The sequence below is a fragment of the Pseudomonas parafulva genome, from assembly GCF_000800255.1.
Lineage (GTDB): Bacteria > Pseudomonadota > Gammaproteobacteria > Pseudomonadales > Pseudomonadaceae > Aquipseudomonas > Aquipseudomonas boreofloridensis.
In genome coordinates, this window is record NZ_CP009747.1 from 456,719 (window position 1) to 513,720 (window position 57,002).

Annotated in this window: 47 protein-coding genes and 1 pseudogene (2 of these 48 running past the window's edge); 24 read left to right on the top strand and 24 right to left on the bottom strand. The window is 64.3% G+C overall.

Translation table 11 applies throughout. The features are described 5' to 3' along the window. Positions 1 to 2,478, top strand: the 3' portion of a protein-coding gene (locus tag NJ69_RS02025) for an efflux RND transporter permease subunit (RefSeq protein WP_039575830.1). The gene continues 585 nt to the left of window position 1, outside the view; 2,478 of the gene's 3,063 nt are visible here — the last part of the coding sequence; its start codon lies off the left edge, out of view; the stop codon is at positions 2,476 to 2,478. A 36-nt stretch (positions 2,479 to 2,514) separates the two neighbouring features. On the opposite strand, the gene NJ69_RS02030 is transcribed toward NJ69_RS02025, so the two are convergent. From NJ69_RS02030 to NJ69_RS02040, 3 genes are all read right to left on the bottom strand, one after another. After that, the gene (locus NJ69_RS02030; protein ID WP_039575831.1) at positions 2,515 to 3,207 is read right to left on the bottom strand and encodes a pseudouridine synthase; all 693 of its coding nucleotides are present in this window, start codon (positions 3,205 to 3,207) and stop codon (positions 2,515 to 2,517) included. 8 nt (positions 3,208 to 3,215) lie between these two features. Then, on the bottom strand, positions 3,216 to 3,437 hold the full coding sequence (locus NJ69_RS02035) for a cysteine-rich CWC family protein (RefSeq protein ID WP_039575835.1): 222 nt from the start codon (positions 3,435 to 3,437) through the stop codon (positions 3,216 to 3,218). An 84-nt stretch (positions 3,438 to 3,521) separates the two neighbouring features. Continuing rightward, positions 3,522 to 4,655 carry an enoyl-CoA hydratase/isomerase family protein gene (locus NJ69_RS02040; protein WP_039575837.1) on the bottom strand — a complete coding sequence of 378 codons (1,134 nt, stop codon included), beginning with the start codon at positions 4,653 to 4,655 and terminating at the stop codon, positions 3,522 to 3,524. 128 nt (positions 4,656 to 4,783) lie between these two features. Between NJ69_RS02040 and ung the strand changes: the two genes are divergently transcribed. Then, positions 4,784 to 5,476 carry a uracil-DNA glycosylase gene (ung, locus tag NJ69_RS02045; RefSeq protein ID WP_029613490.1) on the top strand — a complete coding sequence of 231 codons (693 nt, stop codon included), beginning with the start codon at positions 4,784 to 4,786 and terminating at the stop codon, positions 5,474 to 5,476. Positions 5,477 to 5,488: 12 nt separating this feature from the next. Here ung and NJ69_RS02050 read toward each other — a convergent pair whose 3' ends face one another. From NJ69_RS02050 to NJ69_RS02065, 4 genes are all read right to left on the bottom strand, one after another. Then, a complete protein-coding gene (locus tag NJ69_RS02050) occupies positions 5,489 to 6,520 on the bottom strand; it encodes an AbrB family transcriptional regulator (RefSeq protein WP_039575840.1) in 1,032 nt (343 codons plus the stop codon). Continuing rightward, entirely contained in the window at positions 6,513 to 8,027 is a 1,515-nt protein-coding gene (locus NJ69_RS02055; protein WP_039575841.1) for a tripartite tricarboxylate transporter permease, read from the bottom strand. Before NJ69_RS02055 ends, NJ69_RS02050 begins: the two co-directional genes overlap by 8 nt. 3 nt (positions 8,028 to 8,030) lie before the next feature. Beyond that, on the bottom strand, positions 8,031 to 8,489 hold the full coding sequence (locus tag NJ69_RS02060) for a tripartite tricarboxylate transporter TctB family protein (RefSeq protein WP_029613905.1): 459 nt from the start codon (positions 8,487 to 8,489) through the stop codon (positions 8,031 to 8,033). A gap of 84 nt (positions 8,490 to 8,573) precedes the next feature. Continuing rightward, positions 8,574 to 9,554 (bottom strand): Bug family tripartite tricarboxylate transporter substrate binding protein, encoded by a 981-nt coding sequence (locus NJ69_RS02065; RefSeq protein ID WP_039575844.1) that lies wholly within the window; start codon positions 9,552 to 9,554, stop codon positions 8,574 to 8,576. Between the two features lie 396 nt (positions 9,555 to 9,950). Here NJ69_RS02065 and NJ69_RS02070 point away from each other — a divergent pair, with 396 nt between their 5' ends. Together NJ69_RS02070 and NJ69_RS02075 are read left to right on the top strand one after the other, a co-directional pair. Next, positions 9,951 to 10,622, top strand: coding sequence for a response regulator (locus NJ69_RS02070; protein WP_039575847.1), 672 nt, complete (start codon positions 9,951 to 9,953; stop codon positions 10,620 to 10,622). Then, positions 10,615 to 11,994, top strand: coding sequence for a sensor histidine kinase (locus NJ69_RS02075; protein WP_039575849.1), 1,380 nt, complete (start codon positions 10,615 to 10,617; stop codon positions 11,992 to 11,994). Before NJ69_RS02070 ends, NJ69_RS02075 begins: the two co-directional genes overlap by 8 nt. Positions 11,995 to 12,011: 17 nt before the next feature. Here the strand turns inward: NJ69_RS02075 and NJ69_RS02080 are convergent, their stop codons facing one another. After that, positions 12,012 to 12,818, bottom strand: a complete 807-nt coding sequence (locus NJ69_RS02080) for an HDOD domain-containing protein (protein WP_039575852.1) — start codon at positions 12,816 to 12,818, stop codon at positions 12,012 to 12,014. 54 nt (positions 12,819 to 12,872) lie between these two features. Then, on the bottom strand, positions 12,873 to 13,814 hold the full coding sequence (locus NJ69_RS02085; RefSeq protein ID WP_039575854.1) for a YgfZ/GcvT domain-containing protein: 942 nt from the start codon (positions 13,812 to 13,814) through the stop codon (positions 12,873 to 12,875). A 135-nt stretch (positions 13,815 to 13,949) separates the two neighbouring features. On the opposite strand from NJ69_RS02085, the gene NJ69_RS02090 reads away from it, so the two are divergent. Further along, entirely contained in the window at positions 13,950 to 14,204 is a 255-nt protein-coding gene (locus tag NJ69_RS02090; RefSeq protein ID WP_029613909.1) for a succinate dehydrogenase assembly factor 2, read from the top strand. After that, positions 14,188 to 14,646 carry a protein YgfX gene (locus tag NJ69_RS02095; protein WP_039575857.1) on the top strand — a complete coding sequence of 153 codons (459 nt, stop codon included), beginning with the start codon at positions 14,188 to 14,190 and terminating at the stop codon, positions 14,644 to 14,646. The genes NJ69_RS02090 and NJ69_RS02095 overlap by 17 nt, the downstream gene beginning before the upstream one ends. Here the strand turns inward: NJ69_RS02095 and nadB are convergent. After that, entirely contained in the window at positions 14,633 to 16,237 is a 1,605-nt protein-coding gene (gene nadB / locus NJ69_RS02100; RefSeq protein WP_039575859.1) for an L-aspartate oxidase, read from the bottom strand. The two genes, NJ69_RS02095 and nadB, sit on opposite strands and share 14 nt — an antisense overlap. 435 nt (positions 16,238 to 16,672) lie before the next feature. On the opposite strand from nadB, the gene rpoE reads away from it, so the two are divergent. The 10 genes from rpoE to pdxJ all read left to right on the top strand — a co-directional run bounded on the left by rpoE (position 16,673) and on the right by pdxJ (position 26,659). After that, a complete protein-coding gene (rpoE, locus tag NJ69_RS02105) occupies positions 16,673 to 17,254 on the top strand; it encodes an RNA polymerase sigma factor RpoE (RefSeq protein ID WP_003252049.1) in 582 nt (193 codons plus the stop codon). Positions 17,255 to 17,285: 31 nt separating this feature from the next. Next, positions 17,286 to 17,879 (top strand): sigma-E factor negative regulatory protein, encoded by a 594-nt coding sequence (locus tag NJ69_RS02110; protein WP_039575867.1) that lies wholly within the window; start codon positions 17,286 to 17,288, stop codon positions 17,877 to 17,879. 8 nt (positions 17,880 to 17,887) lie between these two features. Next, the gene (locus NJ69_RS02115) at positions 17,888 to 18,850 is read left to right on the top strand and encodes a MucB/RseB C-terminal domain-containing protein (protein WP_029613912.1); all 963 of its coding nucleotides are present in this window, start codon (positions 17,888 to 17,890) and stop codon (positions 18,848 to 18,850) included. A gap of 186 nt (positions 18,851 to 19,036) precedes the next feature. Continuing rightward, positions 19,037 to 20,455 carry a DegQ family serine endoprotease gene (locus NJ69_RS02120; protein WP_430736662.1) on the top strand — a complete coding sequence of 473 codons (1,419 nt, stop codon included), beginning with the start codon at positions 19,037 to 19,039 and terminating at the stop codon, positions 20,453 to 20,455. Between the two features lie 192 nt (positions 20,456 to 20,647). After that, positions 20,648 to 22,447 carry a translation elongation factor 4 gene (gene lepA / locus NJ69_RS02125; protein ID WP_029613914.1) on the top strand — a complete coding sequence of 600 codons (1,800 nt, stop codon included), beginning with the start codon at positions 20,648 to 20,650 and terminating at the stop codon, positions 22,445 to 22,447. Positions 22,448 to 22,452: 5 nt separating this feature from the next. Beyond that, positions 22,453 to 23,307: a signal peptidase I gene (gene lepB / locus NJ69_RS02130; RefSeq protein WP_029613915.1), complete on the top strand. Its 855-nt coding sequence runs from the start codon at positions 22,453 to 22,455 to the stop codon at positions 23,305 to 23,307. A 158-nt stretch (positions 23,308 to 23,465) separates the two neighbouring features. After that, entirely contained in the window at positions 23,466 to 24,155 is a 690-nt protein-coding gene (gene rnc, locus NJ69_RS02135; RefSeq protein ID WP_039575871.1) for a ribonuclease III, read from the top strand. Continuing rightward, positions 24,148 to 25,050, top strand: coding sequence for a GTPase Era (era, locus tag NJ69_RS02140; RefSeq protein ID WP_039575872.1), 903 nt, complete (start codon positions 24,148 to 24,150; stop codon positions 25,048 to 25,050). Before rnc ends, era begins: the two co-directional genes overlap by 8 nt. Before the next feature lie 132 nt (positions 25,051 to 25,182). Next, entirely contained in the window at positions 25,183 to 25,866 is a 684-nt protein-coding gene (gene recO, locus NJ69_RS02145; RefSeq protein ID WP_039575874.1) for a DNA repair protein RecO, read from the top strand. Between the two features lie 43 nt (positions 25,867 to 25,909). Then, entirely contained in the window at positions 25,910 to 26,659 is a 750-nt protein-coding gene (gene pdxJ, locus NJ69_RS02150; protein ID WP_029614108.1) for a pyridoxine 5'-phosphate synthase, read from the top strand. Positions 26,660 to 26,690: 31 nt separating this feature from the next. On the opposite strand, the gene cmoB is transcribed toward pdxJ, so the two are convergent. Then, on the bottom strand, positions 26,691 to 27,647 hold the full coding sequence (cmoB, locus tag NJ69_RS02155; protein WP_039575876.1) for a tRNA 5-methoxyuridine(34)/uridine 5-oxyacetic acid(34) synthase CmoB: 957 nt from the start codon (positions 27,645 to 27,647) through the stop codon (positions 26,691 to 26,693). Further along, complete coding sequence (gene cmoA / locus NJ69_RS02160) at positions 27,644 to 28,387, bottom strand: carboxy-S-adenosyl-L-methionine synthase CmoA (protein WP_039575878.1); 744 nt, start codon at positions 28,385 to 28,387, stop codon at positions 27,644 to 27,646. The genes cmoB and cmoA overlap by 4 nt, the downstream gene beginning before the upstream one ends. 247 nt (positions 28,388 to 28,634) lie before the next feature. Between cmoA and NJ69_RS02165 the strand changes: the two genes are divergently transcribed. The 3 genes and pseudogenes from NJ69_RS02165 to NJ69_RS02175 all read left to right on the top strand — a co-directional run bounded on the left by NJ69_RS02165 (position 28,635) and on the right by NJ69_RS02175 (position 30,775). After that, complete coding sequence (locus NJ69_RS02165) at positions 28,635 to 28,988, top strand: hypothetical protein (protein WP_039575880.1); 354 nt, start codon at positions 28,635 to 28,637, stop codon at positions 28,986 to 28,988. Positions 28,989 to 29,006: 18 nt separating this feature from the next. Beyond that, a pseudogene (locus NJ69_RS02170) lies at positions 29,007 to 29,822 on the top strand (alpha-xenorhabdolysin family binary toxin subunit A); the annotation flags it as partial. A gap of 11 nt (positions 29,823 to 29,833) precedes the next feature. Then, positions 29,834 to 30,775 carry an alpha-xenorhabdolysin family binary toxin subunit B gene (locus NJ69_RS02175; RefSeq protein ID WP_039575885.1) on the top strand — a complete coding sequence of 314 codons (942 nt, stop codon included), beginning with the start codon at positions 29,834 to 29,836 and terminating at the stop codon, positions 30,773 to 30,775. 6 nt (positions 30,776 to 30,781) lie between these two features. Here NJ69_RS02175 and NJ69_RS02180 read toward each other — a convergent pair whose 3' ends face one another. The 5 genes from NJ69_RS02180 to NJ69_RS02200 form a co-directional block, all read right to left on the bottom strand. Continuing rightward, positions 30,782 to 31,174 carry a protease inhibitor I42 family protein gene (locus tag NJ69_RS02180; RefSeq protein WP_029614103.1) on the bottom strand — a complete coding sequence of 131 codons (393 nt, stop codon included), beginning with the start codon at positions 31,172 to 31,174 and terminating at the stop codon, positions 30,782 to 30,784. Positions 31,175 to 31,253: 79 nt separating this feature from the next. Continuing rightward, positions 31,254 to 33,674 carry an endopeptidase La gene (gene lon, locus NJ69_RS02185; RefSeq protein WP_039575887.1) on the bottom strand — a complete coding sequence of 807 codons (2,421 nt, stop codon included), beginning with the start codon at positions 33,672 to 33,674 and terminating at the stop codon, positions 31,254 to 31,256. A gap of 199 nt (positions 33,675 to 33,873) precedes the next feature. After that, complete coding sequence (locus NJ69_RS02190) at positions 33,874 to 36,285, bottom strand: glucose/quinate/shikimate family membrane-bound PQQ-dependent dehydrogenase (protein WP_039575891.1); 2,412 nt, start codon at positions 36,283 to 36,285, stop codon at positions 33,874 to 33,876. A gap of 30 nt (positions 36,286 to 36,315) precedes the next feature. Beyond that, on the bottom strand, positions 36,316 to 37,662 hold the full coding sequence (locus NJ69_RS02195; protein ID WP_039575893.1) for a carbohydrate porin: 1,347 nt from the start codon (positions 37,660 to 37,662) through the stop codon (positions 36,316 to 36,318). A gap of 252 nt (positions 37,663 to 37,914) precedes the next feature. Continuing rightward, on the bottom strand, positions 37,915 to 39,921 hold the full coding sequence (locus NJ69_RS02200; RefSeq protein WP_039575896.1) for a TonB-dependent receptor: 2,007 nt from the start codon (positions 39,919 to 39,921) through the stop codon (positions 37,915 to 37,917). 210 nt (positions 39,922 to 40,131) lie between these two features. On the opposite strand from NJ69_RS02200, the gene NJ69_RS02205 reads away from it, so the two are divergent. After that, entirely contained in the window at positions 40,132 to 40,353 is a 222-nt protein-coding gene (locus NJ69_RS02205; protein ID WP_029614101.1) for a VF530 family DNA-binding protein, read from the top strand. Further along, positions 40,350 to 40,985 carry a Pr6Pr family membrane protein gene (locus tag NJ69_RS02210; RefSeq protein WP_039575899.1) on the top strand — a complete coding sequence of 212 codons (636 nt, stop codon included), beginning with the start codon at positions 40,350 to 40,352 and terminating at the stop codon, positions 40,983 to 40,985. The genes NJ69_RS02205 and NJ69_RS02210 overlap by 4 nt, the downstream gene beginning before the upstream one ends. Positions 40,986 to 40,994: 9 nt before the next feature. Here NJ69_RS02210 and NJ69_RS02215 read toward each other — a convergent pair whose 3' ends face one another. The 3 genes from NJ69_RS02215 to NJ69_RS02225 all read right to left on the bottom strand — a co-directional run bounded on the left by NJ69_RS02215 (position 40,995) and on the right by NJ69_RS02225 (position 46,784). Next, on the bottom strand, positions 40,995 to 41,756 hold the full coding sequence (locus NJ69_RS02215) for a siderophore-interacting protein (RefSeq protein WP_039575901.1): 762 nt from the start codon (positions 41,754 to 41,756) through the stop codon (positions 40,995 to 40,997). Positions 41,757 to 41,945: 189 nt separating this feature from the next. After that, the gene (locus NJ69_RS02220; protein WP_039575903.1) at positions 41,946 to 45,062 is read right to left on the bottom strand and encodes a transglycosylase domain-containing protein; all 3,117 of its coding nucleotides are present in this window, start codon (positions 45,060 to 45,062) and stop codon (positions 41,946 to 41,948) included. A gap of 102 nt (positions 45,063 to 45,164) precedes the next feature. Beyond that, positions 45,165 to 46,784 (bottom strand): FMN-binding glutamate synthase family protein, encoded by a 1,620-nt coding sequence (locus NJ69_RS02225; protein WP_039575906.1) that lies wholly within the window; start codon positions 46,782 to 46,784, stop codon positions 45,165 to 45,167. Between the two features lie 162 nt (positions 46,785 to 46,946). On the opposite strand from NJ69_RS02225, the gene NJ69_RS02230 reads away from it, so the two are divergent. Beyond that, positions 46,947 to 47,207, top strand: a complete 261-nt coding sequence (locus tag NJ69_RS02230) for a type B 50S ribosomal protein L31 (protein ID WP_039575910.1) — start codon at positions 46,947 to 46,949, stop codon at positions 47,205 to 47,207. Between the two features lie 28 nt (positions 47,208 to 47,235). On the opposite strand, the gene NJ69_RS02235 is transcribed toward NJ69_RS02230, so the two are convergent. Next, positions 47,236 to 51,534: a DEAD/DEAH box helicase gene (locus tag NJ69_RS02235; RefSeq protein ID WP_039575913.1), complete on the bottom strand. Its 4,299-nt coding sequence runs from the start codon at positions 51,532 to 51,534 to the stop codon at positions 47,236 to 47,238. Positions 51,535 to 51,647: 113 nt separating this feature from the next. Between NJ69_RS02235 and NJ69_RS02240 the strand changes: the two genes are divergently transcribed. Next, positions 51,648 to 52,061: an NUDIX hydrolase gene (locus NJ69_RS02240; protein WP_039575915.1), complete on the top strand. Its 414-nt coding sequence runs from the start codon at positions 51,648 to 51,650 to the stop codon at positions 52,059 to 52,061. Here NJ69_RS02240 and metR read toward each other — a convergent pair. Further along, positions 52,045 to 52,962 carry a transcriptional regulator MetR gene (gene metR / locus NJ69_RS02245; protein ID WP_039575916.1) on the bottom strand — a complete coding sequence of 306 codons (918 nt, stop codon included), beginning with the start codon at positions 52,960 to 52,962 and terminating at the stop codon, positions 52,045 to 52,047. The two genes, NJ69_RS02240 and metR, sit on opposite strands and share 17 nt — an antisense overlap. 195 nt (positions 52,963 to 53,157) lie before the next feature. On the opposite strand from metR, the gene NJ69_RS02250 reads away from it, so the two are divergent. After that, positions 53,158 to 54,153 carry an alpha/beta fold hydrolase gene (locus NJ69_RS02250; protein WP_039575918.1) on the top strand — a complete coding sequence of 332 codons (996 nt, stop codon included), beginning with the start codon at positions 53,158 to 53,160 and terminating at the stop codon, positions 54,151 to 54,153. Between the two features lie 46 nt (positions 54,154 to 54,199). Here NJ69_RS02250 and NJ69_RS02255 read toward each other — a convergent pair whose 3' ends face one another. Together NJ69_RS02255 and NJ69_RS02260 are read right to left on the bottom strand one after the other, a co-directional pair. Then, positions 54,200 to 55,525, bottom strand: coding sequence for a sigma-54-dependent transcriptional regulator (locus NJ69_RS02255; RefSeq protein WP_039575920.1), 1,326 nt, complete (start codon positions 55,523 to 55,525; stop codon positions 54,200 to 54,202). A gap of 13 nt (positions 55,526 to 55,538) precedes the next feature. Next, a protein-coding gene (locus NJ69_RS02260; RefSeq protein ID WP_039575921.1) for a sensor histidine kinase crosses the window boundary here: on the bottom strand, positions 55,539 to 57,002 show its 3' portion. 441 nt of this gene lie beyond the right edge of the window; only the last 1,464 of its 1,905 coding nucleotides appear in the window; the start codon falls outside the window, past its right edge; its stop codon occupies positions 55,539 to 55,541.

The window sequence follows — 57,002 nt, forward strand, 5'->3', positions numbered from 1 at the left end:
CTGGCCACTCTGGGCCTGTCGCTGGCTGCCGTGCAACAGGCACTTCAGGAGCAGAACGCGGTGAGCACCGCAGGCTTCTTCGAAACGCCCAGCGAGCGCCTGCAACTGCGGGTCAGCGGGCGCTTCGACAGTGTCGAGCAGATCCGCCAGTTCCCCCTGCGGGTGGGCGAGCGCACGCTGCGCATCGGCGACGTGGCCGACGTGCACCGGGGGTTCAATGACCCGCCCGCACCGCGCATGCGCTTCATGGGCGAGAATGCCATCGGCCTGGCGGTGTCGATGAAGGACGGCGGCGACATTTTGGTGCTGGGCAAGGCGTTGCAGGCCGAGTTCACCCGGCTGGCGCAGAACCTGCCGCTGGGCATGGAGTTGCGCAAGGTCTCGGACCAGCCCGCAGCGGTCAAGGCCGGGGTGGGCAAATTCGTCCAAGTGCTGGTCGAGGCATTGGTCATCGTCCTGCTGGTCAGCTTCTTCTCCCTGGGCCTGCGCACCGGCCTGGTGGTGGCACTGGCCATTCCGCTGGTGCTGGCGATGACCTTCGCCACCATGCACTACCTCGGCATCGGCTTGCACAAGATATCCCTGGGCGCGCTGGTGCTGGCCTTGGGACTGCTGGTGGATGACGCGATCATCGCGGTGGAGATGATGGCGATCAAGATGGAGCAGGGCTTCGACCGGCTCAAGGCGGCCAGCTACGCGTGGTCCAGCACAGCCTTCCCGATGCTCACCGGCACCCTGATCACCGCAGCGGGGTTCTTGCCCATCGCCACTGCAGCCTCGAGCACTGGCGAGTACACCCGCTCGATCTTTCAGGTCGTGACCATCGCACTGCTGACTTCATGGATCGTCGCCGTGCTGTTCGTGCCCTACCTGGGTGACCGGCTGCTGCCGGACCTGGCCAAGCGGCATGCCGCACGGGGCGCTCAGCACGGTCCCGACCCCTACGCCACACCGTTCTATCGGCGCGTACGGGCGGTGGTGCAGTGGTGCGTACGCCGGCGCAAGACGGTGATCCTGCTGACCCTGGCGGCGTTCGTCGGCAGCCTGCTGTTGTTCCGCTTCGTGCCGCAGCAGTTCTTCCCGGCCTCCGCGCGCCCGGAACTGATGATCGACCTGAAGCTGGCCGAAGGCGCTTCGCTGGCCAACACCACCGAACAGGTCGAGCGCCTGGAGGCACTGCTCAAGCAGCAGCCGGGCATCGACAACTACGTGGCCTACGTCGGTACCGGCTCGCCGCGCTACTACCTGCCGCTGGACCAGCAATTGCCGGCCACCAGCTTTGCCCAGTTCGTGGTGCTGGCCAAGTCGCTCGAGGACCGCGAGGTGCTGCGCCGCTGGGCCATCGCCACGCTCGACGACGAGTTCCCGCAGTTGCGCTGGCGCGTCACGCGGCTGGAGAACGGCCCGCCGGTGGGCTACCCGGTGCAGTTCCGGGTGACCGGCGAGCACATCGACCAGGTGCGCGCCCTGGCCCGCGAAGTGGCGGCCAAGGTGCGCGACAACCCGCACCTGGTCAACGTGCACCTGGACTGGGAGGAGCCGAGCAAAGCGGTGTTCCTGGCGATCGACCAGGACCGCGCCCGCGCCCTGGGCGTGAGCACCGCGCAGTTGTCCAGCTTCCTGCAGAGCGCCTTGAGCGGCAGCACGGTGAGCCAGTACCGCGAAGACAACGAACTGATCGAGATCTTGGTGCGCGGCACCGCCGAGACGCGTCGCGACCTGGGCAGCCTGTCCAGCCTCGCGGTGCCTACCGACAACGGCCGCAGCGTGGCGCTGTCACAGATCGCCACCTTGGAATATGGCTTCGAAGAGGGCGTGATCTGGCACCGCAATCGCCTGCCGACGGTCACCGTGCGCGGTGATATCTATGGTAAGGAGCAGCCCGACAGCCTGGTCCGGCAGATTCTGCCGACCTTGCAGTCAGTACGTGAGCACCTCCCGGACGGCTACCTGCTGGAGGTCGGCGGCACGGTCGAGGACGCCGAGCGCGGCCAGCGTTCGGTGAATGCCGGCATGCCGTTGTTCATCGTGGTGGTGCTGACCCTGCTGATGGTCCAGCTGCGCAGTTTCTCGCGTACGCTGATGGTGTTCCTCACCGCGCCCTTGGGGCTGATCGGCGTGACCCTGTTCCTGCTGGTGTTCCGCCAGCCGTTCGGTTTCGTGGCGATGCTCGGCACCATCGCGCTGGCCGGCATGATCATGCGCAACTCGGTGATCCTGGTGGACCAGATCGAGCAGGACATCGCCGCCGGCCTGGACCGCTGGCAGGCGATCATCGAGGCCACCGTACGTCGTTTCCGGCCCATCGTGCTGACGGCGCTGGCAGCGGTGCTGGCGATGATCCCGCTGTCGCGCAGCGTGTTCTACGGGCCGATGGCCGTGGCGATCATGGGCGGGCTGATCGTCGCCACGGCGCTGACGCTGCTGTTCCTGCCGGCGTTGTATGCCGCGTGGTTCAGGGTCAAGAAAGGCGACTGAGCGTGATGCCGCTTGAAGGGGATCGATGCAGTGCGCTCACACCGCCGCGATCTCATCGGCGGTCAGCAGTCTGAAAGCACCGGGCGCCAGGTCCGGGTCCAGCGTGATCGGGCCCATGCGCTCTCGGTGCAGGGCGATCACCTTGTTGTCGAAGTGCCCGAACATGCGCTTGACCTGGTGATAGCGCCCTTCGACGATCGCCAGTCGTGCGCTGCGCGGACCGAGGATCTCGAGCTGAGCGGGCAGGGTGGTGAGGTCTTCGAACGCGAAATACAGGCCGGCGCGGAAGGTCTCGATGTAGTGCGCACCGATCTCGTCTTCGGTCTGCACGTGGTAGACCTTGGGCAGCTTGGTCTGCGGTTGGGTCAGGCGTCGCGACCACTGGCCGTCGTTGGTCAACAGCATCAGGCCGGTGGTGTTGTAGTCCAGACGCCCGGCGATGTGCAGGTCGTCACGCAGTTGCGGGGGCAGTAACTCCAGCACGGTGGGGTGTTGCGGATCGCGTGTGGCGCTGACGCACCCGGCGGGCTTGTTGAGCATCAGGTAACGCGCTGCGCGTCCCGCCTGCAAGACCTGCTCGGCCACTTCGACCTGGCTGAATTCGCGCACTTCATGGCGCGGATCGGTGACCGTCAGACCGTCCACGCGCACGCTGCGTTGCGCCAGCAGGATACGCACCTGTTGGCGATTGTACTGGGGAAAGTTGGCCAGAAACCGGTCCACGCGCATGGCGGCGCTCAGTCGTGTTGCCGCGTGGCCGCGGCCTTGAGTTGCTCATCCACCGCAGCGCAGCGCGGGCACAGGCAGGATCGGTTGCGCAGCTCGGCGGGCAGGGCTTGGAGCAGCGCAGGATCGATGCTGACGCTGTAGCACCAGCAGGCCTGGGTAGCGCTGCGGGGGTCGGCCAGTGCGCACTGGTTGGCGGCGCCACAGGCGGGGCAGCGTTGAGGGTCGTGCATGAGCGGGTCCGCGAAATCGTGTCTGGGGGCAGGCAGGCGCGCAGTATAGCGGCTACAGGCCGTGCCTCGCAGTGGCGTCATGCTTCAGGGACTGGCTCGCAGGCCGGACGGTTGCTCCAGGTCGGCCAGCGGATGTGCGCCCTCCCACACGGGGCTGAAGTGCGCCTGGACGACCGCCCCCGGCACCTGGCCGACGTCCGGCCAATGCCAGCGCGGCTGCTGGTCCTTGTCGATCAAGCGTGCGCGCACGCCTTCGCTGAATTCCGGGTGCCGACAGCAGTTCAGGCTCATGGCGTACTCCATCTGGAACACCTGGGCCAGCGACAAGGTGCGGGCGCGCCGCAGTTGCTCCCAGAGCAGATGGCCAGTCAACGGGCAGCCCTGCTGCACGCGTTCGCCCGCGGCAGCCAGCAGCGGATCGGCGTGGCCTTGCAAGCCGCACACTGCACGCCAGGCCGCCACCGGATCGCAGACATCGAGCAAGGCGTCGATCTGCGCCCGACGCGGCAACCATTGCGGCTCGGGCAGCTCGGCGCGAGCCCGGTGCTGCTCGGCCCGCAGCAGGCTGCACAGCTGCAGTTCGGTCTGTTCCTGCCAGTTCAGTTGCAGCAACTCGTCGATCAGCGCGTCCTGCTGCCCTTCGCCGAGAAAGCGGTCGGCCAGGCCCAGGTCGAGGGCGTCGCGGGCGTTGATCGGCGAGCCGGTCAGGCCCAGAAACAGTCCCAGCTTGCCCGGCAGTCGACTGAGGAACCCACTGGCCCCGACATCCGGGTACAGGCCAATGCTCACCTCCGGCATCGCCAGGCGCGTACTGGGCGTGACGATGCGCAAGTTGGCACCCTGCAACAGGCCCATGCCGCCCCCTAGCACATGGCCGTGCCCCCAGCACAGCAGCGGCTTGGGGTAGGTGTGCAGCAGATGATCGAGACGGTACTCGCGTTCAAAGAAGGTCGCGGCCAGCGGCGGTACGCCGCCGGGCGACTCGCGGCAGGCCTGGGCCAGGGCGCGGACGTCGCCGCCGGCACAGAAGGCCTTGGCACCGTTGCCGCGCAGCAGCACGCAGACCACCCCCGGATCGTTCGCCCACTCGCGCAGGCGCGTGTCGAGCGCCTCGATCATGGGCAGGGTGAGGGCGTTGAGGGTCTTGGCGGCATCCAGTGTGGCGATGCCGAGACGGGCGCCATCGGCGCCGGTGAGTAGCTCGCAGTGAATCGACATGAACCACCTCGCGCGAATCGTCGCTCAAGTATGGCTGGCCTGGCCGATCCTGCTGGTCATCGGTCGGAGCGATTGACAAGCCGGCACGGCTTTCCTAGTGTCGCGCCTCACCGATTCAGGATGGCACCATGACCGACGACGATCGCATCAAGCTCGAACCCAGCTGGAAGGCCGCGCTGCGCGCCGAGTTCGACAAGCCCTACATGCATCAGTTGCGCGAATTTCTGCGCGGCGAATACGCTGCCGGCAAGCAGATCTATCCGCCCGGTCCGCTGATCTTCAATGCCCTCAACAGCACGCCGCTGGAGCAGGTCAAGGTGGTGATCCTCGGCCAGGACCCTTATCACGGCCCCGGCCAGGCCCATGGCCTGTGCTTCTCGGTGCAGCCCGGGGTGCCGACGCCGCCGTCGCTGGTGAACATCTACAAGGAACTGCAACGCGACCTGAATCTGCCGATCCCCACGCATGGCTACCTGCAGAGCTGGGCCGAACAGGGCGTGCTGCTGCTCAACACCACCATGACCGTCGAGCGCGCCAACGCTGCCTCGCACGCCAAGAAGGGCTGGGAGCACTTTACCGACCGCATCATCGAGGTGGTCAGCGAGCAGTGCGAAAGCGTGGTGTTCCTGCTCTGGGGCTCGCACGCGCAGAGCAAGCAGAAGCTGATCGACGGCACCCGTCACCTGGTGCTCAAGTCGGTGCACCCTTCGCCGCTGTCGGCGTACCGCGGCTTCTTCGGCTGCGGGCATTTCAGCCGCGCCAACAGCTTCCTCGAGCAGCGCGGGCTGACACCCATCGACTGGGCCTTGCCGCCGTTGTAAGGCGCGCGGGGCTCACCCGCGTGTGCGCACCCAGTAACGGAACATCGGCTCCGCCAGGAACAGGACGAACAGCAAACGCATCACCTGCAGTGCAGTCACCAACGGCACCGACAACTGCAAGGTCTCTGCGGTCAGGCTCATCTCGGCGATGCCGCCAGGCATCATGCCCAAGGTCAGCGAACGCAGGTCCAAGTGGCTGAACAGGCTCAGCACCCAGGCCGCGCCACCGGCGATCAGCATGCACAAGGCCGTGGCCATCAGGGTGCGGACAAGGAAGGCCGGGGCGCGACGGAAGAAGGCCCGGTTGAAATGGCAGGCCAGGCCGCTGCCGATCAGCCACTGGCCGATCTGACTGGCCCCATTGGGCAGACCGATGCGCAGATCGCCCGCCAGGCTGATGCTGGCGGCTACCAGCAACGGGCCGAACAACCAGGGGTTGGGCTGGCGCAGACGCTGCCAGAGCAACGCCACGCCGATGCTCAGCGGCGCGATCAGCGCCAACCAGCCCCAACTGACGCTGCCGGCGTGATCGAGCGCCACACCGTTACCCAGCAGCAGCTTGAACAGTGCCGGCACGCACAGCACCACGGCCAGCACCCGCAGGCTCTGGGCGGCGGCCACCTGGCTGAGCAGCGCGCCATTGCGCGCACCGAGGTTGACCATCTCGCCCGAGCCGCCGGGCATGCTGGCGAAGAATGCCGTGGCGCGGTCTTCGCCGGCGCGGCGCAGCAGCCAGACGCCGAACACGCTGGACAGGGTAGTCAGCAGGGCGCCGAAAAAGATCAGGCCGAAATGGCCAGCGACCTGCTCGATCACCTCAGGGGTGAAGTGCAGGCCGATGCCGATACCAATGACCCATTGTCCGCATTTGCGGCCGTTGGGAATTTCCGACAGTTGCCAGGGTGTCAGGCAGCGCACGGCGATGATCGCCAGTAGCGAGCCGACCATCCACGGCAAAGGCCAGCCGACCTGGCTGGCGATGAAACCGCCCGTCAGGCCGACCAGCCCGGTTGCCCAGAACAGCGGCAACGACCGATCAGGCATCGGCCATGGCTCGGCGTTGCAGGCTGCGGCGGCGCCAGATACGCAACAGCGGCAGGCTCATCATGCACAGGGTCAATGCCCACACGCCCAGGCTGATCGGGCTCGACCAGAGAATGCCCAGTTCACCGTTGGAGATCGACAGCGCCCGGCGCAGGTTCTGCTCCATCAAGCCGCCGAGGATGAAGCCCAACAGGATCGGCGACAGTGGGAAATCGAGCTTGCGCAGGATGTAGCCCATGATGCCGATGCCGACCATCAGGAACAGGTCGAAGGTGGTGGCATGCACGGCGTACACGCCAATCGCGGTGATGATCGCGATCACCGGCACCAGCGCCCAGTTCGGCACGGCGAGGATACGGGTGAAGATGCGGATCATCGGGATGTTCAGGATCACCAGCATGATGTTGGCGATGAACAGCGAGGCAATCAGGCCCCAGACGATGTCCGGCTGCTGCTCGAACAGCATCGGACCTGGCGTGATGTTGTACAGGGTCAGCGCTCCGATCATCACGGCAGTAGTGCCCGAGCCTGGCACGCCGAGGGTCAGCATGGGCACCAGCGCGCCGCAGCACGAGGCGCCGATGGCGGTTTCGGGTGCGGCCAGGCCACGGGCGTCGCCTTTGCCGAAGTTGCCGCTGGTGCCAGCGATGCGTTTCTCGGTCATGTAGGCCACGGCACTGGCCAGGGTCGCGCCCGCGCCGGGCAACACGCCCATGATGAAACCGAGCAGACCACAGCGAATGTTCACCACGAACACCGAGGCCGCTTCCTTCATGTTGAACAGCATGCGTCCGGTGGCCTTGACCGCTTCGTGGCCATGGTGGGTCTTTTCCAGCAGCAGAAGAATTTCGCTGATGGAGAACAGGCCCAGCACCAGCACCACGAACTGGATGCCATCGGCCAGGTGCACGCTGTCGCCGGTGAAGCGGTACACACCACTGTTGGCATCGATGCCGACCGCTGAGAGGAACAGGCCGATCAACGCGGCGATGAAGGTCTTCAACGGCTTGTCACCGGCCATCCCGCCCAGGCAGACGATGGCGAACACCATCAGCACGAAGTACTCCGCCGGTCCGAAGGCGATCGCCCATTTCGCCAGCAGCGGTGCGAACAGCACCATGCCGCAGGTGGCGATTAGGGCGCCGATGAACGAACTCCAGGCCGACAGCGACAAGGCCACGCCGGCCAGGCCTTGGCGTGCCATGGGATAGCCGTCGAGGGTGGTCATCACGGTAGAGGCTTCGCCGGGGATGTTCAGCAGGATCGAGCTGATCCGTCCACCGTATTCGCAGCCCAGGTATACCGCCGCCAGCAGGATCAGAGCCGATTCCGGCGGCAGACCGAGGGCGAAGGCGATGGGGATCAGCAGGGCCACGCCGTTGATCGGGCCCAGGCCCGGCAGCAGGCCGACCACGGTACCGATCAGCGTGCCGCACAAGGCCGTGACCAGATTGTACGGGCTCAGCGCGACGCCGAAGCCCTGGCCCAGGTAGCTCAAAGTATCCATGTGTCAGTTCTCCAGTACGCTCAGCAGACCCAGGGGCAGGGGCACGTCCATCATCCGGTCGAACAGCCAGTACAGCAGCAGGCTCATGGCGACCACCACCACGGCGCTGTGCAGCCAACTGCCACCGTACAGGCGCGCCATGGGCACGCCGACGAGCACGGCGCTGAGGATGAAGCCGAGCGATTCGAAGGTTGCGGCGAACAGGATCAGCAGGCCGATGCAGGCGACGATCTTGGTCAGGGTTTCGCGATCCAGGGCCGGTTCATCGTCCTTGCGCACGATGGGCGTGGGGCGGATGGCCAGGTACAACAGGCCAAGCCCCATCAGACCGAGCATCAGCAGCGGGTAGGCCCGTGGGCCGACAGGTTCGTAGGAGAAAGCGGCCTGGTAGGGCCAGGCCATCACGGCCAGGGCCGCGCAGACCGCGAGCATGGCCAGGGCGAAGAGGCGTTGCAGGATCATTGCTGAGTCCTCAGTGAACGCGGAGCCTGTGGCCGCAGCGAAGGATCGCCGCGGCCACAGGAAGCGCTGAAAGGTCGTGGTGGCTTACTGGATCAGGCCGAATTCCTTGGCCAGTGTCTTGTAGTCGGCCACTTGCTTCTTGACGTAGGCGTCCAGCTCTTCGCCGGTCATGGCGAAGGGGAACAGTTCGCGCTGGTCACGCAGCTTGGCGAAGTCTTCCGAGGCCAGCAGCTTGTCGAACGACGCTTTCCACCAGTCGTATTCTTCATCGGTCACCTTCGGCCCGAGGTAGAAGCCGCGCACCACCGGCCAGACGATGTCGTAGCCCTGTTCACGGGCGGTCGGAATGTCCTTCATCTCCGGCTCGTCCAGGCGGTTTTCCGAGAACACCGCGAGGATGCGCATGTTGCCGCTCTGGATGTGCGGCATGGAGTCGGAAATATCGGTGGAACCGACCTGGATATGGCCGCCGAGCAGGGCGGTGGCGATCTCGCCGCCGCCTTCCAGGGCCACGTAACGCAGGTCGCGCGGGTTGATGCCGGCAGCCTTGGCGATCAGCGCGGTCTGCATCCAGTCCTGGCTACCGACCGTGCCACCAGAGCCGATCACCACGCTGCCTGGGTCCTTCTTCAGTGCTTTGACCAGATCGTCCAGGGTCTTGTAGGGCGAATCGCTCTTGACCGCGATGGCGCCGTAGCTGGTGCCGACGGCAGCCAGCCATTTCACGGCGTTCTCGTCGAAGCGGCCGAACTTGCCCTGGGCCAGGTTCAACAACGAGCCACTGGACCAGGCCACCAGGGTGCCGGCATCCGCCGGGCGCTGGGCGACCACGGCGTTGTAAGCCACTGCGCCGACGCCGCCGGGCATGTAGGTCACGCGCATGGGCTTGCTGAGGATCTTCTCCTGCACCAGAGCGCTCTGCGCCAGTTTGCAGGTCAGGTCGAAGCCGCCACCGGGCGAGGCCGGGGCGATGCATTCCGGGCGTTTGGGTTCGGCGGCCAGGGCGTTGCCCGCCAGCAGCAGGCAACCGGTGGCCAGGACGAGTCGGCGCAGTGAAGGGGTCATGATAGGTCTCCGTGAACGTTGTTGTTATGGGGTGTCACAGGGTCAGGCGTGTGCTGATCGGCAGGCGCACTTCATCGCCAACGGTCAGGTCGCGGTGCTTGCAGAGGAATGCTGAGGGCTGTGTTCGAGCGGGCGCGCGGGGCGAGCCTCGGGGTGCGACCGGACAGGAACCGGTTGGGATGCAGGGACGGCATCGTTGTCTGACTCCGTTTATTGTTCTTATTCGTTGCACCTTGCTGGTGCTTTATTGGGCGCGTGGAGCGACCTTGGGGCGATGCTAGGTAACGAACCTTTCGCCAACCTTTCAGCGTGAAAGGTTTGTGACCCAGGGGCTTCACAGGCTCGGCGACAGCGGTACACTCCGGGCCACTGTCCAATCCGAGCAGGAATAAACCGATGCGTGTGCTGCTGGTCGAAGATCACCTGCCGCTGGCCGACAGCGTGGCCCAGGCGCTCAAGAGTCACGGCCTGACCGTGGACGTGCTGCATGACGGCGTGGCGGCTGACCTGGCCCTGGCCAGCGAGGATTACGCCGTGGCCGTACTCGATGTCGGCCTGCCGCGCCTGGACGGCTTCGAGGTGCTGGCGCGCCTGCGCGCCCGTGGCAAGACCCTGCCGGTGTTGATGCTGACCGCACGCAGCGATGTCAAGGATCGGGTCCATGGCTTGAACCTGGGGGCCGACGATTACCTGGCCAAGCCGTTCGAACTGACCGAGCTCGAAGCACGGGTCAAGGCCTTGCTGCGGCGCAGCGTGCTCGGCGGCGAGCGTCAGCAGCGTTGTGGGCCGCTGGTCTACGACCTCGACACTCGACGCTTTACCCTGGGTGACGACGCGCTGACCCTGACCTCTCGCGAGCAGAGCGTGCTCGAAGCGTTGATCGCTCGTCCCGGACGGGTGATGAGCAAGGAGCAACTGGCCGCCCAAGTGTTCGGTCTGGACGAGGAGGCCAGTCCCGACGCCATCGAGATCTATATCCACCGATTGCGCAAGAAACTCGACGGCCATTCGGTAGCCATCGTGACGTTCCGTGGGCTGGGCTACCTGCTCGAGCACCGCGATGCGTGACGCCGGCAGCTTGCGTGGGCGCTTGCTGGGCAACCTTGCGCTGCTGCTGGTGGTGTTGATGCTGGCCAGTGGTCTGAGCGCCTACTGGAATGGCCGCGAAGCGGCCGACACGGCCTATGACCGTACCTTGCTGGCGTCGGCGCGGACCATCGCTGCCGGGCTTTCGCAGCGCGACGGCACGCTCAGCGCCGACGTACCCTACGTGGCACTGGACACCTTCGCCTACGACAGTGCCGGACGCATTTACTATCAGGTCCTGGACATCGACCAGAAGCTGATCTCCGGCTATGAAAAGCTGCCGCCGCCGCCGCCGGGTACGCCGCGCACCGACGATTACCCGGCGCTGGCCCGCTTCTACAACGCCACTTATCTGGGCCAGGACGTGCGCGTGGTCAGCCTGCTCAAGGCCGTCAGCGAGCCGAACATGAACGGTATGGCCGAGATTCGCGTGGCCGAGACCGAGGAGGCGCGGGTCAGCATGGCGCGCAGCCTGATGGCCGATACCCTGCTGCGTCTGGGCATGCTGGCGCTGGGTGCGCTGGTGCTGGTGTGGTTCGCGGTCAGTGCCGCCTTGCGCCCGTTGGAGCGGTTGCGCACGGCGGTGGAGGAGCGTCAGCCCGACGATTTGCGTGCCCTGCCGGTGGTGCAGGTGCAGCATGAGCTGATGCCGCTGGTGGGCGCCTTGAATCATTTCACCGAGCGCTTGCGCGGTCAGTTCCAGCGCCAGGCGCAATTCATCGCCGACGCTGCCCACGAGTTACGCACGCCCTTGGCGGCGCTCAAGGCGCGTGTCGAATTGGGGTTGCGCTCGCGAGAGCCGCAGCAGTGGCACCAGACGCTGGAGGCGGCGGCGCAGGGCACCGATCGCCTGACCCACCTGGCCAATCAGTTGCTGTCGCTGGCGCGGGTGGAAAACGGTGCTCGGGCCATTGCCGAGGGGGGCGCTCAGCGCCTGGATCTCAGTCAGTTGGCGCGCGAACTGGGCATGGCCATGGCGCCGCTGGCCCATGCACACGGGGTCGCTCTGGCGTTGGAAGCCGAAGCGCCGGTGTGGCTCAAGGGTGAACCGACCTTGCTCAACGAACTGCTGAGCAATCTGGTGGACAATGCCCTGGCCCACACACCCTCCGGCGGCAATGTGATCTTGCGGGTACTGGCGCCTGCGGTGCTGGAGGTGGAGGACGATGGTCCGGGTATCCCTGAGGATGACCGCGAGCGGGTGTTCGAGCGCTTCTATCGGCGCAGCGCGCAGGGCAGTGGGTTGGGGCTGGCCATTGTCGGCGAGATTTGCCGGGCGCACCTGGCGCAGATCAGCCTGCATGATGGCGGCAACGGCGGTCTTAAAGTGCGGGTGAGCTTCATCGCCGACTGAAAAGGGCGGCTGGGCGCTTAGCGCAGCATGTCACGGGCGTCGAGCAGCTCGCTCAGGTCCAGGTCCTTGCCTTCAGGCAAGCGCAGGTGACGGTAGGCGGCCAGCGCTTGCGGTGCCTGGTCCTGCTCGCGCAGGCACAGGGCGCGGGCGATCTGCACGATACCGATGTAGTCGATCTTGTCGCTCTGACGCGCCAGGTCCTGGACCTGGCTGGGCAGGCGCACCAGTTGCTCGGGAAAGTCCCAGGCGCTGAGAATCTTGTCGCCCAGCACGGGCTGGATCTGCTCGATGACGAACCGCAGGCACACCGGGTCGGACAGCAGTTCGTTGTGCTCTTGGGCATAGATCAGCACGGGCAGGGCGCCGATCTGGTGCACCAGGCCGCCGAGTGCGGCCTGATCCGGCTTGAGATGGGTGTGACGGCGGCAGATCTCGTAACTCACCCCGGCCACTTCCAGGCTGGTCTCCCAGATAGTGCGCAGGGTTTGCTCCACGGCAGGCGCGCGCGCGTGGAAGATCTGCTCGATCACCAGGCCGATGGCCAGGTTGCAGCTGTAGTTGACGCCCAGGCGGGTGATTGCGGTATGCAGGTCGGTGACCTCGACCAGCGCCCGTAGCAGCGGGCTGTTGACTACCTTGATCAGGCGCGCCGATAGCGCAGCGTCGCGTCCGATCACGCGGCTCAGGGCGGCCACGCTGATCTCGCTGTCTTCAGCCGCTTCACGGATGCTCAGGGCCACTTCAGGCAGTGTGGGCAGCACCAGGTCGTCGTTCTCGATGGCCGCCAGTAATTGCGCTTGAACCATCTTGGCCAGCTTGTTCATGAACATCTCTACCGCAGTGGTGGGGCTGCCCCGCACGGCGGCGGGGCCGGCTGGTCAGCGCTGAATTTCCCGGTCGCGGTCCAGTTCGTAAGGCAGGCCCAGCACCCTCAGGCGCGGGCCTTCGAGACTGCCCAGGTGCAGGTTGTCGTCCGCCACTGCTTCGGCAGTAAGCACCGCCAGCAGTTCCACGCCATGTTCGGCAGGTGCGGCGATCACCACTTCGCCGACGGATGAACCATGGGTAGGGGAGAAGATTTCGCTGCCAGGAACAGGGGCCTGTTCCTCGTCCAGGGCTAGCCGATACTGGCGGCGTTTGAGCTTGCCCAGGTACTGCATGCGCGCGACGATTTCCTGGCCGGTGTAGCAGCCTTTTTTGAAGCTCACGCCATCGACGGCTTGCAAGTTGATCATCTGCGGGATGAACAGCTCACGGGTTTGCTCCATCACCTGGCCGATGCCCGCACGGATCTGGCCGAGCAGCCAGGCCGCCAGCGGCGCTTCGGGCACGACCTCGGCGAGCGTCGCGCTCACCTGGGCGGCGCGCTCGGCGGGCACCCAGAGTTCTGCGCGTCCTGGCGAGACGGCAATGACCATCAATCCCTCGTTGCGCAGGGTGGTGCCGGCGCCCTGAGGCTCCTCCAGCCCCAGAGCCTGCAGCGCAGCGCCCGCGTGCTGCAGCCCGAAGCGGGCCCAGGCGTCGCTTTCGTCGGTCAGCTTGGCCTTGGAGAACACCGCGTATTTCTTCAGGTCTGCCAATTGCGGCTCGAGCAGTTCGCGGGTCATGGCCAGCAGGAAACCGTCGCCTTCGGGCAGGATGCGGAAACTCGATTGCATGCGGCCTTTGACCATGCACCGAGCACCCAGGCTGGCATGCTCAAGGCTGAGATAGTCGAGATTGCAGGTCAGTTGGCCTTGCAGGAACTTACCGGCGTCGGAGCCGCGTACGGCGAGAATGCCCTCGTGGGACAGGGGGCAGAAAAAAGCGGAGTCGGCCATGGGTCATCGCGGTCGCTAGAAAGACTGGCGGCCATCATAGAACGGCAGTAACAAAATAGGTAGGTGAGCAGACCAATGCCCCGTGCTGCTGCGGTTGCGGCGCGCTATACTGCGCGACCATTCGAGGAGGGCCCCATGGTCGAACAAACTGAACTCAATCGGCTTTTCTGGCATAGCCGGCGTGGCATGCTGGAGCTGGATGTACTGCTCGTTCCCTTCACTCAAGAGGTCTACCCGAGCCTGAGCGAAGCGGATCGCGAACTGTATCGCCGCCTGTTGACCTGCGAAGACCAGGACATGTTCGGTTGGTTCATGGAGCGCACCGAGTCGGAAGATGCGGAGCTGCAGCGCATGGTTCGCATCATTCTGGACCGTGTCCAGCCCAAGTGAGCGGTTCGAGTGCCGTTGGCAAGGCTCGCGCCTGCTGCTGACGGCCTATCTTGCAGCCCAGGGGCTCGTGTTCCTCACCTTGTGGTGGAGTGCACTGCCCTGGTGGTTGTCCATCAGCCTGCACTCCCTCTGCATGGCTCACGCCTACTGGACGATCCCTCGGCGTATCCTGTTGACCCATCCCGATGCCATGAGCGGCCTGCGTCGCGACGCGAGCGGCTGGCAGTTGTTCAGCCGTGCCCATGGCTGGCAGCGGGTCGAGTTGCGCCGCGACAGCCTGGCGCTGCCTGCGGTGATCGTCCTGCGCTTCGTTCGTCAGGGCCGCCGCCTGAGCGAAAGCCAATGCATTCCTTTCGATGCGCTGCCCGGCGACGAGCATCGCCGGCTGCGGGTGCGCCTGAAATTCAGTCGGCGGCGCTGGGCTCGGCTTAGCGCGGGCTGAGCACGGTGTCCTTGGCGGTTTCCAGCAGTGCGGGGTAGTCGAGTGTGTAATGCAGGCCGCGACTTTCCTTGCGCTGCATGGCGCAGCGGATCATCAGTTCGGCCACCTGCGCCAGGTTGCGCAACTCGATCAGGTCACGGCTGACCTTGTAATTGCTGTAGAACTCATCGATCTCATCGAGCAGCAGCCGCACGCGGTGTTCAGCGCGTTGCAGGCGCTTGCTGGTACGCACGATCCCCACGTAGTCCCACATGAAGCGTCGCAGCTCGTCCCAGTTGTGCGCGATGATCACGTCCTCGTCCGAGTCGGTGACCTGGCTGGCATCCCAGCAGGGCAGGGCGGTGGGGGACGGCACCTGCTCCAGGTGAGCCTGGATGTGCGCAGCCGCTGCGCGGCCATAGACGAAACATTCGAGCAGCGAGTTGCTGGCCATGCGGTTGGCGCCGTGCAGCCCGGTGAAGCTGGTTTCGCCGATGGCATACAGGCCCGGGACGTCGGTGCGACCGCGCTCGTCGACCACCACGCCGCCACAGGTGTAGTGGGCTGCGGGTACCACGGGTATGGGCTGGCGGGTGATGTCGATGCCGAAGGTCAGGCAGCGCTCGTAGACGGTGGGGAAGTGACTCTTGATGAAGTCGGCAGGTTTGTGGGTGATGTCCAGATACACGCAATCCACGCCCAGGCGTTTCATTTCATGGTCGATGGCGCGCGCGACGATGTCCCGTGGCGCCAGTTCTTCGCGGCGATCGAAGCGCGGCATGAAGCGCTCCCCGTTGGGCAGGCGCAACAGCGCGCCCTCACCGCGCAGAGCCTCGGTAATGAGGAAACTCTTGGCTTGGGGGTGATAGAGGCAGGTGGGATGAAACTGGTTGAACTCCAGGTTGGCCACCCGGCAACCGGCGCGCCAGGCCATGGCGATGCCATCGCCGCAGGCGCCATCGGGGTTGCTGGTGTAGAGGTAGACCTTGGCGGCGCCGCCGGTGGCCAGCACGGTGAAGCGTGCGCCGAAGGTGTCCACTTCGCCACTGTGGCGGTTCAGCACATAGGCACCCAGGCAACGGTCGCCGCTCAGGCCCAGGCGCCGCTCGGTGATCAGGTCGACGGCCACGCGTTGCTCAAGCAATTCGATGTTCGGACGTTGCCGCGCCTGCGCCAGCAGCGTCGTGAAGATCGCCGCCCCGGTGGCGTCGGCGGCATGGATGATGCGGCGGTGGCTGTGTCCGCCTTCGCGGGTGAGATGGAACTCGAAACCGCCATCATCCACGCCGTGCTGCTCGTCACGGGTGAAGGGCACGCCCTGCTCGATGAGCCACTCGATGGCCTCGCGGCTGTGCTCCACAGTGAAGCGCACCGCGGCTTCGTGGCACAGGCCGCCGCCGGCGTCGAGGGTGTCTTCAACGTGAGACTGCACGGTATCGCTGTCATCGAGCACGGCGGCGACCCCGCCTTGTGCCCAGTAGGTCGAGCCGTTGGCCAGCTCGCCCTTGCTCAGCACGGCGATGCGCAGATGAGCCGGGAGGTTCAGTGCCAGGCTGAGACCGGCGGCGCCGCTGCCGATCACCAGGACATCATGTTGGAATTGTTGGCTCATGTCGGGACACTAGTAACTGGGGATGGGGGGCGGCACAATAGTCATGCGCGTATGGCATTGTGAAACTATCGTGAATCCGGTCGGGCTGTCTTTATAGCAGTCTCCAGCGCCAGATTTCCAATGGCGGGACTGCATGTGCAGCCTGGCTGTGGGAACTTTCCGGCACCACGGGAAATCTTAAGCAGGCTGCCCGTCTTTCACCAATGCCAAAGCGATGCAGGACGGCGGCGCTATCCAGGCTGGCACCTGTGTATCTGAAACACCGATTATCGACGCAGCCGGCTGCGACCGCGCTGTGCCTTTTTCGTGCGAGCCGACCAGAGGCCGCAGGAAACTTGCTTGGAGGGGAGAACTTTTGCGCAAAGGCCGAGTCTATGGTTGCAAGCCTGAACGATGGCTTTCGCAACGCTCCTTTGAGTTCACTGAGGAGTGTTCATGCTAACCCAGGAAGAGGATCAGCAGCTTGTCGAGCGCGTGCAGCGTGGTGACAGGCGAGCGTTCGATCTGTTGGTGCTGAAGTATCAGCACAAGATTCTCGGGTTGATCGTGCGTTTTGTTCACGACACCCATGAAGCGCAAGACGTGGCGCAGGAAGCCTTCATCAAGGCCTACAGAGCGCTAGGCAATTTCCGCGGTGACAGTGCGTTTTACACGTGGCTGTACCGCATCGCCATCAACACGGCGAAGAACTACCTGGTGTCCCGTGGAAGACGGCCGCCAGACAGTGATGTCAGCTCCGAGGATGCGGAGTTCTACGACGGCGATCATGGCCTCAAGGATCTCGAGTCACCAGAGCGCTCGTTGTTGCGGGATGAAATCGAGGGCACTGTCCATCGCACCATCCAGCAACTACCGGAAGACTTGCGTACGGCATTGACCCTGCGTGAGTTCGATGGCCTGAGTTATGAAGACATTGCCAGTGTCATGCAATGTCCGGTGGGTACCGTGCGCTCTCGAATTTTCCGCGCTCGGGAGGCCATTGACAAAGCCCTGCAGCCCCTGTTGCAGGAAACCTGAGACAGCGGCGACAGCCAAGAGAGGAACCGCCATGAGTCGTGAAGCTTTGCAGGAATCGCTGTCCGCGGTAATGGATAACGAAGCGGACCAACTGGAATTACGTCGCGTGCTGAACGCCGCCGACGATGCCGAAACCCGTGCCACCTGGTCGCGTTACCAAGTGGCTCGCGCAGCCATGCACAAGGAGCTGCTGCTGCCCAACCTCGACATCGCTTCGGCCGTGTCGGCCGCGCTGGCTGATGAAGCTGCGCCGGTACAGGCCAAGCGTGGAGCATGGCGCAGTGTCGGTCGTCTGGCCGTGGCTGCCTCGGTGACCGTTGCCGTGCTGGCCGGTGTGCGCCTCTACAACCAGGACGAGATCACCGGTGCCCAGCTTGCCTCGCAACAGCCTGTACAGCAGGGTGTCAGCGTGCCACAGGTGCAAGGTCCGGCCGTACTGGCGGGCTACACCGAGAGCAGCGACCAGCCGACCGGCCCGATGGCCAACGGCGTGTTGCAGAATCAAGCCGGTTGGGATCAGCGTCTGCCAGGTTACCTGCGCCAGCACGCTCAGGAGTCTGCGCTGAAGGGCGCTGAAAACGCTCTTCCTTACGCTCGCGCCGCTAGCCTGGAACCTGCCAAGTAAGGAGGATCATGCGCGCGCTACCTCTCCTGGCGCTGCTGTTCGGCGGATGCATGTCGGTGCCGGTGTTGGCGGCCAATTCCTCGCCAGAGGCGGGTGAATGGCTGTCCAAGCTGGCACAGGCCGAGCAGAAGCAGAGCTACCAGGGCGCCTTCGTCTACGAGCGTAACGGCAGTTTTTCTTCCCACGATATCTGGCATCGCGTCCAGTCGGGCAAGGTCAGCGAGCGGCTACTGCAGCTCGATGGCGCTTCCCAGGAGATTGTGCGCGTCGACGGCAAGGTGCAGTGCGTCAGCGGTGCACTCGCCGACGGTGTCGGGGCACCACCCGACGCGGCTGCGCGTGTCCTCGATCCGCTCAAGCTGATGAGCTGGTACGACCTGAGCATGGCGGGCACGTCCCGCGTGGCAGGTCGCGATGCCGTGATCGTCACCTTGACGCCTCGCGATCAACATCGTTATGCCTTCGAATTGCATCTGGACCGTGAAACCGGCTTGCCCCTGCGCTCGTTGATGCTCAACGACAAGGGTCAATTGCTGGAACGATTCCAGATGACTCGCCTGGACACCGCAAACCTGCCCAGTGACCGCGACCTGCAACCCAGTGCCGACTGCAAGCCGGTGGCGCCGGAGCCGGGAGCCAAGTCCGAGTCGGTCGCTGGCTGGCGCTCCGACTGGCTGCCACCGGGCTTCGAGCTGATCAACAGCGCAGTGCGCACCGACTCTGCCGACAAGCGTTCGATCAGCAGCCTCATGTACGATGACGGGCTCACCCGCTTCTCGGTGTTTCTCGAACCTATCGACGACAAGGGCACCGACACGCGTGTGCAGCTCGGCCCAACGGCAGCCGTTTCGCGACACCTCAACACGCCTTCGGGCAAGGTCATGGTAACGGTGGTGGGTGAAATTCCCCTCGGTACTGCCGAGCGTGTGGCATTGTCGATGCGGCCACAGGACATCCAGGCACGGCAATGATTGGCGAGGACGTTTCATACGGCTAGTCCAGCGTGCGTCTGACATCAAATTAAGGCATTGTCATTTGCAATCGACCGGTAAATTTTCTATAGGTCAGACTCTCCGGGGTCTGGCCTTTCCTGTATCTGCAGAGGCCGTTCTGCTAATTACGCTCGTTGTGACGGGAGCCGTATGTCAATACCACGCATGAAATCCTACCTATCGATGTTCGCCGCCGTGCTGATGCTCGGCCAGGTGCTCACCGCCCAGGCGGAGGAGGCCCTGCCGGACTTCACCACATTGGTCGAGCAAGCCTCGCCAGCGGTGGTCAACATCAGTACCAAGCAAAAGCTGCCCGATCGTCGTGTGGCTGCCGGTCAGATGCCGGATCTGGAAGGTCTGCCGCCGATGTTCCGCGAGTTCTTCGAGCGCAACATGCCCCAGCAGCCGCGCTCGCCGCGCGGTGATCGTCAGCGCGAAGCGCAGTCGTTGGGCTCGGGCTTCATCATTTCCCCGGATGGGTATGTGCTGACCAACAACCATGTGGTCGCCGATGCCGACGAGATCATCGTGCGTCTCTCCGATCGCAGTGAGCTGCAGGCCAAGCTGGTGGGCACCGATCCGCGTACCGACGTGGCGCTGCTCAAGGTCGATGGCAAGAATCTGCCGACCGTGAAGCTGGGCGACTCGGAAAAGCTCAAGGTCGGTGAGTGGGTGCTGGCCATCGGCTCGCCGTTCGGCTTCGATCATTCGGTGACCAAAGGTATCGTCAGCGCCAAGGGGCGTACCCTGCCCAACGACAGCTACGTGCCGTTCATCCAGACCGATGTGGCGATCAACCCAGGCAACTCCGGCGGTCCCCTGTTCAACATGAAGGGCGAGGTGGTGGGTATCAACTCGCAGATCTTTACCCGTTCCGGTGGTTTCATGGGCCTGTCGTTCGCCATCCCGATCGACGTAGCGCTGGACGTGTCCAACCAGTTGAAGAAAGACGGCAAGGTCAGCCGGGGCTGGCTGGGTGTGGTCATTCAGGAGGTCAACAAGGACCTGGCTGAGTCCTTCGGGTTGGACAAGCCCGCCGGTGCGTTGGTGGTGCAGGTGCTTGATAACGGTCCGGCAGCCAAGGGCGGTCTGCAGGTGGGTGACGTCATCCTGAGCATGAACGGCCAGCCGATCGTCATGTCCGCCGACCTGCCGCATCTGGTCGGAGGTCTGAAGGACGGTCAGAAAGCCAAGCTGGAGATCATTCGTGGGGGCAAGCGCCAGACCCTGGACGTGACCATCGGTGCGTTGCCCGAGGACGATGCCGACATCGGCACGGGTGGCCAGGCGGGCGCCGAGCGCAACAGCAACCGTCTCGGTGTATCGGTGGCCGACCTGAGCGATGAGCAGAAGAAGTCGCTCGAACTCAAGGGCGGGGTGGTCATCAAGGAAGTGCAAGACGGTCCGGCGGCGCTGATCGGCCTGCGCCCAGGCGATGTCATCAGTCACCTGAACAACCAGGCGATCGGCTCGGCCAAGCAGTTCACTGAAATTGCCAAGGAACTGCCGAAGAATCGCTCGGTGTCGATGCGCGTGCTGCGTCAAGGCCGTGCCAGCTTCATCACCTTCAAACTGGCCGAGTGATCGATTCAGTCTGAGAGAAGGGCAGCTGCGGCTGCCCTTTTTCACGAGTGGACCTGGTTTGACCTGAAAACCCCAATGCACCGAGCGGGTCAGCGGCGATACAGGAACCTCCCATATCCCGTCGGCTTGCGTTACAATGCCCGGCTATTTTTCGGCGGGCGTCCGGCTCGCAGCCTTATCGAGTGTTGATCTGTGAGTGATTTGAGTCATATCCGCAATTTCTCCATCATCGCCCACATCGACCATGGCAAGTCGACGCTGGCCGACCGTTTCATCCAGATGTGCGGCGGCCTGACCTCGCGCGAAATGGAAGCACAGGTCCTCGACTCCATGGACCTTGAGCGTGAACGCGGTATCACCATCAAAGCCCACAGCGTTACCCTGCACTACAAGGCGCAGGACGGCAAAACCTACCAGTTGAACTTCATCGACACCCCCGGTCACGTCGACTTCACCTATGAAGTGTCGCGTTCGCTGGCGGCGTGCGAAGGCGCGCTGCTGGTGGTCGATGCGGGTCAGGGCGTCGAGGCACAGTCGGTCGCCAACTGCTACACCGCCATCGAGCAGGGCCTGGAAGTGATGCCGGTACTCAACAAGATGGACCTGCCCCAGGCGGATCCGGACCGCGTCAAGGACGAGATCGAGAAGATCATCGGCATCGACGCCACCGATGCCGTGGCGTGCAGCGCCAAGAGCGGCATGGGCGTGGACGAGGTGCTCGAGCGCCTGGTGCAGACCATCCCGGCGCCGGTGGGCGACATCGAGGCGCCGTTGCAGGCGCTGATCATCGATTCCTGGTTCGACAACTACCTGGGTGTCGTCTCGCTGGTGCGTGTGCGCCAGGGTCGCGTCAAGAAGGGCGACAAGATCCTGGTCAAGTCCACCGGCAAGGTGCACCTGGTCGACAGCGTCGGTGTCTTCACCCCGAAACACACAGCCACCGCTGACCTGAAGGCTGGCGAGGTGGGCTTCATCATTGCCAGCATCAAGGACATTCACGGGGCCCCGGTGGGTGACACCCTGACCCTCTCCTCGACGCCTGAAGTCCAGGTGCTGCCAGGCTTCAAGAAGATTCAGCCGCAGGTCTACGCGGGTCTGTTCCCGGTCAGTTCCGACGACTTCGAGGACTTCCGCGATGCCCTGCAGAAGCTGACGCTCAACGACTCGTCGCTGCAGTACATGCCGGAAAGCTCCGACGCCCTGGGCTTCGGCTTCCGTTGCGGCTTCCTCGGCATGCTGCACATGGAGATCATCCAGGAGCGCCTCGAGCGCGAGTACGACCTGGACCTGATCACCACCGCGCCAAGCGTGATCTACGAGCTGGAGTTGAAGACGGGTGAAACCATTGTCGTCGACAACCCCTCCAAGCTTCCGGACGTCTCGGCGGTCACCGACTTCCGCGAACCGATCGTCACCGCAACCATCCTCGTTCCCCAGGAACACCTGGGCAACGTGATCACCCTGTGCATCGAGAAGCGTGGCGTGCAGCGCGACATGCAGTTCCTCGGCAGCCAGGTGCAGGTGCGCTACGACATGCCGATGAACGAGGTGGTGCTGGACTTCTTCGACCGCCTCAAATCCACCAGCCGTGGTTACGCCTCGCTGGACTATCATTTTGATCGCTACCAGTCGGCCAACCTGGTCAAGCTGGACGTGCTGATCAACGGCGACAAGGTCGATGCCCTGGCATTGATCGTGCACCGCGACAACGCGGCCTATAAAGGCCGTGCGTTGACCGAGAAGATGAAGGAACTGATTCCTCGGCAGATGTTCGATGTGGCGATCCAGGCAGCCATCGGCGGTCAGATCATTGCGCGGACTACTGTCAAGGCGCTCAGAAAGAACGTACTGGCCAAGTGTTACGGCGGCGATGTGAGCCGTAAGAAAAAACTGCTGGAGAAGCAGAAGGCCGGTAAGAAACGCATGAAGCAGGTGGGCAACGTGGAGATTCCACAGGAAGCCTTCCTTGCTGTGCTCAGGTTGGATAGCTAGGTCCTATGTCGCTAAATTTCCCGCTGTTGCTCGTCATCGCCGTAGCCGTCTGCGGTCTGTTGGGTCTGATCGATCTGCTGTTCCTGGCGCCGCGCCGGCGAGCGGCGATCGCCAACTACCAGGGCAGCGTCAGCCAGCCCGAAGTGGCCGTCGTCGAGCGCCTGAACAAGGAGCCGTTGCTGGTCGAATACGGCAAGTCCTTCTTCCCGGTGCTGTTCATCGTGCTGGTGTTGCGCTCGTTTCTGGTCGAGCCCTTCCAGATTCCTTCGGGGTCGATGAAACCGACCCTGGAAGTGGGCGACTTCATCCTGGTGAACAAGTTCTCCTACGGTATCCGTCTACCCGTGATCGACAAGAAGGTCATCGAGGTGGGTGATCCGCAGCGCGGGGACGTCATGGTGTTCCGCTATCCGAGCGATCCGAACGTCAACTACATCAAGCGTGTGGTCGGCCTTCCGGGCGACCGGATCCGCTACACCAACGACAAGCGCCTGTACGTCAACGACCAGTTGGTCGCCGAGCAACTGGTCGGCAGCGAAGCTGGCTCGCTGGGTAGCGCCGAGCTGTACAAGGAAAAACTCGGCGAAACCGAGCATCTGATCCGCAAGGAAATGAGCCGCTACCGCATGCCGCCGGACCAGCAATGGACCGTACCGGCCGGGCACTACTTCATGATGGGCGATAACCGCGACAACTCCAATGACAGCCGCTTCTGGGACGACCCGAACATCCCTCGCGAGCTGCATGGCATGGTCCCGGACCGCAACATCGTCGGCAAGGCCTTTGCGGTGTGGATGAGCTGGCCAGAGCCCAAGCTCAGCCACTTGCCGAACCTGTCGCGGGTGGGTCTGATCCATTGATACCCCTCGGCGCCGTCCACGGACGGCGCCGAATGCATTTCTGACATAGGCTGTGTTCTCAGGGATGAATCAATCCAGCGCCACGTTGTGGTGCGACACGGCCAAACAGTCTTTCAGGATGTTGATTTGAACGCGTTTAACAACGATGGGGTGGCCGCATGAGCGCTTCCCTCGAGCGCCTCGAGCGCAAGCTCGGCTACACCTTCAGGGACCGGGAGCAGATGCTCTTGGCGCTGACGCATCGCAGCTATGCCGGGCGCAACAACGAGCGCCTGGAGTTTCTTGGCGATGCCATTCTCAACTTCGTGGCTGGCGAAGCGCTGTTCGAGCGTTTCCCCCAAGCTCGAGAAGGCCAGCTTTCGCGCCTGCGCGCTCGCCTGGTCAAGGGTGAAACACTGGCCCGTCTGGCACGCGGCTTCGACTTGGGCGAGTACCTGCGCCTGGGTTCGGGCGAGCTCAAGAGCGGCGGCTTCCGGCGTGAGTCGATCCTGGCCGATGCCCTCGAAGCCCTGATCGGCGCCATCTACCTGGACGCCGACATGCAGACCGCCCGCGAGCGCATCCTCGCCTGGCTGGCGGGCGAGTTCGACGGCCTGACCCTGGTCGATACCAACAAAGATCCCAAGACCCGCCTGCAGGAGTTCCTGCAATCGCGTGCCTGCGAGTTGCCGCGCTACGAAGTGGTGGACATCCAGGGCGAACCGCACTGCCGTACGTTCTTCGTCGAATGCGAAGTGGTGCTGCTGAACAACAAGAGCCGTGGACAGGGCGTTAGCCGGCGTATCGCCGAGCAAGTCGCTGCCGCCGCCGCACTGATCGCCCTGGGCGTGGAGAATGGCAATGACTGAGAACACCCCGACCCGCTGCGGCTATGTGGCCATCGTCGGCCGTCCCAACGTGGGCAAGTCCACGCTGCTCAACCATATTCTCGGGCAGAAGCTGGCGATTACGTCGCGCAAGCCGCAGACCACGCGCCACAACATGCTCGGCATCAAGACCGAGGGCGATGTGCAGGCGATCTACGTCGACACCCCTGGCATGCACAAGGCCAACGACAAGGCCCTGAACCGCTACATGAACCGTAACGCATCGGCGGCCTTGAAAGACGTCGATGTGGTGATCTTCGTGGTCGACCGTACCCGTTGGACCGATGAGGACCAACTGGTGCTCGAGCGTGTCCAGTACGTGGAAGGCCCGCTTATTCTGGCGGTCAACAAGACCGACCGCATGGACGAGAAAGCCGAGTTGATCCCGCACCTGCAATGGCTTCAGGCGCAACTGCCGAAGGCCGAAATCGTACCGATCTCGGCGCAGCAGGGGCATAACCTGGAGTCTCTCGAGGCACTGATCGCCAAGCACCTGCCCGAGAACGAGCATTTCTTCCCGGAAGACCAGATCACCGACCGCAGCAGCCGTTTCCTCGCCGCCGAACTGGTCCGTGAAAAGATCATGCGTCAGCTCGGTGCCGAGCTGCCGTACCAGATCACCGTGGAAATCGAAGAGTTCAAGCAGCAGGGGCATGTGCTGCACATTCACGCCCTGATCCTGGTCGAGCGTGACGGCCAGAAGAAGATCATCATTGGCGACAAGGGCGAGCGCATCAAACGCATCGGCTCCGATGCGCGCAAGGACATGGAAGTGCTCTTCGACGCCAAGGTCATGCTCAACCTGTGGGTCAAGGTCAAGGGCGGCTGGTCCGATGACGAGCGGGCGCTGCGCTCGCTGGGTTACGGCGACCTCTGAACGGCTCGCGACGGCGCGGCTTTCTATGAGCGCGTAGGCAGGCGCTGCGATTGACCTGGGAAAGCGGCGCTGTCTCTGCCGTTTCCATGGGGTCACCCGCGCCTCCCGGTATCTTCGCTGCGTGAGATCGCCATGGACCAACCCACACCACAACTCGCCTACGTCCTGCACAGCCGCGCCTACAAGGAAACCAGTGCGCTGGTGGATTTTTTCACGCCCCAGGGCCGTGTGCGTGCCGTCTTGCGCCGGGCGCGGGGCAAGGGCGGTAGTTCCATGCGGCCGTTCGTGCCGCTGGAACTGGAACTGCGCGGGCGCGGCGAGCTGAAGAATGTGGGGCGCATGGACACCGTCGGCCTCGCCGGTTGGCTCAACGGCGACGCGTTGTTCAGCGGCTTGTACCTCAATGAGTTGCTGATGCGCCTGCTTCCTGCCGAAGCCCCTTATCCCGCCTTGTTCGAACACTACGGTCTTACCCTGCAAGCGCTGGCGGCGGGTCGCCCCCTCGAGCCGCTGCTGCGTGCGTTCGAGTGGCGCCTGCTCGATGAGTTGGGCTATGCGTTCTCCCTGACCGAAGATGTCGACCAAGCCCCAGTCGTTGCCGAAGGACTGTATCGCCTGCAGGTGGATGCCGGGCTTGAGCGTGTCGAGCTGTTCCAGCCCGGACTGTTCAATGGCGCAGAGCTGCTGGCGCTGTCCGAGGCCGAGTGGGAAGCGCCGGGCGCCTTGCTGGCCGCCAAGCGCCTGATGCGCCAGGCATTGGCGGTCCACCTGGGGGCCAAGCCACTGGTCAGCCGCGAACTGTTTCGCAAGCGCTGAGCACGACGTATGCTGTGGGGCTCAATCTTCAGGAGAGCCTTTCGTGACTCAGAGCAACCGCATCCTTCTCGGCGTCAATATCGACCATGTGGCGACCTTGCGCCAGGCCCGCGGCACTCGCTATCCGGACCCGGTCAAGGCAGCGCTGGACGCCGAGCAGGCGGGGGCCGACGGTATCACCGTGCACCTGCGCGAAGACCGTCGGCATATCCAGGAGCGCGACGTGCTGCTGCTCAAGGATGTCTTGCAGACACGCATGAACTTCGAAATGGGCGTCACTGAAGAGATGATGGCCTTTGCCGAGAAGATTCGCCCGGCGCACATCTGCCTGGTGCCTGAAACGCGCCAGGAACTGACCACCGAGGGCGGGCTGGACGTGGCCGGCCAAGAGCAGCGGATCAAGGCCGCTGTGGAGCGCTTGTCGCGCACCGGCGCCGAAGTGTCCTTGTTCATCGATGCCGATGAGCGTCAGATCGAGGCGTCGCGCCGGGTCGGTGCGCCGGCCATCGAACTGCACACCGGGCGCTACGCCGATGCCCAGACCCCTAAGGAGGTGGCCGAAGAGCTCGAACGTATCGTTCAGGGCGTCGCTTTCGGTTTGGCTCAGGGTCTGATCGTCAATGCCGGCCATGGCCTGCATTACCACAACGTCGAAGCCGTGGCGGCCATTGAAGGCATCAATGAGCTGAACATCGGCCATGCGCTGGTGGCGCACGCACTGTTCGTCGGTTTCCCGGCCGCCGTTGCCGAGATGAAAGCGCTGATGCTCGCTGCCGCGCCGCGCCGCAACTGAATACAGTGCCCCGTGGGGCACTTGCGGCTCTCTATTTACGCGCCAGCAATGTGGCCCGGCGCGGCGCTGGCAGGCCTTCGATGGTCTTGCTGTGGTCGGCAGGGTCGAGGAAATCGCTGAGCGACTGGTAGCGCATCCAATCGGTGCTGCGCTGTTCCTCGACGCTGGTGACGCTGACATCCACGCAGCGCACGTCGCTGAAACCTGCCCGGCGCAGCAGGCGCTCCAGGGCCGGCACCGACGGCAGGAACCAGACGTTGCGCATCTGCGCGTAACGGTCTTCGGGCACCAGCATTTGTTGCGCGTCACCTTCGATCACCAGCGTTTCCAGCACCAGTTCGCCGCCTTTGACCAGGCAGTCCTTCAGCGCCAGCAGGTGCTCGATTGGCGAGCGACGGTGGTAGAACACGCCCATCGAGAACACGGTGTCGAACCCTTCCAGATTGGCCGGCAGCTCTTCCAGGGCGAACGGCAGGTGCCAGGCCGGAAGATGCGGGAGGTATTTACTGACAGCCTGGAACTGGCAGAAGAACAGCCAGTTCGGGTCTACCCCGACCACCAGGTCGGCGCCAGCGCCGAGCATGCGCCACTGGTAGTAGCCGTTGCCACAGCCGACATCCAGCACGCGTTTGCCGGTGAGGTTCAGGTGCGGGCTGACCCGCGACCACTTCCAGTCCGAGCGCCATTCGGTGTCCACATGCACGCCGAACAGCTCGAACGGCCCCTTGCGCCAGGGCGACAGCCCCATCAGCGCCTGATGCATCTGCGCACGGCTGGCGGCATCGCAGTCGCTGTCCAGGCGCAGGCCGTCGACCAGGTCGAGGGTGCTCGGCGTCAAGGCGGGCAGCGCGTCCAGTGCGCCACGCCAGCGTTCCAGATCGCCGTGGCCTTTTTCCAGCTTGGCATCCAATTGCGCTTGCAGGCCTTGGGACCAGCGAGCCAGTGGGGTGCCCGCCAGACGGCGGACGAGGGGAGACAGATCGATCATGGCAGGGCTATCAGCGAGGCGAAGTTTAGGCATTGGAACCAGGGCACCACTTTGGAGAAACCGGCGGCGCGCAGGCGCTGCTCGTGTGTCTCCAGAGTGTCAGGCTTCATGACGTGCTCGATAGCGCTGCGTTTCTGGGCAATTTCCAGTTCGCTGTAGCCATTGGCACGTTTGAAGTCCAGATGCAGGTCGTTGAGCAGCGCGTGGCTCTGCGCGTCGTCGAAGCGCAGCTTTTCCGAGAGCACCAGTGCGCCACCGGGGAGCAGCGCCTGGCGTATGCGGGCCAGCAAGTCGAGGCGTTCGTCTGGGGCGATGAATTGCAGGGTGAAGTTCATTGCGACGAACGACGCCGGCTCCAGCGACAGCGCCAGTATGTCGGCCTCCAGTACCTGCACCGGCAGCAGTTCCTGGAACATGGAGTCCTGGGCGGTGAGGTACTGGCGGCAGCGTTCGACCATCGCTGCCGAGTTGTCCACCGCCATTACCCGGCAGCCGTCAGCGCGCACATGGCGACGCAGCGATTGAGTCACGGCGCCCAGCGAAGCGCCCAGGTCATACAAGACGCTATGCGGTTGGGCAAAGCGCGCACCCAGCACACCGATGTTCTCGACGATGGTCGGATAGCCGGGCACCGAGCGCTTGATCATGTCCGGGAACACGCGCACGACGTCTTCGTTGAAGACGAAGTCGGGTACCTGTTCCAGAGGCTGGGCGAATAGGCGGTCTGAGGGGTGGCTCACAGCGGGCTCGTGCAGTGGATTGAAGGAGGCACATTCTAGCGAAAATCAGGGAACGCCGTCTGCGTGGCAGAGCAGTCTCGGGGCATTTGTCAGTTTGTCCAATGATCAATGATCTGGCAGAGAGCTGTGTGTTTTCCTCCCACAGGCTGAGCACCGTCCTGACTTTGTGAGCGGCCGTAGACGGTTAAATTGGTTCCTCAGTAACGCGCTCTCAATTGCAGAAGAGTGTGAGTAGAGGGGAATAATCATGGCGACTGATGTAACTGAGCAGCGGGCGGAGAGTTCTGCTTCAAAAGCGAGTCTGCCTTTCGATGAGCTCACAGTGGATGAACGGGTTGAGTTCATCCCTCAGCAAATTTTCGATTTCAAAAAGAAAGAGCCGGCTTTTCTATTCAGTCAAGACAACCTGCGCACCATCAAACGCTACCAGAGGGCGGTGCGACTGCTGCCCAGAGAGCGGCAAGAGATGGTGGCGAACGTAAACTTTACTGCCTTGGCAATCAGTGCAGATGACTTCTGGTCCTTCCATGAGAATCTGCATCAGCATGTGGATGCGTGGGACGGCGTAGAGGATGCCTGTAAAACAATGGGTGGCGACTAACAGGTCTTTTCCGAAAACTTTATCACTGAAGGTGTGAAGTTTATTGCCGAACTGAAGAACACGCAGGCAATGGACACGCTGTTGCCAGCGATTCCGGCCGACAAGATTCCGAGGGCCGCGCTCTCGACAGCGGACATCACATCACTGAAGTCGGCGATCGATCTCTACTTGCCGACCATCCAAGGTGAAATTACGGAAATGCTCGCCACCATTCGCCACGTCAAGGCGCTGGTCGATCATTTCGGTGAGCAGATCGACAAGGTCTTGCATCCCAGGGGCTCTGGTCTCTTGGCATGTTTGAAGAAAGAAAGTGTCGACAAGAAGATTGCTACGATCGGCGAGCAGTTGATCGCGCTCGACACTGAGATTGAAAAAAAGGTGGCTCAATATGACAAATTGGTCGGCACGGCGTTTTTCGGGATTGCGTTCGGTCCGATCGGTTTGATCGTGACCGGAGGTATTTACGGGGCGCAAGCGGAAGTGGTGCGCAAGGATAAGAATGCATTGATCGAAGAGCGCGATATGTTGGCCACGCAGCAACGTGAACTGTTGGCCGAAATCGAAAATTTCGTGGCCTTGAAGAGGATGGTCACGGACATTAACTTCAGGTTGGTGGAAGTTCGTGCAGCCGCCAAGAACTTGGAAGGCGTCTGGGTGCTGTTGGAGTCCTACATGTCCGCTTCGATTAAAAAAGCCACCGCCGTTTCCAGTAACGTGGAACTGAAAAAGTTCATTGTGCAGTTTGAACGCGTCCTCTCGCCTTGGACCAATATTTTGAATATCTGCAAGCAGCTTTCGGCGATCTTCAACGAAGTACTGGGCGACGCCCTTTAAGGATGAATAATATGAAGAGTGCGAACGTCGAAACACCGTTGCCCGATGCCAAAGCGATGCTCAACATCGAGCGGCAGGCGTTTCAGATTTCCCACCATGGGATCGAATTGCTCCTTCCCGCTGTACGCGAACGCTTGCAGGACATCGCCGAAACCATCAAAAAGGCCAATGCGCGTTTTTGTGGGAATGTCACGCAGGGCCTGATCGATCTCAATCTCGACTTGGACCCGCTTGGCAGTGTCGCTACCGCCGAGCTCGATGAGAACGAACTCGTGACCCTGCGCGCCGACGTGCAGACGACTATCCGGCAGGTGCTGGCCAGCGTAGAGGCTGTGCGCACGTACTCGGTACCTGAGCTCACTGAACTGCAACGAACGGCGATACAAGACCTGCAGGAGAACGACAAGACGTTCAAGCAGGTCCAGAGCACGGCCAATACGCGCGAAGCCAAGTTGGCGGAGATAGACGATAGCCTTGCCACGCTCAATACGCCGACGGTCCGTCAAGCGCTGAGGAACCTGATTCCCGACGACAAGGACATCGATGTCATTCTGGGTCAAATGCAGACGCCTGGTATATCGCCGGATCTGATCAAGGCTGCCGTCGGCAAGCTGAACACGCATCTGGACCTACTGGAGCAGGGCCGTGAATACGCCAAAGTACTTGCGGTCAGAGCACAGATGGCGGACAAGCTCAAGCAGGAGCAGCAGAACCTGGCTGGTCTCAAAGCGCAGCTGGCGCAGAATGACGAAGTGATCACCCAATACGGCAGGGCCGGCGAACTGCTCGAGCTCCGCCAGCAGTGGTTGGTGCAGGGATCACTGTTCGTGGATGGGTGGAGTGCCGTGGATTCCGTCCTGAACAGCAAGGTAGAAGCGGGGCCTCTGTTAGTTGCCTTGCAAGCCGCGCGCGACTACCTGCTGACCGTGCGCAGACGCATTGAGGCGGTTTGATGCGGGTCATCTGACCCTGATCGCGCACTCGAACGTCTGCACCGGCTGCACTTCAGGCGCCCACGGTTGTTGATAGACCAATACCAGGTTGCCATCTCCCGGCGCGCTGGCCTGGAAACGCCAGGTGGATGTCCCGGCAACACCGACCAGACCGCTTTCTTCAGGGCTGCTGTACACCTCTGGACCGAGGCTGCGCAGCACGCTCGAAGCGGGATCCTTGACCTGCCAGCGGTATCCGGTAGTCGGATTGCTGGTCAGGGTGAGGGTCAGGTTCTGGCCTGGCGCCAGACGCTTGGGGCATTCGCTCTCGGCGTCCAGTTCGACGGTCTGCCGGGACTGCTGGGCGCAGGCGGTCAGCAATGCAAGGCTCATGGGAAGCAATAGGCGGGGGAGGGTCATGGTGTCTCCTCAGGCGACGATGGCCTGAGGATAACCGAAGCGGGTGAGCCTGTGGGGCCGGCGCGCGGCCCCCGGCCGATCAGAACAGCACTTTCGCCACGTCGGCGAAGCGCTTGGCGAAATGCACCGTCAGACCCTCGCGCAGGTACGCCGGCAGTTCCTCGAAGTCGCCCCGGTTGGCCTCGGGCAGGATCAACTCGTGGATTTTCTGCCGCCGTGCAGCGATCACCTTCTCGCGCACGCCGCCGATGGGCAGCACCTGGCCGGTGAGGGTCAGCTCGCCGGTCATGGCCACGCCCTTTTTCGGCGCCTGATCGCGGGCCAGCGACAGCAGTGCACTGGCCATGGTCACGCCTGCGCTCGGCCCATCTTTCGGCGTAGCCCCCTCGGGTACGTGCAGGTGAATGAAGGCCTCATTGAAGAAGCCCGAATCGCCACCGTATTGCTTGAGGTTAGAGCTGACATAGCTATAGGCGATTTCGGCGGACTCTTTCATCACATCTCCCAGCTTGCCGGTGAGCTTGAAGCCGCGATTGAGGGTGTGCACGCGCGTCGCCTCGATCGGCAGTGTGGCCCCGCCCATGCTGGTCCAGGCCAGGCCTGTGATCACGCCTTTGCCCGACAGCACCTGTTCGCTGCGGAACACCGGCATGCCCAGTGCCGGTTCCAGTTCCTTGGGACCGATCTTGAGTTTGGCGTCGGGATTGTCCAGCAACTTGACCACGGACTTGCGCACCAGTTTGCCTAGCTGTTTTTCCAACTGACGCACGCCGGCCTCGCGGGCATAGCCCTCGATCACCAGGCGCAGTGCGCTGTCGGAGATGCTCAGGCTGGTCTTGGCCACGCCCGCTTTGTTCAGTTGCTTGGGCCACAGGTGGCGCTTGGCGATGGCCACCTTCTCTTCGGTGATGTAACCGGACAGGCGGATCACTTCCATGCGGTCGAGCAGCGGGCCGGGGATCGAGTCGAGGGTGTTGGCGGTGCAGACGAACAGCACCTTGGACAGGTCCAGGCGCAGGTCCAGGTAATGGTCGAGGAAGTCGACGTTCTGCTCTGGATCGAGGGTTTCCAGCAGCGCCGAGGCGGGGTCGCCCTGGAAGCTCTGGCCCATCTTGTCGATCTCGTCGAGCATGATGACCGGGTTCATCACTTCGACGTCCTTCAGCGCCTGCACCAGTTTGCCGGGCTGGGCGCCGATGTAGGTGCGGCGGTGGCCCTTGATCTCGGCCTCGTCGCGCATGCCGCCGACGCTGAAGCGGTAGAACGGCCGGCCCAGGGATTCGGCAATGGACTTGCCAATGCTGGTCTTGCCCACGCCAGGTGGGCCGACCAGCAGCACGATGGAACCGCTGATTTCACCTTTCCAGGCGCCGACAGCGAGGAACTCGAGGATGCGCTCCTTGATGTCGTCGAGACCGGCGTGGTGTTGGTCGAGCACTTTGCGCGCGTGCTTGAGGTCGAGCTTGTCCTGGCCATAGAGGCCCCACGGCAACGCGGTGGCCCAGTCCAGGTAATTGCGGGTGACGGCATACTCAGGCGAGCCCGTCTCGAGAATGGCCAGCTTGCCCATTTCCTCGTCGATGCGTTTTTTCGCCTGATCGGGCAGGGTCTTGCCTTCCAGGCGCTGCTCGAACTGTTCGAGGTCGGCACTGCGGTCGTCCTTGGTCAGCCCCAGTTCCTGCTGGATGACCTTGAGCTGCTCCTTGAGGAAGAACTCGCGCTGGTGCTCGCCGATCTGCCGGTTCACCTCGGCGGAGATTTCGTTCTGCAGGCGCGCGACCTCCACTTCCTTGCGCAGCATCGGCAGGACTTTTTCCATGCGTTTGAGCATGGGCACGCAATCGAGCACTTCCTGCAACTGATTGCCGGTGGCCGAGGTGAGGGCCGCGGCGAAGTCGGTCAACGGCGAAGGGTCGTTGGGGCTGAAGCGGTTGAGGTAGTTCTTCAGCTCTTCGCTGTACAGCGGATTGAGCGGCAGCAGTTCTTTGATGGCGTTGATCAGCGCCATGCCGTAGGCCTTGACTTCGTCGTTGGGCTCGGTGGGCTGACGCGGGTACTCGACTTCCACGAGATAGGGCGGGCGGTGATGCTTGAGCCAGGTGCGAATGCGCACACGGGTCAGTCCTTGAGCGACGAACTGCAGTTTGCCGCCCTCGCGACTGGCATGGTGGACCTTCACCAGGGTGCCGTACTCGGGCAGCGCCTTGGTGTCGAAGTGCCGGTGGTCTTCGGCTGGGGTGTCCATGAAGAACAGCGCGAGGGTGTGATGATCGGTCTTGGCGACGAGGTCGAGGGTTTCCGCCCAGGGCTCTTCGTTGACGATCACCGGCAGCACCTGCGCGGGGAAGAACGGGCGATTGTGAATGGGGATCACATAGACTTTGTCCGGCAGTTGCTGGCCGGGCAGGGCGAGGGCATGGCTGGTACTGGACTTGGCGTCGATATGCTCGACTTCGTCGTGCTCGTCGGGGTGATCAGGAAAATCCTGCTGGTCGCTCATGGGGCACCTGCGTGAATGGCTATGGTGCTTAGATGGGGCGAATGGCTCTGGGTTTCAAGCGGTGCGCGCTTGGCGCGCACCGAGCCGCTCGCAGCTCGCTGCGAGCTTCAAGCTGCAAGCTTCAAGCGGCAAGAAAAAGCGGGACCGCGCAGGCCCCGCTTTTGCTATCCAGCTTGCCGCTCGCTTACAAGCCCGCGCGCTAGCGCGCGAGCTTGTAAGCGATGATGTAGTCGCCCATCCGCGTGCCCAGCGAGCCGTGGCCGCCGGCGACGATCAGCACATACTGCTCGCCGTCCTTGCCGGTGTAGGTCATCGGTGTCGCCTGGCCGCCGGCCGGCAGGCGGGCGCTCCACAGCTGCTTGCCGTCGTTCACGTCATAGGCGCGCAGGTACTGGTCCAGCGTGCCGCTGAGGAAGCCTACGCCCCCAGCAGTGACGATCGAACCGCCCATGCTCGGCACGCCCACTGGCAGGCCGATCGGCACCGGGGTGCTGTCACGGGTGGTGCCGTTCTTGTGCTTCCACACCACCTTGTGGGTGAACAGGTCGATGGCGGCCACATAGCCCCAGGCCGGAGCCTGGCACGGTACGCCCAGCGGCGACATGAACGGATGCATGGTCACCGCGTAAGGCGCACCCGTGTTCGGCTGGATACCGCTGGTTTCGCTTTCACGCTTGCTGTCGGCGGCGACCTGGTCGCGCGGGATCATCTTCGACACGAACGCCATGTAGTTCGGCGAGGTGAACAGCAGTTGGCGCACCGGATCGACCGACACGCCGCCCCAGTTGAACACTCCCACGTTGCCCGGATACACCAGCGTGCCCTGCTCGGACGGCGGGGTGTACTGACCCTCGTAGCGCAGCTCGCGGAACTGGATGCGGCACAGCATCTGGTCGAACGGCGTGGCGCCCCACATGGCCTGCTCGGTCAGTTCAGGGCCGAGCAGGTTGAGGTCGGAACGGGCCTGGGTCGGCGCAGTGAAGTCGCCTTTGACGGCACCCTGTGGCACCGGAATCTCGCGGATCGGCACGATCGGCGTACCGTTGCGGCGGTCGAGCACGTACAGGCTGCCCTGTTTTGTCGGCACGATCACGGCCGGCTTGACGCCGTCGTCGGTCTTCAGGTGGACCAGGGTCGGCTGGCTGCCGACATCCATGTCCCACAGGTCGTGGTGAGTGAACTGGTAGTTCCAGCGGGCCTTGCCGGTGGCCAGGTCGAGGGCGACGATACCCGCGCTGTACTTCTCGGCGCCTGGCGTGCGGTCGGCACCGTACTGGTCAGGCATCTGGTTGCCCAGCGGCAGGTAGACCATGCCCAGCTCTTCGTCGACGCTGGCCAGCGACCACATGTTGGCCGAATTGCGGCTGTAGGTCTTTCCAGGCGCCAGCGGTTGGGTGTCGTCGGGGTTGTTGCTGTCCCAGTTCCACACCAGGTGACCGTCGTGCACGTCGTAGGCGCGAATCACCCCGGACGGCTCGTTGGTCGACTCGTTGTCGGTGACATGACCGCCGATGATCACCAGGTCGCGGGTCACGGCCACCGGCGAGGTGGAATAGTAGCCGCCGGCGGTGAACGGACCGATGCCTTGGGTCAGGTCGATGGCGCCCTGGTTGGCGAAGCCTTCGCAGACTTTGCCGTTGTCAGCGTTGATGGCGATCAGACGGGCGTCGGCGGTGGGCAGGTACAGGCGGCGCGGGCAGGCTTGCGCCACGGCCTGGCCGGCGGCGGAAATGGCCGGCACGGGGCTGCCGTCACGGCTGACGTAGCGGTTTTCGTCGTAATACGACACGCCGCGGCAGGTCATATGGGCGAAGCCCTTGAAGGTGCCCACCGAGCTCTTGATCTGCGGATCGAAGCGCCAGATTTCGGCACCGGTGTCCGGGTCCAGGGCCAACACCTTGCTGTGCGCAGTGCAGGCATAGAGCATGCCGTTGACCTTGAGCGGGGTGTTTTCGTTGGTCAGCTCGACCGGGTCGTTGTCGCTGGGCAGATCGCCGGTGCGGATGCGCCAGGCTTCCTCCAGGCGATTGACGTTCTGCGCAGTGATCTGACGCAGCGGCGAGTAGCGGTCGCCGAACTCGGTGCGACCGTAGGCCTGCCAGTCGCCATCGGGCATCGACGGCGCGGCACTGGCCATTTCGCTGCTGTCGCGCCCCAGTTCCCCGGCAATTTCCCCGGGATGGGTGAATTGGCTGGCCAGGGCGCTGGCGCCGGCGGCGACCACCGCCACGCTGAGCAAGGCGCCGTTGACTGTCGACGCCGGGCCGCGCAGGGGACGACGTGCCCATGGCAGCAGCAGAATAACGCCCAAGGCGAACCACAGCGCCAGACGCGGCACCAGTTGCCACCAATCCAGGCCCACTTCCCACAGTGCCCAGGCCGTACTGGCCAGCAGCACGGCGCCGTACAGGCCCAGGCCGATGCGACGCAGGGCGATCAGCAACACGCCCGAGAGGGCGAAGCCGATACCGCCGATCAGGTAATACAGCGATCCGCCCAACTGGCTGAGCTTGACGCCACCGGCGATCAGGGCGAGGCCCATCAACAGCAGCAATACGCCGATCAGGCGCGGTAGCCAGCGGGTTCCAGAGGTAGCACCGTCAGTGCTCATCGTAGCTTCTCCGTTCATTCAAGGTGAGGTTCAGAAACTGCTTTGGATCTTCACGCCGCCGACCATGGCATCGTCGACCCGCGACACCCCGCCCGGATGGCGGATGTACTGCAGGTTCGGGCGCACGGTGAGCCAGTCGGCCAGATGGATGCCGTAGTAGAGTTCGGCGCTGTATTCGGTGTCCTGGACAGGCAGGAAGCCGGGATTGTCATAGTCGTCCACGGCGTTGACCTGGTTGGCCAGGCGGGCGTTCTTGCGGTAGGCGGGGTTGACGTGCACGCGCGCCAGGGCGAAGCCGATGTCGTCCTTGGCACGGACGTCGAACGGCCCCTTGTACACCACTCCCGCCTGAACATAGTTGTCGATGACATTGGTCTTCTTGTCGTGCATCGTGGCGTTGGCGAACAGGCTCAGGCCGCGCGAGGCGTCGGAGGCGAGCGAGGTCACCTGCTGTTGGGCACCGAGCCACAGGCCATGCTTGCTGGCGCTGCTGCGGTAGGCCTGGCCACTGAGGGCAGCGGGCTGGCCGTTGCGGTCTCGGTAAACATCCTGTGCCTTGGCATTACTGTAGTAGTAGCCGGCGCGATATTCCCCTTTCAAGCCATTGACCTGCGGGCTCCACACCAGTTCTATCGGCATCAGCGCGCCTTGGGTACCGCTGCCGCTGAGCTTGAAGCCGTTGCCGGTGTCCAGGTTGGAGGGGTTCTGCTCGAACACGCCGACTTGGGCGTAGAGGTCCTCGTGTAGGTTGTATCTGACACGCAGGGCCCATTGACTGACCGGCCAGTTGTACCAGATGCCACCGACCCAGTTGCCCACCTGCGAGCCGCAGAAGGCCAGGTTCTGGAAGTCGCAGGGGAAGCTGTTGAAGTCCTCGCCTTCGCCGAAGCGGCCGACCTTGATGTCCAGCGCACCGTCGAAGTACTTCTGCTTGAACCACATCTGCGTCAGCCGCCAGGTCTGGCCACGACCCCAGACTTCCTGGGCGGAGGTGAAGCCGCCGACGCGCGGGTCGTTGATACGGTCGTTGCTGATGTTGCGGCCACTGCGCTCGGTGACGGTGAGCTGGAACTCGCTGGCTTGCCAACCGAGCAGTTTCTGCAGATCGAAGTGGGTGCCCAGGGTGAATTGGTCGCTGTAGCGCGCGGTGCGGTCTTGGTCGAAGCCGCCGTGCAGGTTGCTGCCCATCTCGCCGGTGTAGCCGAGGGTGAAGTCGTAGCCTTGTTGCTGCAGTCGCTGGCGCGCGCCGCCCCAGTCGCCGAGCATCCATGGCGAGTCGGCGGAGAACGGCGCCTGGGCGCTGGCAGGCGTGGCAAAGCTGGTCAGCAGGACCGCCAGGGCGGTGCCGGGGAGTCGGTAGTTCGGCAGTTGGAGCATGAGATAGCGCTGTCTTATTGATTATCGAAAAAACGCAAGCGCATCAAAGAGTTGCTCTCTTTGATGTTGATGGCTGCAAGGAATGATGGATGAAGCGTTTCAGCGTGCGGCGGGGAGGATATAGAGGAAGCGAGCGGAAAAAAAGACAAAATGTCGCAGGGGATTGTTGTGATCCGGGTAACAGTCGACTGAAAGGGGACCTGTTCCCGCCACGGGGCAGGAACAGGGATTGGCGTGCCGAGTGCCCGGGTCTCAGAAACGTGTGGTCAGGCCCACTTCGACGCTGCGCCCAGGTGCTGGGGCGATGTCACGCAGGATCGAGCTGGCGTAGCGCACGGTCTGGTTGGTCAGGTTTTCACCGCGCACGAAGGCCAGCCATTGGCTTTGACCGATATCGAAGTGGTAACCCACGCTGGCGCCGAGGGTGGTGTAGCCGTCGGTGCTGGTTTCATTGGCCGGCTTGCGGTGCTGCGCGGCGGCATGCTGCACATCCACGCGCGCTTGCCAGCGGTCCAACTCCCACAGCAGCCCGCTGTTGACCCGCAGCGGCGCGATGCGTGGCAGCGGCTCGCCCGTGTCGAGGTTCTTGGCGCGGGTATAGTCGCCGGACAGTTCCAGGGCGAAGCTGCCGTAGCGGTTCTCCAGCAGCTTCCAGTGGTCCTGGGCTTCGACGCCGTAGAAGCGTGCGCGAACACCCGAGTAGAGGTATTCGGGAATGGTCTCGTCGTCCTCGCCTTCGCGCTGGATACCGCTGCCGATCAGGCCGATGTAGTTGCGGAAGTGACTGTAGAACACTCCGACGCTGCCTTTATGGGTGCCATTGTCGAAGCGCAGGGCCAGATCGCCGGAAATGGCCTTTTCCTTGTTCAGGTTGGGGTCGCCGACTTCATAGGTGCCGGTCGCCACATGGGCACCGTTGGCGTACAGCTCGTAGAAAGTCGGGGCGCGTTCGGTGTAGCCCAGGCTGGCGGCCAGCGCCCAGACCGGATCGAGCTGGTAGACCGCGCCGGAGGACAAGCTCGCCGCATTGAAACTGTTGCTGCTGTCGGCATCGACGAAACGCTCGTTGCCCTTGCCGTCCGGATCCACGCGGGTGTGTTCCAGGCGTGCGCCCAGGCTCAGGTTCAGGCGTTCGGTGGCCTGCCACTGTTCGAGCATGAACACAGCCAAACTGTCGGTATCGGTCTGCGGTACGAACGCCTCTTCACCCAGGGCCGAGAATTCGTTACGGCTGACTTGGGCACCGATCACGCCTTCGACCGGCCCCAGAGGCTGATGACGCGCTTCGATGCGGGCCTCGTAGCCTTTGTTCTTGAAGGTGGTGCCGACTTCGCCGTCCTCGATCTCGCGGTGCTGGTACTCGGTGTATCCCGCGTCGACCTTGATCGAGCTGAACGGCCCTTGCAGGTCGCGCAGTTCGGAGGCGAAGGCGTAGTGGTCCTGCTCCATGTCCAGACGCACGCCGGGCTCGGCCACCGAGCCGTAATTGCCGTCATAGCGGCTGTAGGACAGGCCGGCATAGCCGTGATCCCACTGGTAGGAACCGCCGATGGCGCCGCCGTCCTGACGACCGTCACTGTTCTCCAGACGGTGTTTCGAACCGGGGTCGTCGGCATCGCGCACCTTGCTGCTGCGCGCGTAGCCGGGAATGCGCAGGTCGTTGAACTGGCGGCTATTGGCGTCCAGGTGCAAGGCGAAGGTGCCATCGCCCGCTTCCAGTTTGCCGGCGCTGCTGCGCGTGGTGTCGGCGCCGCCATAGCGCAGTTCGCCTGCGCCGTGGATGCCGTCGATGGGCGAGTCGGGAATGCGGTTGTCGAATGTATTGATTACCCCACCGATGGCGTTGCCGCCATACAACAGCGCCGCGGGGCCGCGGACGATCTCGATGCGCTCGACGTTCACCGGGTCCAGCGGCACGGCATGGTCGTAGGACAGCGACGAAGCGTCCAGCGCGCCGACGCCATTGCGCAGGATGCGAATGCGGTCGCCGTCAAGACCGCGGATCACCGGACGGCTGGCGCCCGGACCGAACCAGGTGGAGGCGACGCCAGGCTGCTTGTTCAGGGTTTCGCCCAGGCTGCCTTGCTGTTGCTGTAGCAGGGTGTCGCCTTCGAGCACGGTGCTGGGGGCGGCGAGCTGGCTGTTGCCCAGCGGGTTGGCGGTGATCACCTGGGGAGCGAGTTCCACCGCCTGGCCAGGCGATGAAGCCAGCCACAGGGCGATGGCGAGAGGGGATAGGTGCAGAGGTTTGGACAGCATGGTGAAGTGACGTTCCTTGGCAGAGGATATGAATTGATACAATATAACATTGCCATTTCATCACGACCGTATTGTCTCTGGCCAGGAATTTGTGCACGCCTTCGTCAAGGCGTGTATGAAAGTGCCGGCGCGCGGGCGTTGGGCGCCGAATCGACCGCCACCGGCCGCCTACACTGGTGTAAGGTGCGCATCTTTGGACAGGAGCGCTGCATGAGCACGGCCCAACACACTGCGTTGCACGGCAAGACACTGGAGCAGATCCTCACCGAACTGGTGGCCCATTACCAATGGCAGGGCCTGGCCGAGCGTGTGGATATCCGCTGCTTCAAGAGCGATCCGAGCATCAAGTCGAGCCTGACGTTTCTGCGCAAGACGCCGTGGGCGCGGGAAAAGGTCGAGCAGTTGTACGTCAAGCTGCAGCGCCGCAGTTGAGGTGGCCGCATCCTTGGCTGAGCGTGGCGGCCTGGCTGGGTTGGACAGGGTTGGCGGTGCAGTTGTATCTGGTGCTGTGGTCGCGCTGGCAGGAGCAGGCCAGCTTGATCGGCGGCCTGATCAACCTGTTCGGTTTCTTTACCGTGCTGAGCAACACCTTGGTGGCGACAGTGTTGAGCTATGCCGCCTTTGGCCGCGAGTCGCCGGCGCGGCGTTGGTTCCTGCGCCCGGCCGTCAGTGCCGGTGTGCTGGTGAGTATCGTGCTGGTGGCGTTGGCCTACAGCCTGCTATTGCGTAACCTCTGGCACCCGCAAGGCTGGCAGCGCCTGGCCGACGAGTTGCTGCACGATGTGATGCCAATGGTGTTCGCGCTGTACTGGTGCCTGGCGGTGCCCAAGGGGCACTTGCGGCTCTGGCACTTGGGCGCGTGGACGCTTTACCCGCTGCTGTATTTCCTGTTCATCCTGTGGCGCGGGCATGAGATCGGGGTCTATCCCTATCCCTTCGTCGACGTCGCCAGCCTCGGTTACGCCCAGGCGATGCTCAACGCGTCGGGCGTGCTGGCAGGGTTTTGGGCGATCGGCCTGGCGGTACTGGGCGTGGACCGCCTGTGGGCACGGCGACACGCCTGATCAGCCGCCTCATTCATCATCCGCGGCGCCATCCGCTCGCCAGTAGGCAGCCGCTTTCAACGCGTCTTCTGCAACCCCTTTGTCCAGCAGCAGCGCCTTGACCTGACGGGTCAGCGTTTTCTCCAGTGCCACCCAGGCATACAGCCGGCCTTGCGGCAGTGCCAGATGCTCGACGAAATCAGCCACGTTTTCTGCCTGGCGCCGCAGCCAAATCACCTCCACCTGGGCCTGGCTCGGCAGCGCCTGGCGTTCCTGTTCATTCTCGATTTCTATCACCGCCAGCACCTGACGCCCGGCCGGCAGGGTTTCCAGGCGCCTGGCGATGGCGGGAATGGCGGTCTCGTCGCCGATCAGCAGATAGCTGTCGAAGATGTCCGGCACTACCATCGACGCGCGCGGCCCAGCGATGTCGAGGGTCTGGCCGGGTGCAGCTTGGGCGGCCCAGGTGGAGGCGGGGCCGTCGCCGTGCAGGACGAAATCGATGTCCAACTCCAGGGCCTGGAGGTCGATGCGCCGCGGGGTGTACTCGCGCATGGTCGGCCGCACGCTGCCGTCGCGGCCCAGGCTGCGGGTGTCGATCGCCTGCTGTTGCTCGGGGGTACAGCCGAACAGCACCTTGACGTGGTCGTCACTGCCCAGGCTGGTGAAACCGGTCAGTTCCGGACCACCGAGGGTGATGCGGCGCATGCGTGGGGTCAGGTCGGTGACCCGCAGCACGTGCAGGTGGCGTTGGCGGATTTCGTGGTTGACGCGGTGGATTGTATCGCTCATGGGGACCTCGGCGTTCCGGTCGCTCTCGGCGCCCCCCCAGCTCAGTGGGGCTGAAAAGGATCGTGGGGTTCACGCCCGTTGAGAACGACCCTGGATGGAGAGACGTCGCGACAGCTTACGCCACCGATATCCAGGCTCAAGCCTTAAATGCGGATGATTATCATCTGGTTTTTCGATGCGTAAGGCCGTTCAGCGCAGGGCCAACCGAGGCGTCTTGCATTCATTGGGGTTTCCCGGCTCCAGATAAGGCATGAGGATCGGTGCCATGCCCTTGAGCACCTGTACCGGCAGGGCCGAGGTGAACGTGAAGGCTTCGGCGCTGGGTCCGGGAACGAAGGCCGTGAGCGTACCGAAGTGGTTATCGCCGAGGAAGAACACGAACGTGGCGGTGCGGTTGAGCGAGCGCGAGGCGATCAGTCGCCCGCCCGCGCCGTAGCTTTGCAGACGGTTGTCGCCGGTGCCGGTCTTGCCGCCCATCACCAACGAGGTGCCGTCTTGCAGCTTGAAGCTGCCGGAGATGCGCCGCGCGGTACCGGCATCGACCACTTGCGACATGGCGCCTTTGAGGGCGCGCGCTACCTCCACCTTGAGAATGCGCCGGCCCCGGTCCGGATCGCTGACGAGCTGGGTTTCGTAGGGGGTGTCGGCGGCGAAATGCAGGGTGTCGATACGCAGGGTCGGCAGGCGCACGCCATCGTTCTGGATGATCCCCACCAACTCCGAGAGCGCGGCAGGCCGGTCGCCCGAGCTGCCGATGGCCGTGGCCAGCGACGGCACCAGGTGATCGAACGGGTAGCCGACGCGTTTCCAGCGTTGATGGATGTCGAGGAATGCCTCGATCTCGACCATGGTGCGGATGCGGCTGTCGCGTGCGCCCTGATGGCGACTCTTGAACAGCCAGCTGTACACCTCCTGGCGCTCGAAGCGGCTGGCCTTGACCATGTCGGCGGTGCTCGCACCTGGGTTGCGCAGCAGATAGCCCAGCAGCCACAGGTCCAGTGGGTGCACCTTGGCAATGAAACCCTGGTCGGGCAGGTCGAATTTGCCGGGACCGTAGGCCGCGTACATCTCGGCCAGGCGTCCGTCGTTGAGCCGGGCCATGGCGGCCTTGTCCTTGGTGGCATGGGCGCGCACGAAGGCGTTGAAGGTGTCCTGGCTGGCGTCGGGGAACAGGTAGCGATGCACCGCGGCCAGGCGCTGCGGAGTCACGCGCATGCCATCGAGGAAGGTGTCCAGGCGCTGCTGAGAGGTCTTGCGCTGGTACTTGCGCCAGAAACGCATCAGGTAGTTGGTGCCTTCCCGGTCGGCGAAACGTGCCAGGTATTCCTGGCGACGTGGATCGGCATCATCCTTGAGCAGCGGCTCGCGGTTGTAGGGCTGCTGGTAGGTGACGTAACGCACCAGGTCGCGCATCAGGCGGATGAAGGGCAGGTTGATCGACTCGCGCAAGGCGTCCTTGAGGCTGGGGTTGCGACCGTTGTCCTCGCGGCGAAAGTTGTTGAAGCGGTGCAGACCGCCGCCAGTGAAGAAGGCTTCGCCGGTGTTGGCCGAATAGGTGCGCTCCAGCGCCGCATCGAGCATGGCGTCGAGGTTCTGATCCTTGCTGTTCTGCATCAACCACTGCAGCGACCACTGGCTGATGCGGTCCAGATCGGCCACCGGCACTTTGCGCAGATCGGCCACTGACTTGCCGGCGTACTGGTCGTGCAGCTCAGCGATGATTTCCAGATAGGTGGTCAGTACCCGCAACTTGGCGGTTGAACCCAGTTCCAGCTTGCTGCCCTCGTTGATGTCGAACGGCTGGTTGGTGCTGTCGGTCTGCACCCTGACCCGCGAGCCATCGGCGGTGCGCTCGAACAGGGTGAAGCTGTAGCTGACCTGGTCGGTGGTGCGACTGGTCAGCAGGCGCTCGCCGATCAGACCCATCTGCGCCGCGAACGCGGGGTCGGCGAGGTTCTTCAGGTACTGGCTGACCTGGGTCTGCAACTCGGCCTGCAGGGTGCTGGTGGCCGACAGGTCGAGGCGGTCGAGGTCGTACAGCGGCCGATCGAGCATGGCTGCCAGGCGGTTACGGGCCAGACTGATGCCTTTGTTGGTGACGATTGGCACGATGGTCGGCTGCGCCACCCAGTCGCGGTAGACCGCCTTGCTCGCCAGCGCGGCCTCGGCCAGCGGGCGGTCGACGATGGCGTTGGCGGCGAGCACACGGATGTGCGCATCGGTCAGTTCGGCCAGTTCTTCTCGACCCTTGGACAGGTAATGGGAGGGCCGGCGCTGGGCGATCATCAGCGACAGCACCTCGCGCAAGGCCAGGCCGCGTGCAGCCAGGCTCTGCGCGTCCGTGGCGCTGGCGGCCAGCGCCTGGTTCACCTCGGCGAAATCGGCGCCGTACCAGACCCGCAGTCCTTCGGCCAGACCATGCACCTCGCCGTGCCCAGGCACTGCCGACAGCGGCACGCTGTTGAGGTAGTCGCGCACGATGCGCTGGCGCGCCACGGTGGTGTCCGTACCGCCCTGATAGGCGCGCACGCTGGCAGAAATCATCTGGCGAATTTTTTCCGCCCCGCTGACCGTCAGACCGTCCGGTGAATGGCGGTACTTTTCCAACTGCGTAGCCAAGGTGCTGCCACCGGCCGACTGCCCCGGCAGGGCCAGGTGCTTGGCCACCTGGCTGTAGGCGGCCTTGGCGAAACGCGGCCAGTCCACCGCCGGGTTGCTGCGCGGGTTGCTGGGGTCGAGCAGGTCACGGTTCTCGATGAACAGCAGGCTGTTGACGATCACCGGCGGTATGTCCGCGAAGCGATCGTACAGGTACTGGGGATAACGGTACTGGTAGAGGGCATCGCCACGGCAGTCGGTGATCGACAATCCGGCCTGGTCCTTTTCCACGTAGGGGACGAACAGGCCGTGATCGACATAGCGCATCAGTGCCGGGGAGAAGCGCACCTGTTCGCTGATCAGGTAGTCGCGCTTGAGCAACCTTGGCAGGAACTGGCCCAGGGCACTGTAGCCCAGGCGCTTGTCGAACGGGCCGTCGCCTGGATAGACGATGGCGTCGCTCGGGCCGCGCTCGAGCGAATAGGTGAGGGTACTGGCCAGCGCGCTGAACTCGCGCGATTGTAGTTGCGAAGTCTGCACCTCTTCACGCACGGCCAAGCCCGCTGCCACCAAGGCCACCAGCACGATCAGAACGATCAGGCGCCACCACAGGCGGCGTTGACGAGGCGTCTTCGGCTGTGGGGCATCGGCCAGAGGTGGTTCGGTCGCTTGGGTGCTGCTCTGTTCCGAGTGCCACAGTACGCCCATAGTGTTCCAGTCCGGCCAGGTAGTTTCGTCTTGCTTGTCTGAAGCTTAGACGCTGACCGGGTTTGGTGAAAAATTTGTCATGGGGCGTGGGACGGGTGTGCCTCAGGCGGCGATTTCGCTGTGCGGCTCGAAGCTGTCGGCACGGGCGAGCTGCCACATCCGCGAGTAGAACTGGCCGTCCACTTCGCCGGTCAGCAGCTCGCCTGGCTTGAGGAACACGTGCATCTGCGAGAACAGCTTGATCTCGGTTGCGCTGATGCGCCGTACCAAATGCTTGGCCTCCAGTTGCGCCGGATGCTCGAGGCCGGCGGCGGCCAGCATTTCGGCCAGCGCGCGCAGGGTATTGTGGTGGAAATTGAGCACACGCTGGGCTTTGTCCGGCACCACCAGCGCGCGTTGGCGCAGGGTGTCCTGGGTGGCGACGCCAGTGGGGCATTTGTTGGTGTGGCAGCTCTGCGACTGGATGCAGCCGATGGCGAACATGAAGCCGCGTGCCGAGTTGGCCCAGTCGGCGCCAATGGCCAGCACGCTGGCGATATCGAAGGCGCTGACGATCTTGCCGCTGGCACCGAGCTTGATCTTGTCGCGCAGGTTCAGGCCCACCAGGGTGTTGTGCACGAACAGCAGCCCCTCGCGCAACGGCACGCCGATGTGATCGGTGAATTCCACCGGCGCTGCACCGGTGCCACCTTCCTTGCCGTCGACGACGATGAAGTCGGGCAGGATGCCGGTCTCCAGCATGGCCTTGGCGATGCCCATGAATTCCCACGGATGGCCCAGGCAGAACTTGAACCCGACCGGCTTGCCGCCCGACAGCTCGCGCAGCGTGGCGATGAACTGCATCATCTCGATGGGCGTGGAAAAGGCGCTGTGGCGCGAGGGCGAGATGCAGTCCTCGCCCATGGCGATGCCGCGCGTGTCGGCAATTTCCTGGGTGACCTTGTGCTTGGGCAGGATGCCGCCGTGACCGGGCTTGGCGCCCTGGCTCATCTTGATTTCGATCATGCGCACCTGTGGGTTGGCCGCCTGTTCGGCGAAGCGCGCCGGATCGAACTGCCCGTCGGCGCTGCGGCAGCCGAAGTAGCCGCTGCCCAGTTCCCAGACCAGGTCGCCGCCGTGTTCGCGGTGGTAGGGGCTGATGCTGCCCTCGCCGGTGTCATGGGCGAAGTTGCCCAGGTGTGCGCCTTGGTTGAGGGCGCGGATCGCGTTGGCGCTCAGTGAGCCGAAGCTCATCGCCGAGATGTTGAAGATCGACGCCGAGTAGGGCTGGCTGCACTGCGGCCCGCCGATGTCGATGCGAAAGCTCGCCGGATCGGCCAACGGTGCCGGACGCATCGAGTGGCCGATGAACTCGAAGCCGGACTCGTAGACATCGATGAGCGTGCCGAAGGGTTTGTCCGAGGCCTCGTTCTTGGCCCGGGCGTAGACCAGCGAACGCTGGGCGCGGGAGAAGGGCAGCGCGTCGCTGTCCGATTCCAGCAGGTACTGGCGGATCTCGGGGCGGATGCCCTCGACCAGGTAACGGATGTTGCCAAGGATCGGGTAATTGCGGCGCACCGCGTGGCGCGTCTGCAGCAGGTCGAACAAGCCAAGCAGGCTGAGCACGGCGGTGGTCAGGGTGAAGGGCCACAACCATTCGTGGTGCAGGAAGGGCAGGCTGGCCAGGGTGAACAGCACGCACCCGGCGAACACAGCGTAACGGCTCAGAAGTGACAGACTCATGCGAAATTCCCTTGCGAATGCTTCGGTCGAACCTCGACCTTAGCCCGCCGCGGCAAGCATTGGCCAGTCTGGGATAGCGCGAGCAAATGAAATCTTCGGTATCAAAAATCATTCTCAAAATATTATGTTATAAAGTATCTCTTTTGATCCGAGGGTACTTTCATGAAAGCAGGCATCCATCCCGATTACCGCCCCGTGCTGTTCCACGACACGGCAGCGGACGCATTCTTCCTGATTGGCTCGACGGTCGAGACCGACCGCACGCATCGGCACACCGATGGCCAGACCTACCCCTACGTGGCGCTGGATGTGTCCAGCGCATCGCACCCGGTGTACACCGGCCAGCAGCGCAAGACCACGGTGGAGGGGCGTGTGGCCGGGTTCAACAAGCGCTTTGCCGGGTTTGCCGGGCAGGCGAAATAAGCGCGCACCCGCCGTCGCGTCGAGCCGGTCAGGGATTGCGTATCGGGGCGCCGCGCAGCAAGTGCTGGCGCCATGCGTTTTGCTCCTCGCCGGTGGCCTCGACCAGGCAGCGGAACGTACCGCCTGCTCGCACCGCCACCGGCACGCCATCGCGGTAGAGCAGGCGATTGGCGCTCAGCGCTGGCAGCTTGGTGCCCGGCAGTAACGTGCCGAGCAGATTCAACGGGTCGCTGCCGCTGACCATCACCCCCTCACCCTTCGCCTCGCGCCGGCGTACCTGGCGCAACGAGGCCACGGCTTCGGGCAGGGCGAATTGTTCGCCAGCGAGCCCGGCGATGAAGCGACCGCCACGGATTTCCCCGCGCGCTTCCAGTCGGTGATAGCAGCGCAGCAGATCGCGCCAGGGCGGCAGCTGTTCGCTTTCACGCTCCAGCAGGCGCCAGCAGATCACGCCATAGCGGCGCAGCAACACGCGGGCGATGTACTCAAGGCGCTCGTCGTTGTCCTGTTCGAGGCTGCCACGGCGCAGCAATGACCAGCGCCCGGCCTGGAGCATGGGGCTGGCAAAGGCCATAGGACTGCGCCGGCCATGCCGCGCGGTGCGCCTGCTCACGGGCGTGATCAGGCTGCGCAAGCCGCTGAAGCCGTCGGCTGCGGCCAGTCCTGAGCCGACCAGTTCCTGCAGCGCCGTCTCCAATTCGCTGGGCAACAGGCGCGCCTCAGCGACGAGTTCGTCGAAGAACAAGGCGCCGTGCGCCTTTAAGGCCTGGTGCACGCGCTGCGCCCGTGGCCCCAGCGTATCGGGATCGGCGCCGCAGGTCAGGCTGCGCCACAGGCCCAGGCGTTCGCGTGGCAGCAACACCAGCGGCGTGCTCGACAGCGTGCTGCTCGACACGCTACCGGTGAGCCGGGTCCAGGCCCACTGACCGCTGCGGCAGGCGTCATCCAGCCAATGCGGGCTGTAGTCGCCGATACGGGTGGGCAGCACGTCCGCTTCCCAGGCCCCGGCCGCGCAAGGGAAGCCTTCGAGTTGCGCCAGTACCACGGTCACGGCCTGGGGACCGCGCAAGCGTTCGTCGGCGCTCAGGTGCTGCCAGTCGAACAGAAAACGCATGAAGTCCTGCAGGCTGACCGGCTCGATCTCCCGACGCAGACGCTTGACCGTATAACGATGAATCCGCGCCAGCAGATGCCGTTCGCACCACTGCAAGGCCGGTTGCGCAGGGCTGAAGTGTCCGCGCAGCAGATAGCCTTCGCCTTCCAGTCGTGCCAGGCCCTGTTCCACTTGGGTTTCGCGCAGCCCCAAGGGCTCGGCGATCTGCGCCAGCGTCTGTGGGCCGAAGCCACTGAGGCGGGCGCGCAGCAACTCGCACAGGGCGTCGTCGGCAGCGACAGGCTGGTCGAAGCCCGGCAGCGCCTGCACCGCAGGTGTCAGGACGGCGCCGGGGTAAAGGGTCGTCAGCGCCTTGAGTCGCTCACGGGGCAGCCACAGGCCTAGGTCGGCCGTCTCCAGGCGACAGGCACGCCCCCCGTGGGTCAAGTCCGCGAGCAGGGCGTCCCAGCCTGGGTTGGCCTGCACCTCGTCGGCGGTGACCACGCCCAGGCTCATCAGCGCTTCGTGCAGTTCATCGGCGTCACGCGGCTGCGGCCAGGCCTCGATTGCGACGGCGTGAATCGCCTCGGCATCCAGGGCGCCCAAGTCATCGGCGCTGTGCACGTCGCTCCAGCGTCGATTGAGCACCGCCTGGGTGCGCCGTTCTTCCAGCGGCGCGTCGTCGAGAAAGGCATAGGGCCGCGCGTTGAGGATGGCCGAGGCCAGGGGCGACGGGGCTGGCAGATCACGGGCGAGCAAGCGCACTTCGCCGCGCTCCATGCGCCGCAGCAAGGCCAGCCAGCCCTCGCTGTCCATGGCGTCGTGCAGGCAGTCGTCCAGCGTCTGCTGCACCAGAGGATGGTCCGGCACCTGGCGTTCGCCGACCAGGTTTTCCAGGCAGGCGATCTGGTCGGGAAAGACCGACGCCACCAGGTCTTCACTCTTCATCCGCTGGATCTGCGGGGCCACTTTGCGCCCGCCGACGTAGCGCGGCAGCGCCATCGCCGTAGCGGCGTTCCAGCGCCAGCGCACACCGAACAGCGGCGCGTCGAGCAGCGCCTGGATCAGGATCGACTCGGCGCTGCGGCTGGAGAGGTAGCGCCACACCTCGTCCAGTTCGAAGCTATGGCTGGTGGACAACGACAGCACGATGGCATCTTCGCTGGCCGCCGCTTGCAGCTCGAAGTTGAAGGTGCGGCAGAAGCGCTTGCGCAGGGCCAGGCCCCAGGCGCGATTGATGCGGCTGCCGAAGGGGGCGTGAATGATCAGTTGGGTGCCGCCGGATTCGTCGAAGAAGCGCTCCATCACCAGCGTCTGCTGCGAGGGCAGGGCGCCGAGCACGTGCCAGGTCCGCCCCAGGTAGTCGAGCAACTGACGGGCGCTGTCCTCGCCCAATGCGTAGTGCGTCATGAGCCAGTTCAGGGCGGCGTCGGGGTCGTCGGTCTGGCGTTGCAACTGCGCATCCAGGCCCTGTTGCAGACGCGCCACCGCCGCCGACAGCTCGTCGCTGCGTCCCGGCGCTTCGCCCATCCAGAACGGGATGTTCGGCGCCAGCCCCTGGGCGTCTTCGACCCGCACGCGGCCTGGCTCGATTCGCAGAATGCGGTAGGAGGCGTTGCCCAACTGGAAGATGTCGCCGGCGAGGCTCTCCACCGCGAAATCCTCGTTGACGCTGCCGATGTTCAGCGCCTGGGGCTCGAGCAGCACGGCGTAGTCGGCGGTCTGCGCAATGGTGCCGCCGCTGGTCAAGGCGACCAGCTGGCTGCCACGCCGACCGCGCAAGGTGCCGCTGACGGCGTCGCGGTGCAGGTACGCGCTGCGCACACCCTGGCGGCCGTTGTAGCCCTCGGCAAGCATGCGCAGCACCGCCTGGTAGCGTTCATCGCTGAGCGCGGCGTACGGCGTGGCGGCGCGCAGGCAGTCCAGCAGCGCCTGCTCGGGCCACGGCTGGTTGCTGACTTCGGCGACGATCTGCTGGGCCAGGACATCCAGCGGGGCTTCTGGCAGGTGCAAAGCATCGAGCTCGCCACGCTGTACGCAGTCGAGCAGGGCCGCACATTCGATCAGGTCGTCGCGGGAGGTCGCGAACAATCGGCCTTTGGGAATGCCATCGACCTGATGCCCCGAGCGGCCCACGCGTTGCAGGAAAGCAGCGATGGAGCCGGGCGAGGCGATCTGACACACCAGGTCGACCTCGCCGATATCGATACCCAGCTCCAGCGAGGCGGTGGCTACCAACAGCCGCAACTCGCCGGCTTTCAATCGCTGTTCTGCCGCCAGCCGGTGCTCCTTGGCCAGGCTGCCGTGGTGGGCGGCCACCTGGTCCTGGCCGAGGCGCTCGCTCAGGTGGCGGGTCAGGCGCTCGGCCAGCCGTCGTGTGTTGACGAACACCAGGGTGGTGCGGTGCTCGCGGGCCAAGGTGGCGAGGCGGTCGTAGACCAGGTCCCAGACATCGTTGGCCATTACCGCACCCAGCGGCACCGGCGGCACCTCGATGGCCAGGTCGCGTGCGCGGGCATGGCCGACGTCGACGATGGCGCAGGGTCGTTCGTGCCCGACCAGGAACTGCGCTACCCGCTCGATGGGACGTTGCGTGGCCGACAATCCTATTCGCCGCAGCGCTCGTCCGCTCAGGGCTTGCAGACGCTCCAGGCTCAGCGCCAGGTGGCAGCCGCGCTTGTTGCCGGCCAGGGCATGGATCTCGTCGACGATCACCGTGTGCACCTGGGTCAGCCCGGCGCGCCCGGACGCCGAGCCTAGCAGTACGTAGAGCGACTCGGGCGTGGTCACCAGAATGTGCGGCGCGCGTCGGCGCATGGCGGCGCGGTCTTTCTGAGGGGTGTCGCCGGTGCGCACGGCGGTGGTGATCTGCGGCGCGTGCAACCCCAGGTCGGCGAGCGTCTGGGCAATGCCTTCCAGCGGCGCCTGCAGATTCAGGCGGATATCGTTGGACAGCGCCTTGAGCGGTGAGAGGTAGACGACTTGGGTGTGCGCGGGCAACTCGCCGCCGAGCGCCAGGCCTTGGCGGAACAGTTCGTCGAGCACGGCGAGAAAGGCGCTGAGGGTCTTGCCCGAGCCGGTGGGGGCGGCCAGCAGCATCGACTGCCCGGCGTGGATCAACGGCCAGGCGCGGGCCTGGGCAGCGGTGACCGTGGCGAAGCGTTGCCCGAACCATTGGGCCACCGCAGGGTGGAACAGGTCGAGCGCCGGGTGGTGCAAGGCGGGCAGGTTCATGCCCCGTTTATGGCGACTGAATGCCCGCTTGGCAAGGGGCCATTCGTCTGGCTTGAAGCGCACGGGGCCTTTTCGGGTATCCTCCCCGCCCCGTCGTCGAGGAAGCCCTGCCCATGTCCCAGATCATCCATATCGCCGCTGCCCTGCTCATCGATCCGGCCGGCCGGACCTTGCTGGTGCGCAAACGCGGCACCCAGGCCTTCATGCAACCCGGTGGCAAGATCGACGCGGGCGAAACGGCGGTGCAGGCCTTGGCGCGCGAACTGCACGAAGAACTGGGCCTGCACATCGATCCCGAGCAGGCGGTGCACCTGGGCCGTTTCAGCGCGCCAGCGGCCAATGAGCCGGGCTTCGAGGTCCAGGCCGAGCTGTTTCGCGTTCACTGCGCCGAGGCGGTGACGCCTGCGGCGGAAATCGAGGAAGTGCAGTGGCTGGCCGCCGACCAGGCCAGCGCCCTGACCCTCGCGCCCTTGACCCGCGACCTGATTCTGCCGCTGTGGCGCGATGCCCTCAACGCACCGCGCTGACCCCATCGAGGGTGGCGAACGAGGTGTCCTTGGCCGTCAGCAGAAAGTCGCGCATGTACGGCGCATCAAGCATGTCGGTGCGCACGGCAGCATAGAGCGTGGCGAACAGGCCCTTGTCGCCCAGGCGCTTGCCCTTCACGTAGCCGCGCGAGCTGTACTCGTGCAAGGCCCAGTGGGGCATGCCGCACACGCCACGGCCGCTGGCCACCAGTTGCATCATCATCACGGTCAGTTCCGAAGTGCGCACGGCGGCCGGTTCGATGTCCGCTGGCTCCAGGAAGCGGGTGAAGATGTCCAGCCGGTCGCGTTCCACCGGGTAGGTGATGAGCGTCTGGTCGACCAAGTCCTCCGGCACGATGTAGGGCTTGGTCGCCAGCGCGTGCTGATTGGCCACCGCGAGCATGGCCTCGTAGGTGAACAGCGGCACGTAGGTGATGCCGGCCAGGTCCAGCGGGTCGGAAGTCACCACCAGGTCGAGGTCGCCACGGGCCAGCGCCGGCAGCGGAGCGAAAGCGAAACCCGAAGCCAGGTCCAGCTCCACCTCCGGCCAGGCGTCGCGGAATTGATCGATGGTCGGCATGAGCCACTGGAAGCAACTGTGGCACTCGATGGCCATGTGCAGGCGACCGGCGGTGCCGCCGGCCAGGCGCGCGATGTCGCGTTCGGCACCGCGCAGCAGCGGCAGCGTGGCGTCGGCCAGTTGCAGCAGGCGCAGGCCGGCGCTGGTGAAGCGGATCGGTTTGGTCTTGCGCACGAACAGTTGCATGCCAAGGCGTTCTTCCAGTTCTTTGAACTGATGCGACAGCGCCGACTGGGTCAGGTGCAGGCGCTCGGCAGCCTCCACAAGGCTGTCGGCCTCGCGCAAGGCGTGAAGAGTTTTCAGGTGACGGATTTCCAGCACGTGCAGCTCCGTGAGCAAATTTTGAGGAAAGTCAGATGAGGTTGAGTTTCCCTCATGTTGCGCGGTGTGTCGACCGCGGGATTAATGACCGTTCAGCGACCTTAATCAAACTGTCACGCAACTGTGGCAGCGCGCTTTAACGGATTTCATCAGACTCGCGCTCTACTGGGGATTTGCATTCTGGTGTTTCTGTCCATGCGGTACTTTCTGATTATTGTTCTGTTGCTGTGCGGGGGGCCGGCCGGTTTCGCTGCAGGGCGTTGCGATGCCCAGGTGCCGGTGCAGCGCGCCGAGCTGGGGGGATTGAGCCTGGTCTACCAGAGCGTCGGTACGCCGGGCGATCCGGCACTGCTGCTGGTGATGGGCCTGGGCGGGCAACTGATCCACTGGCCGGACGACGTGGTCGAGGCGTTGTGCCGCCAGGGCTTTCGGGTGATTCGCTACGACAACCGCGATGTCGGTCTGTCGCGCTGGAACCAGCCGCCGGCCTCGGCCAACCTCACCGTCGAATTGCTGCGCTACAAGCTGGGGCTGCCAGTGGCTGCCCCTTATAGCCTGACTGACATGGCCGGTGACGGCCTCGGGCTGATGGATGCGCTGGGCATCGAGCAGTTCCATGTGCTGGGCGTGAGCATGGGCGGCATGATCGCCCAGCATCTGGCGGCCATGGCGCCGCAACGGGTGCGTAGCCTGACCTTGATCATGTCCAGCTCCGGCGCCCAGGGCCTACCGGCGCCGAGTGCGGCGTTGGTGCAATTGCTCGCCCGGCGCAGCGCACCGAGCCGCGAGGTCGCGCTGGAGCAGCAGGCCGACTTGTTGGCGGCACTGGGCAGCCCAGCGGTGCACGATGACCGCGCGGTGTTGTTGCAGCAGGCCGCGCAGGCTTACGACCGGGCGTTCAATCCGGAGGGGGTCAAGCGCCAGATCATGGCGATTCTGGCCGAGCCGAGCCGGGTACAACTGCTCAATCGCCTGCGGGTGCCGACACTGGTGGTGCATGGCACGGCCGATCCCTTGCTGCCGGTGATGCACGGCGTGCACCTGGCCGCGCACATCCAGGGCAGTCAACTGCGCTTGATTCCGGGCTTGGCGCACCGATTCCAGGAGCCGTTCAAGGCGCCGCTGCTGGCGGCGGTACTGCCGTATCTGAAGTCGCATCGCCAGGAAACGGCGCACATCGCCGGGCTTTGAGCAGGCTGGCGTCTAGGCCTGGGGCCGCGCCGTCGGTGAGAGGCGCTCAGCCCAGGCCGTATTTCTTCACCTTGTCGAACAACGTGGTCTTGGCCATGCCCAGCTCCTGGCTGGCCTGGCTGAGGTTACCCCCGGTGCGCTGCAAGGCATCGCTGAGCAAATTGCGCTCGAAGGCTTCGACTGCCTCGGCAAAGCCCAGGCCCTGGCTGCCGCCGACGCCGGGTTTCTTGAACGCTGGCAGTCCCAGCGCGTAACGCTCGGCGACGTTGCGCAGCTCGCGTACGTTGCCTGGCCAGTCGTGGGCCATTAGCCGCGACAGGGTCTGGCTGTCCAATTGCGGCGCTTCACGATCAAAGCGCAGCGCTGACTGCTGGAGGAAATGTTCGAACAACTGGAGGACGTCTTCGCGGCGTTCGCGCAGTGGCGGCAGCTCGAGCGTAACCACGTTGAGGCGGTAGTACAGGTCGCTGCGGAACTGCCCCGTGGAGCCCAGCGCGTCGAGGTCAGACTTGGTGGCGGCAATTATCCGGCAGTCCACCGGAATGCTCTGGTTCGAGCCCAGCCGTTCGAGCGTGCGCTCCTGTAGCACGCGCAGTAGCTTGATCTGCAGGTTGACGGGCATGCTCTCGACCTCGTCGAGAAACAGCGTGCCGCCATTGGCGTGCTCGATCTTGCCGATGCGCCGCTTGCCGGCGCCGGTGAAGGCGTTGGCTTCGTGGCCGAAAATTTCGCTCTCGAACAGGTTCTCCGGCAGGCCGCCGCAGTTCAGGGCCACGAACGGCGCGCCCTGACGGCGGCTGAAATCGTGCAGGCAACGCGCGACCAATTCCTTGCCGGTACCGGTCTCGCCTTCGATCAGTACGTTGGCCGAGGTATCGGCGACGTTGGCGATCAGCTCGCGCAGCGCCTGCATGGCCGGCGAGCGGCCGATAATGCGCGCTTCCAGCGAGCCCTGGCCAGCCAACTGCTTACGCAAGGCCACCACTTCGCGTGACAGCCCGCGCTGCTCCAGCGCGCGGCGCACCACGTCCACCAGCCGCTCCGGCGAGAACGGCTTTTCCATGAAGTCGTAGGCACCGTTGCGCATCGCACCGACCGCCATGTCGATATCGCCGTGGCCGGTGATCAGCACCACCGGCAGGCTGCGGTCGCGGGCCTTGAGGCGGTTGAGCAGTTCCAGGCCATCGATGCCGGGTAGACGAATGTCGCTGACGACGATACCGGCGAAATCGTCGCCGATACGTTCCAGCGCCTGTTCGGCGCTGCCCACGCCTTCGCAGGCGATGTCCTCCAGCGCCAGCGCTTGCTGGCAGCCGAGCAGCACGTGGGGGTCGTCTTCGACGATCAGGACGGTCAGGGGAGCTGGGGTCATGGGGACTCTTCGTTCATGGTGTATCGGCCGAGTCGGTGGCGGGCGTTGCCAGCGGCAGGCTGAGGACGAACGCGGTGCCGCCGCCGGCAGGGTGTTCGACGCTCAGGGCGCCTTTGGCCGCAGCGGCCAGGCTGGCCGACAGCGTCAGGCCCAGGCCCAGGCCGTGCTCGCCCGGTTTGGTGGTGAAGAAGGGTTCGAACAGGTGTTTGCGCGCTTCATGGTCGATGCCGTGGCCATTGTCGCGTACCCGCAGGCGGTAGCGGTCGCCGGCCAGTTCGCCCTCCAGCCAAAGTTGCGGGTGGGCTTGGGCGGTCATGGCGTCCAGCGCGTTGCCGATCAGGTTGACCAGGATCTGTTCCAGCCGGGTCTGGTCGATGGCCAGTGCCTGGTCGTCGAAATCGCGGTGCAATTGCAGGCCGCAGGCACCGATACGGTTGGCCAGCACCTGCAAGGTGGCCTCCACCGCGCTATCGAGCGACGCCAGGCCGCTGTCTTCGCCGCGACGGGCGAAGGAACGCAGACTCGCGGTGATCCGGCCCATGCGGTCGATCAGGTCGTTCATGGTGCGTAGATTGGTGCTGGCGGTGTCCAGGGCGCCGCGTTCGAGGAAGCGCACGGTATTACCCGAGAGCGTGCGCAGCGCCGCCAGTGGCTGGTTGAGCTCGTGGGCGATGCTGGTGGACATCTGTCCAATGGCGGCCAGCTTGCCGGCCTGGACCAGCTCGTCCTGGGCGTGACGCAAGGTTTGTTCGGCATGACGGCGTTCGCGGATCTGACCTTTGAGCCGCTCGTTGCTGGCGCGCAGATCGGCGGTACGCTCGGCGATCCGCCGTTCCAACTGGCTGTTGGCTTCTTCCAGCGCTTCGCGGGCCGCCAGGCGGGTGGCGATCACCTTGCGCCGCTCGTTCCAGGCGATGCCGAGGATCGCCAGCAGGGCGAAGGCGACGCCTACCAGGATGCCTTGGATCATCGACTCGCGGTGCAAGTCCTGCAACGGGGTGAGCAGGGTGAAGTGCCAGGGTGTATCGGCCAGACGTCGGGTCTGTGCCAGGTAGGTGACTTCGTGGCTGGCGTCCTGGCCGCTGTCGCGGCTGGCCGGGAAGGTGAGCTTCTCCACGCCATCGCCCAGGGCTTCTCGCGCCAGAGGGTGCAGCTCGTTGAGCGGCCACCAGTAGTACTGCAGGCTGCGCGCCAGGTCCTCCTTGACCTGAGGGGTCAGCGGGCGGACCGATTTGAGCCGGCGCGCCGGATCGCTGGAGAGAATGATGATGCCGTTCTCGTCGCTGACGAAGGCTTCCAGGCGCGCGCGCTGCCAGCGCTCCTCCAGCGTGTCCAGGCGCACCTTGATCACTGCCACGCCGATGATCCGACCGTGCTCCTCCAGGCCGTGGGCCAGGTAATAGCCGGCCTCGCCAGTGGTACTGCCGATGCCGTAGAAGCGCCCTGGTTGGCCGCGCACGGCATCCTGGAAATAGGC

Excerpts from the sequence above, each read along its gene's own strand:
- NJ69_RS02075 (WP_039575849.1), top strand. The coding sequence starts at position 10,615 with ATGCGTGACGCCGGCAGCTTGCGTGGGCGCTTGCTGGGCAACCTTGCG.
- NJ69_RS02205 (WP_029614101.1), top strand. The coding sequence starts at position 40,132 with ATGAGCACGGCCCAACACACTGCGTTGCACGGCAAGACACTGGAGCAG.
- NJ69_RS02085 (WP_039575854.1), bottom strand. The coding sequence starts at position 13,814 with ATGGCCGACTCCGCTTTTTTCTGCCCCCTGTCCCACGAGGGCATTCTC.
- NJ69_RS02230 (WP_039575910.1), top strand. The coding sequence starts at position 46,947 with ATGAAAGCAGGCATCCATCCCGATTACCGCCCCGTGCTGTTCCACGAC.
- NJ69_RS02240 (WP_039575915.1), top strand. The coding sequence starts at position 51,648 with ATGTCCCAGATCATCCATATCGCCGCTGCCCTGCTCATCGATCCGGCC.
- NJ69_RS02180 (WP_029614103.1), bottom strand. The coding sequence starts at position 31,174 with ATGACCCTCCCCCGCCTATTGCTTCCCATGAGCCTTGCATTGCTGACC.
- NJ69_RS02055 (WP_039575841.1), bottom strand. The coding sequence starts at position 8,027 with ATGGATACTTTGAGCTACCTGGGCCAGGGCTTCGGCGTCGCGCTGAGC.
- NJ69_RS02225 (WP_039575906.1), bottom strand. The coding sequence starts at position 46,784 with ATGAGTCTGTCACTTCTGAGCCGTTACGCTGTGTTCGCCGGGTGCGTG.
- cmoB (WP_039575876.1), bottom strand. The coding sequence starts at position 27,647 with ATGATCGATCTGTCTCCCCTCGTCCGCCGTCTGGCGGGCACCCCACTG.
- lepB (WP_029613915.1), top strand. The coding sequence starts at position 22,453 with ATGTCGCTAAATTTCCCGCTGTTGCTCGTCATCGCCGTAGCCGTCTGC.
- NJ69_RS02065 (WP_039575844.1), bottom strand. The coding sequence starts at position 9,554 with ATGACCCCTTCACTGCGCCGACTCGTCCTGGCCACCGGTTGCCTGCTG.
- NJ69_RS02060 (WP_029613905.1), bottom strand. The coding sequence starts at position 8,489 with ATGATCCTGCAACGCCTCTTCGCCCTGGCCATGCTCGCGGTCTGCGCG.
- NJ69_RS02110 (WP_039575867.1), top strand. The coding sequence starts at position 17,286 with ATGAGTCGTGAAGCTTTGCAGGAATCGCTGTCCGCGGTAATGGATAAC.
- rpoE (WP_003252049.1), top strand. The coding sequence starts at position 16,673 with ATGCTAACCCAGGAAGAGGATCAGCAGCTTGTCGAGCGCGTGCAGCGT.
- NJ69_RS02235 (WP_039575913.1), bottom strand. The coding sequence starts at position 51,534 with ATGAACCTGCCCGCCTTGCACCACCCGGCGCTCGACCTGTTCCACCCT.
- NJ69_RS02035 (WP_039575835.1), bottom strand. The coding sequence starts at position 3,437 with ATGCACGACCCTCAACGCTGCCCCGCCTGTGGCGCCGCCAACCAGTGC.
- NJ69_RS02030 (WP_039575831.1), bottom strand. The coding sequence starts at position 3,207 with ATGCGCGTGGACCGGTTTCTGGCCAACTTTCCCCAGTACAATCGCCAA.
- NJ69_RS02120 (WP_430736662.1), top strand. The coding sequence starts at position 19,037 with ATGAAATCCTACCTATCGATGTTCGCCGCCGTGCTGATGCTCGGCCAG.
- NJ69_RS02175 (WP_039575885.1), top strand. The coding sequence starts at position 29,834 with ATGAAGAGTGCGAACGTCGAAACACCGTTGCCCGATGCCAAAGCGATG.
- NJ69_RS02070 (WP_039575847.1), top strand. The coding sequence starts at position 9,951 with ATGCGTGTGCTGCTGGTCGAAGATCACCTGCCGCTGGCCGACAGCGTG.
- NJ69_RS02220 (WP_039575903.1), bottom strand. The coding sequence starts at position 45,062 with ATGGGCGTACTGTGGCACTCGGAACAGAGCAGCACCCAAGCGACCGAA.
- NJ69_RS02255 (WP_039575920.1), bottom strand. The coding sequence starts at position 55,525 with ATGACCCCAGCTCCCCTGACCGTCCTGATCGTCGAAGACGACCCCCAC.
- NJ69_RS02250 (WP_039575918.1), top strand. The coding sequence starts at position 53,158 with ATGCGGTACTTTCTGATTATTGTTCTGTTGCTGTGCGGGGGGCCGGCC.
- NJ69_RS02200 (WP_039575896.1), bottom strand. The coding sequence starts at position 39,921 with ATGCTGTCCAAACCTCTGCACCTATCCCCTCTCGCCATCGCCCTGTGG.
- lon (WP_039575887.1), bottom strand. The coding sequence starts at position 33,674 with ATGAGCGACCAGCAGGATTTTCCTGATCACCCCGACGAGCACGACGAA.
- NJ69_RS02040 (WP_039575837.1), bottom strand. The coding sequence starts at position 4,655 with ATGTCGATTCACTGCGAGCTACTCACCGGCGCCGATGGCGCCCGTCTC.
- NJ69_RS02090 (WP_029613909.1), top strand. The coding sequence starts at position 13,950 with ATGGTCGAACAAACTGAACTCAATCGGCTTTTCTGGCATAGCCGGCGT.
- NJ69_RS02115 (WP_029613912.1), top strand. The coding sequence starts at position 17,888 with ATGCGCGCGCTACCTCTCCTGGCGCTGCTGTTCGGCGGATGCATGTCG.
- NJ69_RS02190 (WP_039575891.1), bottom strand. The coding sequence starts at position 36,285 with ATGAGCACTGACGGTGCTACCTCTGGAACCCGCTGGCTACCGCGCCTG.
- NJ69_RS02165 (WP_039575880.1), top strand. The coding sequence starts at position 28,635 with ATGGCGACTGATGTAACTGAGCAGCGGGCGGAGAGTTCTGCTTCAAAA.
- nadB (WP_039575859.1), bottom strand. The coding sequence starts at position 16,237 with ATGAGCCAACAATTCCAACATGATGTCCTGGTGATCGGCAGCGGCGCC.
- ung (WP_029613490.1), top strand. The coding sequence starts at position 4,784 with ATGACCGACGACGATCGCATCAAGCTCGAACCCAGCTGGAAGGCCGCG.
- recO (WP_039575874.1), top strand. The coding sequence starts at position 25,183 with ATGGACCAACCCACACCACAACTCGCCTACGTCCTGCACAGCCGCGCC.
- NJ69_RS02050 (WP_039575840.1), bottom strand. The coding sequence starts at position 6,520 with ATGCCTGATCGGTCGTTGCCGCTGTTCTGGGCAACCGGGCTGGTCGGC.
- NJ69_RS02195 (WP_039575893.1), bottom strand. The coding sequence starts at position 37,662 with ATGCTCCAACTGCCGAACTACCGACTCCCCGGCACCGCCCTGGCGGTC.
- NJ69_RS02080 (WP_039575852.1), bottom strand. The coding sequence starts at position 12,818 with ATGAACAAGCTGGCCAAGATGGTTCAAGCGCAATTACTGGCGGCCATC.
- NJ69_RS02215 (WP_039575901.1), bottom strand. The coding sequence starts at position 41,756 with ATGAGCGATACAATCCACCGCGTCAACCACGAAATCCGCCAACGCCAC.
- rnc (WP_039575871.1), top strand. The coding sequence starts at position 23,466 with ATGAGCGCTTCCCTCGAGCGCCTCGAGCGCAAGCTCGGCTACACCTTC.
- era (WP_039575872.1), top strand. The coding sequence starts at position 24,148 with ATGACTGAGAACACCCCGACCCGCTGCGGCTATGTGGCCATCGTCGGC.